This window comes from Iningainema tapete BLCC-T55 (assembly GCF_014698965.1).
In the GTDB taxonomy this organism is placed as follows: Bacteria; Cyanobacteriota; Cyanobacteriia; order Cyanobacteriales; family Nostocaceae; genus Iningainema; species Iningainema tapete.
The window spans coordinates 230,687-281,259 of record NZ_JACXAE010000126.1; the positions used below are offsets into that span (position 1 = coordinate 230,687).

General features: G+C 40.1%; 39 protein-coding genes (1 of these 39 cut by a window edge). 12 read left to right on the forward strand and 27 right to left on the reverse strand.

Annotated elements, in window-relative coordinates; all coding sequences use genetic code 11:
* Together galT and ICL16_RS42045 are read right to left on the reverse strand one after the other, a co-directional pair.
* On the reverse strand, window positions 1-105 hold the beginning of the coding sequence (galT, locus tag ICL16_RS42040; RefSeq protein ID WP_190838135.1) for a galactose-1-phosphate uridylyltransferase. Its footprint begins 996 nt before the window's first position; 105 of the gene's 1,101 nt are visible here — the first part of the coding sequence; the start codon lies at window positions 103-105; the stop codon falls past the left edge of the window.
* On the reverse strand, window positions 84-1,940 hold the full coding sequence (locus ICL16_RS42045; RefSeq protein ID WP_190838138.1) for a glycoside hydrolase family 2 protein: 1,857 nt from the start codon (window positions 1,938-1,940) through the stop codon (window positions 84-86). The genes galT and ICL16_RS42045 overlap by 22 nt, the downstream gene beginning before the upstream one ends.
* Before the next feature lie 447 nt (window positions 1,941-2,387).
* Between ICL16_RS42045 and ICL16_RS42050 the strand changes: the two genes are divergently transcribed.
* From ICL16_RS42050 to ICL16_RS42075, 6 genes are all read left to right on the forward strand, one after another.
* Window positions 2,388-2,612, forward strand: a complete 225-nt coding sequence (locus tag ICL16_RS42050) for a hypothetical protein (RefSeq protein ID WP_190838140.1) — start codon at window positions 2,388-2,390, stop codon at window positions 2,610-2,612.
* Between the two features lie 567 nt (window positions 2,613-3,179).
* The gene (gene hflX, locus ICL16_RS42055; RefSeq protein WP_190838142.1) at window positions 3,180-4,976 is read left to right on the forward strand and encodes a GTPase HflX; all 1,797 of its coding nucleotides are present in this window, start codon (window positions 3,180-3,182) and stop codon (window positions 4,974-4,976) included.
* 166 nt (window positions 4,977-5,142) lie between these two features.
* Window positions 5,143-6,459 carry an ATP-grasp domain-containing protein gene (locus ICL16_RS42060; protein ID WP_190838144.1) on the forward strand — a complete coding sequence of 439 codons (1,317 nt, stop codon included), beginning with the start codon at window positions 5,143-5,145 and terminating at the stop codon, window positions 6,457-6,459.
* A 27-nt stretch (window positions 6,460-6,486) separates the two neighbouring features.
* Window positions 6,487-7,386 (forward strand): isoaspartyl peptidase/L-asparaginase family protein, encoded by a 900-nt coding sequence (locus ICL16_RS42065; protein ID WP_190838146.1) that lies wholly within the window; start codon window positions 6,487-6,489, stop codon window positions 7,384-7,386.
* A 40-nt stretch (window positions 7,387-7,426) separates the two neighbouring features.
* Window positions 7,427-8,455 carry a hemerythrin domain-containing protein gene (locus tag ICL16_RS42070; RefSeq protein WP_190838148.1) on the forward strand — a complete coding sequence of 343 codons (1,029 nt, stop codon included), beginning with the start codon at window positions 7,427-7,429 and terminating at the stop codon, window positions 8,453-8,455.
* Window positions 8,456-8,487: 32 nt separating this feature from the next.
* A complete protein-coding gene (locus tag ICL16_RS42075; RefSeq protein WP_190838150.1) occupies window positions 8,488-8,883 on the forward strand; it encodes a hypothetical protein in 396 nt (131 codons plus the stop codon).
* Window positions 8,884-8,919: 36 nt separating this feature from the next.
* On the opposite strand, the gene ICL16_RS42080 is transcribed toward ICL16_RS42075, so the two are convergent.
* Window positions 8,920-10,695, reverse strand: a complete 1,776-nt coding sequence (locus ICL16_RS42080; RefSeq protein WP_190838152.1) for a hybrid sensor histidine kinase/response regulator — start codon at window positions 10,693-10,695, stop codon at window positions 8,920-8,922.
* A gap of 103 nt (window positions 10,696-10,798) precedes the next feature.
* Between ICL16_RS42080 and ICL16_RS42085 the strand changes: the two genes are divergently transcribed.
* On the forward strand, window positions 10,799-11,572 hold the full coding sequence (locus tag ICL16_RS42085) for a hypothetical protein (RefSeq protein ID WP_190838154.1): 774 nt from the start codon (window positions 10,799-10,801) through the stop codon (window positions 11,570-11,572).
* Between the two features lie 68 nt (window positions 11,573-11,640).
* Here the strand turns inward: ICL16_RS42085 and ICL16_RS42090 are convergent, their stop codons facing one another.
* A complete protein-coding gene (locus ICL16_RS42090) occupies window positions 11,641-12,015 on the reverse strand; it encodes a hypothetical protein (RefSeq protein WP_190838157.1) in 375 nt (124 codons plus the stop codon).
* Between the two features lie 25 nt (window positions 12,016-12,040).
* A complete protein-coding gene (locus ICL16_RS42095; protein WP_190838159.1) occupies window positions 12,041-13,735 on the reverse strand; it encodes an AarF/UbiB family protein in 1,695 nt (564 codons plus the stop codon).
* A 421-nt stretch (window positions 13,736-14,156) separates the two neighbouring features.
* On the opposite strand from ICL16_RS42095, the gene ICL16_RS42100 reads away from it, so the two are divergent.
* From ICL16_RS42100 to ICL16_RS42110, 3 genes are all read left to right on the forward strand, one after another.
* A complete protein-coding gene (locus ICL16_RS42100; protein WP_190838161.1) occupies window positions 14,157-15,269 on the forward strand; it encodes a hypothetical protein in 1,113 nt (370 codons plus the stop codon).
* Between the two features lie 495 nt (window positions 15,270-15,764).
* Complete coding sequence (locus tag ICL16_RS42105) at window positions 15,765-16,874, forward strand: hypothetical protein (protein ID WP_190838163.1); 1,110 nt, start codon at window positions 15,765-15,767, stop codon at window positions 16,872-16,874.
* Window positions 16,875-17,229: 355 nt separating this feature from the next.
* A complete protein-coding gene (locus ICL16_RS42110; RefSeq protein ID WP_190838165.1) occupies window positions 17,230-18,339 on the forward strand; it encodes a hypothetical protein in 1,110 nt (369 codons plus the stop codon).
* 88 nt (window positions 18,340-18,427) lie between these two features.
* On the opposite strand, the gene glf is transcribed toward ICL16_RS42110, so the two are convergent.
* The 21 genes from glf to ICL16_RS42215 all read right to left on the reverse strand — a co-directional run bounded on the left by glf (window position 18,428) and on the right by ICL16_RS42215 (window position 46,348).
* Window positions 18,428-19,549, reverse strand: a complete 1,122-nt coding sequence (gene glf, locus ICL16_RS42115) for a UDP-galactopyranose mutase (RefSeq protein WP_190838167.1) — start codon at window positions 19,547-19,549, stop codon at window positions 18,428-18,430.
* Window positions 19,546-21,420 (reverse strand): glycosyltransferase, encoded by a 1,875-nt coding sequence (locus ICL16_RS42120; protein ID WP_190838168.1) that lies wholly within the window; start codon window positions 21,418-21,420, stop codon window positions 19,546-19,548. Before ICL16_RS42120 ends, glf begins: the two co-directional genes overlap by 4 nt.
* A gap of 42 nt (window positions 21,421-21,462) precedes the next feature.
* Window positions 21,463-22,317, reverse strand: a complete 855-nt coding sequence (locus tag ICL16_RS42125) for a glycosyltransferase family 2 protein (protein WP_190838170.1) — start codon at window positions 22,315-22,317, stop codon at window positions 21,463-21,465.
* Between the two features lie 38 nt (window positions 22,318-22,355).
* Window positions 22,356-23,444, reverse strand: coding sequence for a glycosyltransferase family 4 protein (locus ICL16_RS42130; protein ID WP_190838172.1), 1,089 nt, complete (start codon window positions 23,442-23,444; stop codon window positions 22,356-22,358).
* A 137-nt stretch (window positions 23,445-23,581) separates the two neighbouring features.
* Window positions 23,582-24,874, reverse strand: coding sequence for a glycosyltransferase family 4 protein (locus ICL16_RS42135; protein WP_190838174.1), 1,293 nt, complete (start codon window positions 24,872-24,874; stop codon window positions 23,582-23,584).
* Window positions 24,875-24,925: 51 nt separating this feature from the next.
* Complete coding sequence (locus ICL16_RS42140) at window positions 24,926-25,897, reverse strand: hypothetical protein (protein WP_238361189.1); 972 nt, start codon at window positions 25,895-25,897, stop codon at window positions 24,926-24,928.
* Window positions 25,898-25,940: 43 nt separating this feature from the next.
* Window positions 25,941-27,215, reverse strand: a complete 1,275-nt coding sequence (locus tag ICL16_RS42145) for an ABC transporter ATP-binding protein (protein WP_190838177.1) — start codon at window positions 27,213-27,215, stop codon at window positions 25,941-25,943.
* Between the two features lie 27 nt (window positions 27,216-27,242).
* The gene (locus ICL16_RS42150; RefSeq protein ID WP_190838179.1) at window positions 27,243-28,067 is read right to left on the reverse strand and encodes an ABC transporter permease; all 825 of its coding nucleotides are present in this window, start codon (window positions 28,065-28,067) and stop codon (window positions 27,243-27,245) included.
* A complete protein-coding gene (locus ICL16_RS42155; protein WP_190838181.1) occupies window positions 28,068-29,312 on the reverse strand; it encodes a glycosyltransferase family 4 protein in 1,245 nt (414 codons plus the stop codon).
* 9 nt (window positions 29,313-29,321) lie between these two features.
* Complete coding sequence (locus ICL16_RS42160; protein ID WP_190838183.1) at window positions 29,322-30,500, reverse strand: glycosyltransferase family 4 protein; 1,179 nt, start codon at window positions 30,498-30,500, stop codon at window positions 29,322-29,324.
* An 18-nt stretch (window positions 30,501-30,518) separates the two neighbouring features.
* Window positions 30,519-31,475, reverse strand: a complete 957-nt coding sequence (locus ICL16_RS42165) for a glycosyltransferase family 2 protein (RefSeq protein WP_190838185.1) — start codon at window positions 31,473-31,475, stop codon at window positions 30,519-30,521.
* A gap of 32 nt (window positions 31,476-31,507) precedes the next feature.
* On the reverse strand, window positions 31,508-32,464 hold the full coding sequence (locus ICL16_RS42170) for a glycosyltransferase family 2 protein (RefSeq protein WP_190838187.1): 957 nt from the start codon (window positions 32,462-32,464) through the stop codon (window positions 31,508-31,510).
* A 45-nt stretch (window positions 32,465-32,509) separates the two neighbouring features.
* Window positions 32,510-33,640 (reverse strand): glycosyltransferase family 4 protein, encoded by a 1,131-nt coding sequence (locus ICL16_RS42175; protein WP_190838189.1) that lies wholly within the window; start codon window positions 33,638-33,640, stop codon window positions 32,510-32,512.
* Complete coding sequence (locus ICL16_RS42180) at window positions 33,637-34,332, reverse strand: methyltransferase domain-containing protein (protein WP_190838191.1); 696 nt, start codon at window positions 34,330-34,332, stop codon at window positions 33,637-33,639. Before ICL16_RS42180 ends, ICL16_RS42175 begins: the two co-directional genes overlap by 4 nt.
* A 29-nt stretch (window positions 34,333-34,361) precedes the next feature.
* Window positions 34,362-35,465 (reverse strand): acyltransferase family protein, encoded by a 1,104-nt coding sequence (locus ICL16_RS42185; protein ID WP_190838193.1) that lies wholly within the window; start codon window positions 35,463-35,465, stop codon window positions 34,362-34,364.
* A gap of 54 nt (window positions 35,466-35,519) precedes the next feature.
* Window positions 35,520-36,926 carry an O-antigen ligase family protein gene (locus tag ICL16_RS42190; RefSeq protein WP_190838195.1) on the reverse strand — a complete coding sequence of 469 codons (1,407 nt, stop codon included), beginning with the start codon at window positions 36,924-36,926 and terminating at the stop codon, window positions 35,520-35,522.
* 2 nt (window positions 36,927-36,928) lie between these two features.
* Window positions 36,929-39,094 (reverse strand): GumC family protein, encoded by a 2,166-nt coding sequence (locus ICL16_RS42195; RefSeq protein WP_190838197.1) that lies wholly within the window; start codon window positions 39,092-39,094, stop codon window positions 36,929-36,931.
* 13 nt (window positions 39,095-39,107) lie between these two features.
* Window positions 39,108-40,295 (reverse strand): glycosyltransferase family 4 protein, encoded by a 1,188-nt coding sequence (locus ICL16_RS42200; protein ID WP_190838198.1) that lies wholly within the window; start codon window positions 40,293-40,295, stop codon window positions 39,108-39,110.
* A gap of 40 nt (window positions 40,296-40,335) precedes the next feature.
* Complete coding sequence (locus tag ICL16_RS42205; protein ID WP_190838201.1) at window positions 40,336-41,553, reverse strand: glycosyltransferase; 1,218 nt, start codon at window positions 41,551-41,553, stop codon at window positions 40,336-40,338.
* Window positions 41,554-42,214: 661 nt separating this feature from the next.
* Window positions 42,215-43,426, reverse strand: a complete 1,212-nt coding sequence (locus ICL16_RS42210) for a glycosyltransferase family 4 protein (protein ID WP_190838204.1) — start codon at window positions 43,424-43,426, stop codon at window positions 42,215-42,217.
* Window positions 43,427-43,756: 330 nt separating this feature from the next.
* Window positions 43,757-46,348, reverse strand: a complete 2,592-nt coding sequence (locus ICL16_RS42215) for a M1 family metallopeptidase (RefSeq protein ID WP_190838206.1) — start codon at window positions 46,346-46,348, stop codon at window positions 43,757-43,759.
* A 436-nt stretch (window positions 46,349-46,784) separates the two neighbouring features.
* On the opposite strand from ICL16_RS42215, the gene ICL16_RS42220 reads away from it, so the two are divergent.
* Both ICL16_RS42220 and ICL16_RS42225 read left to right on the forward strand, forming a co-directional pair.
* On the forward strand, window positions 46,785-48,437 hold the full coding sequence (locus ICL16_RS42220) for a DUF3352 domain-containing protein (protein ID WP_190838208.1): 1,653 nt from the start codon (window positions 46,785-46,787) through the stop codon (window positions 48,435-48,437).
* A 105-nt stretch (window positions 48,438-48,542) separates the two neighbouring features.
* Entirely contained in the window at window positions 48,543-49,454 is a 912-nt protein-coding gene (locus ICL16_RS42225; RefSeq protein ID WP_190838211.1) for a class I SAM-dependent methyltransferase, read from the forward strand.
* Window positions 49,455-49,530: 76 nt separating this feature from the next.
* Here ICL16_RS42225 and ICL16_RS42230 read toward each other — a convergent pair whose 3' ends face one another.
* Window positions 49,531-50,403, reverse strand: coding sequence for a 6-carboxytetrahydropterin synthase (locus ICL16_RS42230; RefSeq protein ID WP_190838213.1), 873 nt, complete (start codon window positions 50,401-50,403; stop codon window positions 49,531-49,533).
* Window positions 50,404-50,573 lie beyond the last annotated feature (170 nt).

Genomic DNA, 50,573 nt, shown 5'->3' on the forward strand with positions numbered 1-50,573 from the left:
TGGCTCATTACTAGGGCTAGTGGCTGTAATATTCTCTTTGATTGGGTATCGACTGTATAAGGTTAGTTGACGCCCATCTGGCTTTAACAACTTGTGGGAGTACATAATCCTCCTGAAAGGGTTGCAGCGCGGATCGCTTCAATCGGAATTTTAGGCGTGCGATCGGCGTACAACAACCCGTTAGCTTCTTGGAAAGTATCAGTGAATTGTGTGTAACAAAATCCGCTGAACATCTCAATATTATTGATAGTTTTCAGCAGAGCGGCATATTTCATTTCTAGCTCGGAGATATTGAAGCAGCGCTCGTATCCCCAGGCTTTATCGGCATCGGGCTTGTCTTGAGGGGCATAGGCAATGCCACCAAACTCGGTCAGCATTACTGGCTGTCCTTGGTGAGGATAGTTGTCCAATGTTAGGATGCGCCCTCCGGGACGCTTGCGATCCAATAAATCTGATATCTTAACTTCAGGTCCATAGCGATGAACCAAGTGCAGCGGATTGGTATCATAGTCATGGATAGCGAGAATGTCTGTATCTGTACTTTCCCAGCCATCGTTACCAATCACTGGGCGAGTCGGATCTAGCGTCTTTGTCAAGTGATACATTGCTAAAACGTAGTTCCGGTGAGCCTGCGTCTCGACCAAATTCGGAACTCCCCAAGATTCATTGAACGGCACCCAAGCCACGATACACGGGTGGTTGACATCACGCTTGATCACTTGAGTCCACTCGTGCGTCATACGCTCCACTGCTTTAGACGTGAAACGATAGGCACTGGGCATCTCCTCCCATACTAACAGCCCTAACACGTCTGCCCAATATAAAAAGCGGGGGTCTTCGATTTTTTGGTGCTTGCGCACACCGTTAAAGCCCATTGCTTTGGCGAGTTCCACATCGCGCCGCAACGCCTCATCATCTGGTGCGGTCATTAGGCTATCATGCCAGTAGCCTTGATCGAGAACTAGCCGCAAATAGTAGGGACGACCATTGAGCATAAAGCGATCGCGCTGTATAGTCACAGTCCGCATTGCGGTATAAGATTTTACTTCATCTAGTAGTTGGTCTTTGTACCACAGTTGAAATTCAGCATTAATTAGTGTTGGTTTTTCCGGACTCCACAACAATTCATTACGGTAGTCGTCGATACCAGGATCGGAAAGGGAGATGCGGCGGCTAATCTCCCCGTTGAATACTTCATAGGTATCCTTTGCCAGCACAGTATCGCCAACACTCAGTTTGATCTTTATTTGTACGCCTTCTGGCGCATCACCTGCGATCGCAGCGTAACAACCAATTTCCCACCGCTCAAAGTCGGGAGTCCAACGGATGTGATCTATATAAGTAGTACCTACACGCTCAAGCCAAACTGTCTGCCAAATACCAGTGGTGCGTGGATACCAAATACTGTGTGGTTCTAGCTGCCAATCTTGCTTACCTCTGGGCTTGGCAAGATCGTGAGGATCATCCTGCGCCCAGACTGTCACTTTTGTGATTCCGCTGTCATTCAACACAGGGGTAATATCGATAGTGAAACCGATATGTCCACCTTCATGCTCAGCCATGTATTGATCGTTCACCCAGACACGAGCGCGATAGTCCACCGCTCCAAAGTGCAGTAGCAGCCTGCCTTCGCCTGCTGGCGTTTCAAATTCCCGCTCATACCAGCAGTTTGGATGAAATCCCGTATCCCCAATACCACTTTTGGTAGATTCCGGAGCAAAGGGAACTTCTATATCATGTGTCCATTGCCTAAGGTCGCTAGGTTGATCGCACTTGCCTTGGTCATCAAATGCGAACTTCCACAGACCGTTTAGACTTTGCCAATGCTTACGCTGCAACTGCGGACGCGGGTAGGCTGATTCTGTTATGCCTAAACTCGTCTTCATATCGGTATTAGAAGTTAGTTCAACTTCACTATTCTTTAACTCCAATAAGTTCATTGCAATATCTTCCCAACTCTTCTACAAAATGAATTTTTACAAACTCGCCTTGTTCCAAACATTTCTAGAATATTCCCCGTAGATTACCTGAATGTCACTTACCTCACAACAAACTATTCCTAGTAGTAAATGACTAAGGATATTTTGCAGTAAGCAAATGACTACAAAGCCCCCAAGGCTATGGGGGGTGTCATTTTAGGTATTCACTTCCGGCTCGTGACATTATGGCACACTTGGAGCAAATGTTTAGCGAGTAGGTTGGAAAAAATCAAATTATATTTTCGCTGCCTAATATCCAAAAACTGCTCCCATATAAACTATTTTACAGGCAAATTGATTAAATTATTATAATAACACTTGTTAGAAAAGCATGTAGCAGCGATTAATAAAGAGTAATTGCCTACAAAATAGCCGGAAACAACTATTATTGGCTTAAAATGCCAGAATTTGATAATTATTTTAGTTGGAGTGTTACCAGAGCCAATCTCAGGCATTAATTGGCAACAGTCGGATGCCGTACTCCTGGTTGAAGCACCCTACCACTACTTACCGCTACCTCTTTTGCTTGCTACTGAAGTCGTGAAGTTGGGTATTGATCCAATTAGCACCCATAGCTATACACTGAGGACAAATATCACCAAAGCCCTCGCCGCGATCGCTACAAACAATTAATCTCGCTTCTTGTGTCTGTAACAGTCGCTCGCATATTAAGCAGATTTGGTTATTTTTTAAGCTGTTACATTCAATTTGAAATTGCATACTTTCCTTGCCTAAACCAATTTTTGGCGACAATTTTGTTAAATAAAAATTTATATCTTCTTAAAAATATAAAATTATTTTGATTAACATTGCTTCTACCTAATGAATGGAATTATGTTAATTTAAGTTGTAATCAAAACCACAATTTAATCGTAATACAGCACTTTGCATATGAATGGAGTACACCCCTCCCTACCCTCCCCGATCTTCGGGGAGGGTTCGCGGTAGTGCGGGTGGGGTATTTTGTACTTCATTAAGTTGAAATCTGCTGTAAAATATCAAATCCGCTCTGTAAAGGGACAGAAATAGAATAAAGAACAACGAACTTATGCATGGGCGAACATAATTCTTATATTGGCAACTCATTCAAAGGCATACAAATAGATAAAAGCAGCGAATTGATCTACTTATAACTTTGGGAAGATAAAGTTAATAATAAAGAACGCTAATTATAAAAGTAATGTATTTAAACACAGTTTTATGGAAACTAATATTTATGGAAATATACAGGGATTAAAATCAAGCCAAATTAAAAAACTGCAACAACTTTACGAACAACGGCAACCCTCATATAGCCTAACTACGCCTGAGTTTGCCTCTACTTTGGCAGCAATCAGTGCAGAAATTCATCAACCAGTATGCTGCTATATAAATAGACGCGGACAGTTGATCCGAGTGGGGGTAGGAACGCCAATTCAAACTCAAATTCCACCTCAAGAACTGCCCCGCCATAGTACAGAACGCTTAAGCGGTATTCGTTGCATTGCAACTCAATTTAAATCAGAACCACCTGATGAAGCTGCGCTGATTACGATGGTACGCCAGCGTTTAGATGCTCTGGTGGTGCTAACCCTGGTGGGAGGCGAAGGTGGAAGACGGGGCAAACAAACCAATGGCGATATTAAAGAAGCTTTCTTAGCGCACATAGTCCCTAATCCGGAAAAACCTTGGGAGATTTCTCCTCCTTTGAGTTTAGATGATTTAACCGAGCAAGATGACGACTTAGTTGATGAATGGGAGAGAGAAATTTCTTCTTCTGCCAGTGGAATGCCATTTCAAGACACTGTATCTGACTCTGACAAAGTGCTGCTGGTGGGATTGAAGACAGATGACATTTCTCAACAGCGATTTGAAGATGGACTGCAAGAACTGGCACGTTTGGTAGAAACTGTAGGTGGGAGTGTATTGGAAACAGTGCAACAAAAGCGAAGTCGCCCCCATCCGCAAACAGTCGTCGGTGAGGGAAAAGTTGAGGAAATTTCCCTTTTGGCTTACAAACTGGGAGCTAATCTGATTGTCTTTGACCGAGATATCACCCCATCTCAAGCCCGTAATCTAGAAAACGAGATTGGCATCCGAGTTGTAGACAGAACTGAAGTCATTTTGGATATTTTCGCTCAACGCGCTCAATCGCAAGCAGGTAAATTGCAGGTAGAACTGGCGCAAATGGAATATATGCTGCCTCGGTTGCGCGGGCAAGGTCGAGAAATGTCCAGGCTAGGAGGCGGAATAGGTACGCGAGGACCTGGTGAAACTAAACTAGAGACGGAACGCCGAACGATTCAGCAGCGCATTAGCCAACTTCAGCAGGAAGTCAACCAATTACAAGCACATCGCGCCCGCATTAGACAACAACGACAACAGCAAGAAATTCCGGCGATCGCCTTAGTAGGTTACACAAATGCTGGTAAATCCACTTTGTTGAATGTGTTAACTAATGCTGAGGTTTACACGGCGGATCAACTATTTGCCACTCTCGACCCCACAACGCGAAAGCTGGTGATTACAGATCCAGAAACGAAAGAACGCAGGACTATTGTGCTAACAGATACTGTAGGATTTATTCACGAACTGCCGCCACCGCTGGTGGATGCATTCCGCGCCACCCTAGAGGAAGTGACTGAAGCTACGGCGTTGCTTCATGTTGTTGATTTGTCTCATCCAGCTTGGGAAAGCCACATTGCGAGTGTGGAGGAAGTGCTAGCAGAAATGCCTGGTGTAGAGACGCGAAATTTGAGCCAGCGCGTTGCGGGGGTTCCCCCCGTTGTAGCGTCTGGCGTCGCGTCTCTACATATTGCCTTTAACAAGGTTGATCAAGTAGATAGCGAAACTCTGGCTTTAGCTCAGCAAAAATACCCAGAAGCCGTGTTTATCTCAGCTACTCAACGCCTGGGCTTAGATACTTTACGACAGCGATTACTGCAACTGATTGACGAACCGATCGCAAGTAGAGACGCGAAAATTGAGCCAGCGCTGCATCCGGGTTTCCCTCCGTAGGCGACTGGCGTCGCGTCTCTACAGTTGAGGCAGAAAAACTGAGCAGTTAAGGCGAAATGGCGGAATTTTTCCCCCCTCGTTTCCGCTTGCAGATAGAGGAATCAAAATTCGGCAACTAATACCTTGAAAATCAGGTAGATGCACTCATTAGGTCTTAAATTTTTGCATGAACTCAACATACGACTTTCATTACTTTCAAGGAGGTTCTTTTTCCGATCTGTTTGCTCAAGACATGACGGATACACGTTATGCGCTCATCCTAAATTACCCTGCGACTGCCAGTTGGGCTGCTTATCCCAACACGAAAAAATACTTTCTTCAAGACGGCAGTAGTGAAGCCACCAAAACCTCCTTCGACAAGATTTGCCAGAAGGAAGCTTGGAAAAATTTGGCTGTTTTAGGCGATGCCCTTCCAGGAATTGTGATTATTCCACCGTCAAAGTTGCTGATTGACTACTGGCAGGAGCATTTTGGCTTCAGCTACTCCAATAGAGCGATGATGCAGTGTTCGGTTTATTTGGATGAACTCAGCCAGAGCGAGACTCCTTCCCTTCGGGACGCTGCGCGAACGGAGTCGCTTCGCGAACGCTTTGACAAACTCATCACTCTATTTCCCTTTGATCATCTCACTAGAGAAAAACACGCCGTCGATCCGGAGACTCACTACCGCTTGCTCAGCAAAGTGACGCTAGCCGAGTTGGGAGTGCAATGTCCGAAATACTCAAGCTACAATCTTCACACCACTAGTCTCGAAGACATTCAGTTACCTGAGCAATTCCCCTACTTGATCAAAACGTCTCACGGACTTTCAGGAGAAGGCACTTACATTATCAAAAGCGCCAGCGAGCTTTCCTACTGCCTTGAAGAACTGAGGAAGTATCTCGATATTAAGTTGCTCGATACGATTATTGTCTCGGAGTTTGTCAAGAATGCTGTACACAATTACTGCGTGCAGTTCTACGTCAACAAAGCGGGAGAGATAACGCTCATCGGCACTACCAGTCAACTCGTTACAGAGGAGGGCAACTATTTAGGGGGACTGATTCACTACCGTGACGACATGAGCAGGTTCAGTGAGATGATTGCCGCCATTGGTGAGTATGCTCATCAACAGGGGTATTTCGGCTTCATTGGCTTCGACGTGTTGGAAGATCGAGACGGACAGTTTTATATGATCGATGCCAATTTCCGAATCAATGGCTCAACTCCGCTCTGCTTGCAGCGCCATACTTTACTGTCCCTGGGAAAGGAGGTAGCTAAATATTCCAGTGATTACCGTATGGATGGGACATTGGACTCTATTCTAGTCACCCTAAAACCAGAACTGGAGCGCAAGGACTTTATGATTTTGTCGGCTTTGGATAAGGTCAAATACGGAAAAATCTACACCGAAATTTACGGAATCGTTACTGGGGAGACGGTCGAGGAAATGCAGCAAATCGAGCAGAACTTACATCGTAAGGGATTGCAGTGGCAATTTTAAACAACCTATAAAAACAGAAGGAAAATTATGGCATTAGCTATTATTGTTCACGGTGGAGCGAAAACCATTTCAGAGGAAAAGGTTGCAGCTAATAATGCTGGATGCTTGGCAGCAGTAGAGGCGGGTTGGGTAGTGCTGACTAGCGGGGGTACTGCTGCAGAAGCTGTTGAGGCAGCCATCCGCGTTCTTGAAGCTGACCAAACTTTTAACGCGAGTCTTGGTTCGACTCTCAACAGCGATGGGGAGGTGGAACTAGACGCGGCGGTTATGGAGGGCGCTTCCTTAGGTTGGGGAGCAGTGGCAGCAGTTCAGGGGGTGCGTCATCCGATCGCGGTGGCACGGAAGATTATGGATGAAAAACCCAGGCTGCTAGTGGCGCGAGGTGCAGAACGCTTTGCCGCTGACATCGGAGCCGAGATGTGTAAAAAAGAAGACTTAATAGCCTCGGAGCAGTGGCAGGAGTGGAAGGAGGAGCAGCAAGTTTTGGATCGCCCCAATACCGTAGGCTGCGTTGCTATGGATGCTAGCGGCACCCTAGCAGCTGGAACTTCAACAGGAGGCACCACGAATCAGCAATCCGGTCGCGTCGGCGACAGCGCGATCGTGGGCAGTGGCTTGTACGCTGACAATAAACTCGGCGCTTGCTCAACAACGGGTGATGGCGAGTCGATTATCCCAGTGGTTCTAGCTAAAACTGCGATTGATTTCCTGAGTGGAGACAGACACCCAGACGAAGCAGCGCAGATGGCGATTGACGTTCTCAAATCTAGGGTGACAGGAGAGGCTGGGTGTATTCTTTTAGACCGTCAGGGACGGGTTGGCTGGGCGTATAACTCCCAAGACATGGCTTGTGCTTATATGACTACAGAAATGAACACACCTGCTGTGTTTACCAAAAAAGAATCCAAGCAGTTGCTTTATGTTTGATAAATTTTGATCGGTTCACAATTGTTAGAGGAGAATAAAAATGGTAACGACTCTTGATGACACCAAGCGCCTTTCCATTGCCACAAAATTGGCAGATATGAAAGCACTACAAAATCTGCTGATTAACAACGAGCAGCAATTCATCCAGGATTGTACTGATGATGAGATTCGCGATCGCCTACAGGACATGCTTGAAGACGATCACAAAAACCTGGGTGTTATCGATACTGTAATTGTTCAATATGGAGTCAAGGGAGAGTCTAAGGAAACAACCCAGAAGATGATTGCTCAAGTTGAGCAACTAATGTCTAGTTCTGAGTTGACTTTGTTTGAGAAAGTATTTGAGCATGAATTGCTCAAGCATAAGCAGACGATGACTGGGCTGCTAATCCATAAGGCTGCTCAAGTAGTTGGTGCTGATGTTGAAGCTGCCATTACTCCTTTAAATAAAGTTAACTTTGAAAACCGCGCTCATCAAGAGCAACTCAAAGGGATTCTAGAAATTCTGGGTGTTCGTGAACTGACAGGATTTGAGCCGAAGCAGGGACTGTGGGGACGAGTTCAAGATGCTGTTGCCGCCTTAAGTGGCGTGGTGGGTAGTGTAGTAACACGTACCGATGATGAGATGAGCATCCGTGAGCTTCTTCTCATGGATCATACTAAGGCAGATATTTTGTTTACGGAAATTTTTAGTGCTAAAGATCCGCACAAAATCCAAGAGTATTTTGGGCAACTTTACAAAGACATAAAAGTTCATGGTACAGCCGAAGAACAAGTCCTTTACCCAGCAGTTCGTCCGTATTACGAACACACACAGGAAATATACGATCAGACTGACGAAGTGATGGAGATGTTAGACGAAATTAAGCCTTTGTCCCCGGATTCATCTGAGTTCAAAGCAAAAGTTGAGCAGCTAAGAACTGCAGTGCGAAATCACATTAATCAAGAAGAGCAGGATATATTTCCCAAACTCCGCGACAACTTTAGCCACGAGCAGCTCAAGCAAATGGCTACTGAATTTAAAACAGTTAAAAGCAAGCTACAAGAGCAGATAGCTGCTTCCACATAGAGCAGCAAACAAGATTCTCGCAAGGTGCAATTATGAACAATCTCACGACGTGGAAGTATATATTTCAACTCAAGGCTGTGATCAATTGGGTCGAATCAGTATTTTTGCTGTTATCCGATCAATGGATTCGCTCCTTGCTTAATCAAGCACCCCTCACCAATCCTGAATATTCACACTTGTTTCTTGTGTTGGTATTCATGATCGGGATTGGTTATTGGTGGGTTGGTAACGACGTAGAGCGCAATTATGGTATTATAAAATTCGGAATTTTGGCACAATCTTCAGTTTTTGTTGTGCTGGCATATCATACCTTGGTAAACAAACTTCACCCACTTTATTTAATACCTGGTATTATTGACCTTGTCTTTGCAATTCTCTTTAGTATTTTTCTATACTCATACTCTCGAACTCAACCTGCTCTTGAGTAATTTATTAAACAAAGATGACTCAAATTTAAAAAACATTCATCCTTTGCGTTTGGCAAGGTTGGCAACTACTGTGACTAAATCAGATGGCTCAACAGGTTTAGGTACGTGCATCTGAAATCCTGCGGCAATAGCGCGTGAAACCTCCTCATCTGTTGCAAATGCTGTCAAGGCAACGGCAGGAATTATCCACTTTCGTTCTGCTTCCATCCGCTTCACAAAATCAATCAGCGAATAACCGTCCTGCACTGGCATCCCAATGTCACTAATGAGGACATCTGGTTTAAATCTGGAAAGCACGTCTATTGCCTCACTTACTGAGAGAACAGCAGTTACCTGCGCCCCGCACTCTTCGAGAATGAAGGTAATCAACTCACATGTATCAATATTGTCATCTACAACAAGTATCTGCAAGCCATTCAAAACTTGATGGTTACTAAAGCTTACTTCCCTGTTTGAAATTGCCTGCTGCTGTGGCGAATCGATCATGGGAAGCTCAACTGTAAATGTTGCGCCCAATCCAACTCCAGCACTAGCCGCACTAACTTTACCATTATGCATTTCTACTAAATGCTGTACAATTGAAAGTCCCAGTCCGAGTCCGTCATGGGATCTTGTAGTTGTGGCATCAGCTTGACGGAAGGGTTCAAAGACATAAGGCAGAAATTCAGGACTAATACCTTTGCCAGTGTCGCTGATCGTAATCTGAGCAGTTAAGTCAATTTGCTCTAGTCGAACTTCCACATAACCACCAGTAGGTGTGAACTTAACCGCGTTCAAGAGCAAATTCCAGACAATTTGCTGCAAGCGCTCCGCATCAGCCATAACCTGACCTTTCATGGGGTCAATGATGCATTTTACCTCAATAGCTTTGGTTTGAGCTATGGGATGAATGTTCTCAATAACTGCGCTAATTACTGGTATCAAGTCAAGGGGACACATATTTAGATGAATTTGTCCCTGAACAATGCGCGAGATATCTAGGATGTCATCTATCAGTTTACCCTGTAACTTTGCATTTCGTTCAATTGTTTCCAGTGCTTTAGCGGCAGTTACTGCGTTCAAATTCTGATTACGCAGCATTCGCGTCCAACCCAGAATGGAGTTGAGAGGTGTGCGCAGTTCGTGGGAGACTATTGCCAGAAACTCATCCTTGACGCGGTTTGCTTCCTGGGCTTTGCGGTAGAGCCTTTGCTTCTCGACTTCTGCAAGCTTGCGCTCAGTAATGTCGCGTAGCAACCAACGCAGCCCAAAGAGCTTGCCTTCACCATCGCGCACGGCAGCCACAGTTACAGCAACGTCTATTGGTTTACGATTATGTGGTTGTAGGCGCACATCCCACTCCCGTATCCAATCTCCAGTGCGCGGTTGGGTAAGTTCGGTTTCAAAAGCCAAACGCTCTTTTTCCACTACAAAAGCGAGTAGCGATCGCTCTACCAAATGATATGTATTCAGCAAGGTGGCAGCGGCGCGGTTGGCTTGCTGAATTTTCCCTTGTGTATCGGTTACTAAATAGCCATCCGGTGCTTGTTCAAACAAATCTTGGTAGCGCTGGTGTTCTGCAAGTGCTATTTGACGAGCAATATCCAATTCCTGATTTTGAATAGTCAGTTCCTGATTAAGCTCTACCAGTTCCTCATTTTGAATAGCTAATTCCTCTTGTGCTATTTCTAGTTCTTCCAAGGCAATGCTAAGTTTGCTAAAGGCTTCTGTCAATAGCTGTTGCACTAAAGGCGATTCCTCGGTACGTTTTTGCCCTGAGGCGAAACGTTCGCGCAAAGCTTCTATAGTCTGGGCAAAGTTTTTCAAGTTCATGCAAGTATTTGGCTTATCTGTCCTTGGGTAGTGTAATTTACCTAACTTATTTAGCTATGATTTATATAATAAAATGCCAAACCTAGACCAGAAGCGACGTTTTATGAATCTAACACAAAAAGATTTTTGCTTCTGCACTTTAGCATTGGGAAAAAAGTATCGTCTTCTTGCTCAGCAATTAGCTCAAGATTTGGCTAACAATGTTACTGATACTTTTTTAGTCATTTATACTGATGATACTCAAGACTTTAGCAGTTACACAAATGTTTTAGCTTATCAACACAAACAACAAGGTATTCTTAATTGTTATAATGATAAACGTCTTGTATTAGCAAAAGCTTTAGAAAAGTTTAATGCGGCAGTTTTTGTTGACGCCGATACAAGAATATTAAATAATATTCCATTTGCAGTACAATGGAAACCAGGAATTACAGCAGGGCATTGCGAAAATTTAATTGAGCATGTAACTAAATATAATCCTGAGAGATTGAAGCCTTTAAAAAAAGTAGCACTTAAATTAAATTTACCTTTAGATAATACTAATTATGTTGGTGAATGTTTATTTGTGATCGCTAGAGATGAAGGAAGAGAATTAGAGTTTTTCAAGCAGTGGGGAAGAATCGGTAGGTATTTAGAATTGAGAGGTATTCATGGTGGTGAAGGTAACACTATAGGATTAGCAGCAGCTAAAGTTGGATGGAATGTTAATCGTGATGGTTGGCAAGCTATTAGAAAAATAACTAAGCACATAGGTGTTTCTCATCAATATAATCAGGAAACAGTTTGGGATAAATTGAAATTGAGGATTGGTTATCATTACCGTTTAAATTTAGCTAGGCTAATGGCTTTAAAAGATTTTACCTTTTTCTTAGGCTAAATTTTTCCGTTTAGTAGAGACGTTCCGCCGGAACGCCTCTACACGCGAAATTTCGCGTCTCTACACATTTAACTCAAAGAATCTAAATCTAGAGAGCGCATTCCTCGACGTTCTACAAAAGTCATCATACTTCCCAACTGCCACCACACTAATATGCAAGTGAAAATTGTAATTGGTATACCAACTGCATAGGAGAGAAATGCGGGAAAGCCAAATATCTCTAAACCTGAACAAAGAAACATAGCAACACCAATTGCTATTCCCAGAAACGGCAAAGTTAATTGCCTAATTGATAAGCGAGAACTAGAATTTTCTGCGCCATCACTTTGCCATTTCTGTACTATTAATTTCAGCATTCCGGAAAACGCTGCACCAGATGTTAACGCGACAAATATTCCTATAGCCAGCAGTGCGTAAGGTGGATTGATCGGATAGTAGTACATGGAGTCTCCTGATTTAGGCAAAATATTATTGCTTGCTACCAAAAACAGTAGCTTTTGGTAGAATAGCAGCTGCGTCTCTAGATAGATCGCTCAAAACTTCGATCGCCACATTGAACAGACGATTTGGTTTCAAGTCATCTTTAACTAAGTTCCACAGACGTTGAACTTCTTCGGTGTGCAGACGATCGTCTTCTGTTAAAGCTAGCACCAGTTGTCGGCGCAGAAACTTGCCTTCGTCACTGAGCAAATATTGCAATCCTAATTGGGCTGTGGGTAACACATCAAAGCTATGATCAGTACGGGCGATCGCAATCAAATTCTCCAAGCGCTGCCACTGGAATTTTCCATCTTTAAACAGCACGTTGAGCAACCGTCGGCGCAATTGGGGTGATTCGCCTGTTAGTAGACGCTTAGCTACATAGGGATACGCCACATCGACTATTTTAAAATTGGGGTTGAGACTAAGGGCAATTCCTTCCTGTGTTACCAAAGAACGAATAATTAAAGCAAATTTGGCAGGAACTCGGAAGGGATAATCGTAGACAAGTTCTGAGAACTTGTCAGTGATGGTTTTGAAATTAAAATCTCTCACGTTTTTGCCCAGAGCTTCTCCCCACACAGCTTCTAATGCTGGAACAATGGGAGTAATATCTGTATCTGGAGTCAGAAACCCTAGTTTGACAAAGTCTCCGGCTAATTCTGCATAGTCTTGATTTACTAGATGTACAACTGCATCCACCAATGTTTCTTTGGTGATTTCATCGAGCTGATCCATCATCCCAAAGTCAATGTAAGCCATTCTACCATCTGGTGTCGCAAACAAATTACCAGGATGAGGATCGGCATGGAAAAATCCGTATTCTAATAACTGTTTTAAACCTGACGTAACACCGATTCCAACTATTACTTCTGGATCTACACCTAAGGCGCGAATATTTTTAGTATCAGTTAGTTTGAAGCCGTTGATCCACTCTAAAGTAATTACATGGGTATTGGTATAACGCCAATAAATCAACGGCACTTTCACATTAGCATCGTCGCGAAAGTTACTGGCAAATTTCTCCGCGTTACGCGCTTCGTGAATGTAATCAATTTCTTCAAATAACTTAGTACCAAACTCGTCCACAATTAAGGAAAGGTCGTGACCGAGGTTTAGGGGTAACCAGGGTGCTATCCACCCGGCTGCCCAGCGCAATAGATAAAGATCTAGTGTGAGTAATGGGCGTAAGTTTGGGCGTTGCACTTTCACCGCTACTTCCTCGCCACTCATCAATCGACCACGGTACACTTGACCCAAGCTAGCCGCAGCGACGGGTATCGGTGACAACTCGCTAAAAATTTCTTTAATTGGGCGAGCTAGTTCCGTTTCGATCATTTGGTAGGCGATCGCATTATCGTATGCTGGCAATTGGTCTTGCAGCTTCACCAGTTCGTCTAGGTAATCTTTACGTACTAAATCTGGTCTTGTGGAGAGCGCTTGACCTACTTTAATGAAGGTAGGACCAAGGCGTGTGAGCAACTGTCGTAACTGAATTGCTCGTTTATACTTGTTTTGCTCTACTTGATTTTGCCATTCATCCCATTTAAGTCGAATCAGGAATCCAGCAAAAAACCAGATGACTGTAAACGCCCGCCCCCAAGCTTGCCAGGGACGGTAACGGTAGTAGCGGGCGATCGCCTCCGGATCGTAGCCTTGATTATTTTGTGTCTGCCAATTCACTCCCTTGTTTACCTCTTTATTTGCAAAAAATAAACAGCCGCTATACTGCTTTCTTCCATACTTCTGAAAGCTTTACAAACGCTTTGTTGATATTTTCTTTTTTGTCTTGGTCAGCTTCTCAATCTTTACTAAACGTTACTTTGTTATCCTTATATTTTATATTAGTACATAAAAGTATATATACCTATCTATCAACAAAAAGATTTTATTTCAGTAACAGACAAGTACTTTGTACTATTTTTATCAAGTACCACTCAAAATTAGTCACACCTTTAAGTTTACAAAAATACAAAAATTGTCACTTAATTGTAAAATTTTAAATGGGATGATTGGCAACAAGTAACTTGTTCAATGAGTCGGATAAAGAATCAGCAATACTTCTAGTCTTTAATCAAATAACCACTCTTACGGTGGCTTTCTTATGAGCATTTTTCCTTCTTTGACCAGCAGATTGCGTCTACCTAAACTACTGATCTTTGTGGTTAGTATAGTTCTCGTTCTGGCTTTAAGTTCGTTATCAACTCCAAGTCAAACTCCTAAACGAGATAAGTTTCTCTGGCCGTTTGCATCGACATCAATTTGGAACATGCCCATTGGTTCAAAAGCTCGTTACGTACCAGCGAACATCGCCAAGGCGAAACTAGCTGAAGCAGATCAAGAATATTTTTACAAACTGAAGCAAGGCGATCCGGAACGTCCAGTGATTGCGCCTGGTGCTTGGGGTGAAGGGCGCTGTACAGGCACTCAACCGATGGGAATTTCACTGCCCGTTCCAGACAACTTAATTGTTCCAGATGCAACGAAAGTGCCATTCAGCACACCTAACAATGCATCAGCATTTCTCCTCCCGGACGGTAAAAACTTGGTACAGCTTTCACCTCTAGCTCGTTGTCAACCTGGAGGAGGAATTTATGGTTTCCGTTATTCTTCTCCAGCTGAGCCGGATGGATTTATTGACATTTACGGACCGGGAATTGGCGGAGCGCATTTTGGCTCTCGTCTTTCTTCGATTGGTGGCTCGATTCGCAAAGGGGAACTGATTGGCAAGCAGCCGATTCGTCACGCATTAAAAGTTGTGCTTTGGGGCGAAAAATATCTTTACTACTCTAAGTCGCTTCCCGGTTTTCGGTGGCCTGCAACTGGTGCTGATAACAATGCCGCCAACCAGTATCATGGTAAAAACCGCGCTCTTGTCCAAGGTTCCCTACTGGCAATTCCGCCAAAAATAACCGAAAGGAGTCTCAAGTTGCAAACGCCTGCGGGGAAAAAGTTGTTTTTTGCCTTGCAAAATTACGGTGCTTATGTTGTTGATGATGCGGGCTGGGACGCTCATTACTTTGGAGTAGAGAAAGGAGTTCTAGAAGAGTTTCGCGCCAAGTACGGTTATAACTTCCAAAGTGTATCCAGTGGTCCATTCTATGAAGACTTTATGAAGCTATTTCAGGCGCTTTATGTTGTCGATAACAACGGACCGAACAGTATCGGTGGTGGTGGCAAACCTCGTCAGCCGTTAGCTCCACCCATTGGCAACTAACACAATAGTCAGAACTCATAAAGATGAGGAGAAATACTCAGTCTTGAGTGTTTAAGGAAAGAAACCGGGTTTATTAAGGTTCAGAGCCAAAAACCCGGTTTTTTGCTTATGTATAAAAAAGACTTTATTTATTTATTTAATAATACTATTGCCTGTTCATAAAGTAGGGCATTACGTATAGGAAAAATTCAACTTTTTTGAATATTTTTTCAAATATATAGGCTCTCCTATACTTGTGGTGGAAAACTGCCTATTTACTGATAAATTTATAAAAAATCGGGGCTGAAACCATTGTTATATAAGGGTTTGATAAATAATTAGCTTTGCTTATCACCATAAGTTTAAGAGAACTAATATCTAAATACTCTCTTCCTTATTTACTTAATTTTAATTAGGATGAAACGAGCGATCGGCAACCCCTTCGTCATGAACCAGATCAAGAAACAGCACTACCACTAGTCTCCAATCCAATCAGTAACACTTTGAGGCTTTTTCATGACCATTTTTTCATTTTTAACCAGCCGTATGCGGCTACCTAAACTACTGATATTTGTAGCTGGTATAGTTCTGACTCTTTTTTTCAACAGTATCTCAACTCCCAGTCAAACCTTGACACGAGACAAGTTTCTTTGGCCATTTGCATCTACATCGCCTTGGAATATGCCCATTGGTTCAGATGCACGATATATAGCAGCTAACATCGAAAAGGCGCAATATGCAGGAGCAGATCTAGAGTTCTTCTACAAGCTCAAACAAAGCGATCCGGAGCGTCCAGTTTATGCTCCTGGTGCATGGGGTGAGGGGCGTTGTAATGGGACACAATCTATGGGAATTTCACTGCCCTTTCCAGACAACATAATTGTTCCAGATGCAACGAAAGTGCCGTTCAGCACACCTAACAATGCTTCGGCATTTCTCATGCCAGACGGTAAAAGGTTAGTACAGCTTTCACCTCTGGCTCGTTGTCAACCTGGAGGTTCAATCTATGGTTTCCGTTATTCTTCTCCTACTGAGCCTGATGGAATGATTGATATTTACGGGGCGGGGATCGGCGGAGCGCATTTTGGTTCTCGTCTTTCTTCGATTGGTGGCTCGATTCGCAAAGGTGAACTGATTGGAAACAAGCCGATTCGTCACGCATTAAAAGTTCTAATTTGGGGGGAAAAATATCTTCACTATTCTAAGTCTATTCCCGGTTTCCGCTGGCCCGCAACAGGTGCGGATAACTATGCAGCCGATCACTATCATGGTAAAAACCCTGCTCTTGTACAAGGTTCCCTACTGGCAATTCCTCCAAGCGAAACAGAAGCAAGTCTAAATTTAAAAACACCAGCTGCGAAAAAGCTGTTTCATGCCTTGCAAGATTACGGTGCTTACATTGTTGATGATGCATACTGGGACTGTCATTACTTCTCAATGGAAAAAGAAGCTCTTGAAGAGTTTCAGAACACCTACGGTTATGGTTTTCAGGACACAAGTGGAGAGTTCTACGAAGACTTTATGAAACTATTCCAAACACTCTACATTGTTGATAACAACGGATCGAACAGTATTGGTGGTGGTGGAACACCTCGTCAGCCTCTTGCTCCACCTATTGGCAACTAACACAATAGTCAGAACTCATAACTATGAGGAGAAATTCTCAGTCTTGAGTGTTTAAGGAAAGAAACCGGGTTTATTAAGGTTCAGAGCCAAAAACCCGGTTTTTTTGTTTTCGTATAAAAATAGTTTAGTTATATAGTTAATTATACTGTTGCATATGCACAAAGTGCTGCAAATGTACTATAGGAAAAATTAAACTTTATTCAGCATGTTTTCAAAAATACAAATACTTACTACCGAATTTGCACAAATTTAACTAGGATGATACAGGCGATCGGCAACGCCTTCGTCTATTGAGATTAATCATCAGCACTATCGCTAGTCTCCAATCAGAGGACTACCTTGGAGTAGTTTTTACATGACTATTTTTTCTTTTTTAACCAGCCGTGTGCGACTACCTAGTTTACTTGTGTTTGTGGTTGGGATAGTTCTGGCTCTTGTTTTCCACAGTACCGCAACTCCCAGTCAAACTCTTACAAGAGACAAGTTTCTCTGGCCATTTGCATCAACATCAATTTGGAACATGCCCATTGGTTCAGAAGCTGATTACATACCAGCGAACATCCAAAAAGCGCGACATGCATGCGCTGATCCAGAGTACTTCTTCAAGCTAACTGGAGACAATCCACTTCGTGAAGTGTATGCGCCTGGTGCCTGGGGTGAAGGGCGCTGTACAGGCACACATTCTATGGGAATTTCACTGCCCATTCCGGACAACTTAATTGTTCCCGATGCAACAAATGAGCCATTCAGCACTCCTAACAATGCTTCGGCATTTCTCCTGCCAGACGGTAGAAACTTAGTACAGCTTTCACCTCTAGCGCGTTGTAAACATGGAGATTCAATCTATGGTTTCCGTTATTCTTCTCCAGCTGAGCCTGATGGAATGATTGACATTTACGGAGCGGGAATCGGTGGAGCGCATTTTGGCTCTCGTCTTTCTTCGATTGGTGGTTCGATTCGCAAAGGAGAACTCACAGGCAATCTGCCGATTCGTCATGCATTAAAAGTTGTGCTTTGGGGCGAAAAATATCTTTACTACTCTAAGTCAATTCCCGGTTTCCGTTGGCCTGCAACTGGTGCTGATAACAATGCAGCTAATCAATATTTTGGTGAAAACCCTGCTCTTGTCCAAGGTACTCTACTAGCAATTCCGCCGAATATAACCGAAACAAGGCTAGAGTTGCAAACACCTGCCGGGAAAAAGTTGTTTCATGCCTTACAAGATTACGGTGCTTATGTCGTTGATGATGCAGGTTGGGATTGTCATTACTTTGCACTGGAAAAAGAAGCGATTGAAGAGTTTCGAGACACCTACGGTTATGACTTTGAGCAAACAAGAGGAGAGTTCTACGAAGACTTTATGAAACTTTTCCAAGCTCTCTACATTGTGAACAATAACGAACCAAACAGTATCGGTGGTGGTGGAACTCTCCGTGCGCCTCTAGCTCCACCAATTGGTAACTAAGGGTATTTAGACATAGGCGTGAAAAATAATGTAGAGACGTTTCATGGAACGTCTCTACAAGGATTGGTTGTGCAATCCCGTCTCCCTTTTACTGCGCTACTTCCTTCTCAAACAAACTCAAAGCTCGTAATGCTGCTTGATCCATGTCATAGTATTTATATTCAGCCAGCCTGCCAGCAAAGACTACTGAACCCCGAAGCTTGTCAACCTCTTTAAGATATAGATCGTAACGCTCACGATTTTCTTCACGCGGGACAGGGTAATAAGGATCATTTTTCCCTGGTACGTAAGCTTGGGGGTACTCCATTACCAATGTGGTTTTAGGTAAAGTTTGCCCAGATAAATACTTTTGTTCAGTGATACGGGTAATATCGTAATCGTTAGGGTAGTTTACTGTACCTACTTCCTGGTAATGCTCCTGATCCAAAGTTTGGAACTCAAAGCGTATGCTCCGGTAAGGTAGTTCACCATACATATAGTCAAAGAAAGTATCAATTGGACCTGTATAAACCATGCGGTTGAATGTAATGTCGTTGATAACTTCCCGATAATCTGCATTTAGGAGTATCTTTATATTTGGGTGAGACAGCATCCGGCGAAACATTTCAGTATAGCCGTATTTTGGCATTGCCTGATAAGGATCTTGGAAGTAGCGATTATCTCGGCTAATGTAGACTGGAACCCGCCCTGTGACTCCACGATCTAAATCTTCTGGTTTAAGTTCCCACTGTTTAGCGGTGTAGCGAACGAATACGTTGTCATATATATAGTTAGCTAAAAACTCTAAATCTCCACTGGCGCTTTCTCGCAACTTGAGAATTGGAACTTTGACGCCAAAGCCAAAATGTTCTAAAAGCTGTTCTTCTAACTTTTCTGCGTAGCGGGGTGGAAATAGCGCGTAGAGTGAATTGATATTGAATGGGATCGGAACTTTTTTTCCTTCTACTACACCAAGCACATGATGGAAATAATGACGCCACTGTGTGAATTGGGATAGGTAATCCCAGACTCTCTTGGATTTGGTGTGGAAAATATGGGGACCGTACTTATGTACTAGTATGCCATGCTCGTTGTAGTAATCGTAAGCATTACCACCAATATGATCCCGCCGTTCTACAAGTAGTACTCGTTGTGCTAGTTGTGTGGCAATTCTTTCTGCTAGCACACAACCCGAATATCCAGCCCCGACAATGAGCCAATCTACTTTCATATAGCTTCTCCTGGCTTAACATAATTTGGACGTTGAGGCTCTGTCTTGTCTACAGGTTCAAGGTAATTTTGCCAAAATTGAATAGAAGTAAATTCAGGAGTAGCTTTTTTCCATTCGGCACTAACATTCGACCATCTCACGCTACTTCTAATGACAAATTTTACCCAATCTATAAAAATATTTATACCTACTTGTTGATCCAGTTCGTTTTGATAATATTGAGAATTTTTATTCATGATAAAAATTATTCTTTTCTTAGCAAAACCTTTACAAACTGAATCTTGTTCTGTTATTTTAGAACCATATCTAATTATCGCCGTCTCATCTTTAATGAGAAATTTGGGGAGTAAGTGACCATTAAGCGTTAATACGCTGAGAACTTTTTGTAACTTTCCTGTTTTTGTAATTTGATAATTTTCATTTATTGAGGTGGAATTATTCAGGATAGTTTGAGTTTTATGTTTTTTACTTAATTCACAAATTTTCCCATGTAGTGTCACTGGATCATTACTTCTAAGTAAACTAGGTCCCTCCATGTAATCTTCAAACCCTTTAATAAACATGAGAGCAGTGTTATAATCAAATAGTAATAAATGAAAAATTATACTTTTCGTAAAAGTTTTAACTGCACTAAAGTATTTGATATAGTCATGAATTGCATCAGTAATTAGTTTATTTCGATTAGCATAATAAAGATCCCAAATAGGTTTTTTGGCATAAAAAGGTTCATGCCACACACCTAAAGAGGGAAAAGCTACTATCCCATTTTTCAGATGTTCTTTAGTTCTTAAAGAAAACTCTAGGTCATCTATCTTAATAAAGAATGGTAGTGGTAATCCTACACTTTCCACAACGGATTTAGAACACGAGAAAAAATAAAATCCGCCAAAATCTACATTCTGTTCTACCAAAAGTAAATTAAGTGAGGTAGGGCTTTGTAGTTCAAGATTATTCTTTAGAGAAGTGAGCGCGAAGGGACGATGTCGGATGTTTCCTTGATGATCTAAATATTTGTTATATAGTACTCCAGCTTCATATAAAATATGTTTTTGGTATAAATCTAACATACTGCCCGCTACAGCAAAATCCTCCTGGGCATATTCATATAAAGAAAATAGCTTGTAAACAACTTCACTGTCTAACTCGATATCATCATCCATAAATAAGAAGTGTGTAAAGTTTTCTGGTAATGCTGAAATCAGCCCCTTAGTAAAACCACCACTTCCACCTAAATTTCGATTTGGAATTAGCCTTACCCTATCCTCTTGAAAATCACTTTCTTTGAGAGTTTTACCATTGTCAACTACAAAAATTTTGAGCTGTTTCTCTCTCAAAAGGCTGTCTTGCAAAATTGTATTAACTGTCTTCTTTACATAAGCTTCTTTTTTAAAGGTACAAGTGATGATACCTAAATAAACATCCTGATGCTTTTTTTGTTCTGTGGCAACTAAGCCTTGCGTAAACAACCCTTGTTGGCTCAGACAAGTTATTTCTAAATAAATTCGACCTGCGTCTTTACCATTTCTAAGTTCTGGTAATATAATTTTGACAGGTTGGGATAATAGACAATCTTTTATTGTTTGAGTACAAATCAGTTCTTTTGAATTTGTCTCATACTCTCGATACGTAGAAACTTCAAAATCTCCCTCTAGCTTCAATAAATAGTATAATGATTTGAGAGAGGTGTATTTTGTATAGAATTTTTCGTAGATTGAGTTGAAGTAAGTGTTTAATGATATAGTACTACCTTGAGGCAGAGTAATTTGGCGATCGCCTGCATTCTCATCGATAGATATATCAGCCGGACATCTAATATATAAATCTGAAGTTTCACTTGTTTGCGGAAACTGTACTCGGCTTACTACATTCATATACTTTTTTCCTCCAGAAGGTTTTGCGTTAATTTAATGTTCCTAATTATTGAACTTAGAGTAGAGTTTGGGAATTATATTTTTAGGTTTCATTAAATATTGTTGTAAATAGTATTTAAGTCTCCAGTTCCAAGTTTTTTCCCAGAAAACTTTAAATTCGTACTGAATTGTGACACGCCAGCGTTGTAACCAGGGTAAATTTTTTCTGTGGGATCTGATAACTCTATCTATAACTTGTTGTCCTTGAACTAAGGATTGCCATAGATTAACAGTTTTTGTCCCTTCAATCTTCATCCAGTTACCCCAAGTTTCATCTACGTACTTAACCGTTGCTACTTGCACGGCTTTAAGTAGAAAATCTAAATCCATAGCATAGTGTTCATCAACTTTGTACAGTCCAACTTGTTGGTGTAAAGAGGTATGATAAAAATATGCAGACGGATTAGTTGGAAAATTATTTTCATTCAATCCTACTAGAATATTACTCAACTTAAAGTTAACTGGCTTGTATACAGCAATTAGCTCACCTGACGCATTCCATACATTACAATTTCCCATCAGTATGCTTGGCACAGGTAAATCTTTAAAGAGTTCTAGTACTTTATTGAGCAAATTTGGTTCATAATAGTCATCGACATTCAAAATTCCTAAAATTTCTCCTTTCGCCATTGCAATTCCCTTATTCATTGCATCTGACTGCCCTTGATCCTGCTCAGAAATCCAACGAATGTGTGGATATTGATTCGCATACTGTTTGATAATTTCTACAGTACGATCTTTTGAAGCACCATCTACGATAATATGTTCAACATCAAAGCATTTTTGCTCGATGACAACCTTGATGCAGTTTTCAATGAATCTTTCGCCGTTGTATACTGGTGTGATGACACTGAGCATGTTTGGTTGACCTCGGATAAAAGTTTTCTATAAAGTTTTTACGCGCTAGTGCTTACTGAACGATACACTGAAAGTGTCTTATCTACAGTTTTATCCCAGCTAAAAGTTTTTGCACGTTCTAATCCTTTGGCAACTAGGCGATCGCGTTCTATAGGATTATCTAGTAAGAAAAGTAGGATATCTACCAAATCTTTAATTGCTTTTGGATCAAAAAGTAAGCCAGCATCACCTACAACTTCCGGAATACTAGAAGTGTTAGAAGCTACAGCGACTGTACTGCAAGACATAGCTTCTAAAGGAGGGATACCAAAGCCTTCATATAAGGATGGATAAATTAAGCCAACGCTGCAACGGTAAAGCTTTGCTAAATGGCGATCGTTTGTAAAGCCATAATTTTCAATCCGCGCATCTAGCTTTAAATCGCCAATCAGTTGCAGTTCTGTTTTACTAAAGGGTGAACCAACTACACAAAGCTTAACTTCTGAATTCATTGAAGTTAATTTGGCAAATGCTACTAGCAATTGAGCAAAATTTTTGTAGCTGAGTTCTCGGTTGCCGACAAATAAATAGTAGGGTGGAGAAGGAACAGTCTCAGCACCGTAAGACAAACTGGCATCAATTTCCGAAGCCAAGTAAGTGACAGTTACTTTATCTTCTGGGATTGAGTAGCGCTCTAGCAAGTCTTTTTTAGTATTTTCAGAAACACAAATAATTGCCTGCGCTGCCATAATTGCCTTTTTTTTGTCCTCAACATCCGAAGCATCCGGATAAAAAATTTCGTGGATCATGTCATGAACTGTGACAACGGCAGGAAAGCGATGATGCTCAAAAGGTATCCTTGTGAGCAACGAGTAGTAGGTAGGGTGAATTAAATCGAAATGTTGGTAAGTAGCGATCGCTTGAAAGAAACGTGTTTCCAACCAATTGGAAATACGCCAAGGACGAAATCTTTGATATAGAAAGGTTTTTAATTTAGGATGAGTTGGGTAGTTAAAGTTCCGATTTTGATAGGTAGTGAGAGTAGGAACAAAATCCTGAGGTAACCTACGAATTATGTTGGCAAAATATCGATTAATGCCTCCAGTAACTTGCATTTCATAAATTTTTCCATCGTAGAGAATACGCATTAATAAATCCCTAGTTAAAGCAAAGAAAGTTTACTCGGTAAGTTACCACTTTGGAGAACAATGTTATCAATAGCACATATTGTGATCGTAATTGCAGCAATAACTCCTCCTATTTTATTTACGTCAAAATAAAAAACTTATGCTGATAAGGCAGTTTTGTAAGCAGCGATTGTTTGTTGAGTACATTTTTCCCAACTAAATTTTTGTGCCTGCTCTAGAGACTTTTGTGACATAGATTGGCGCAAATCCGGCTGGTTATATAGCTTCAGCAAGCTGTGACATAACCCATCAACGTCTTTAGGCTCAAGCATAATTCCCGCATCGCCGACAACTTCGGGTAAAGAGGAAGTGTTTGAGGTGATGACGGGAATACCACACTGCATAGCTTCTAGAGGTGGCAAACCAAAACCCTCATATAAAGAGGTATAAACAAAGGCTCGCGCTCCACTATAAAGAGCAGCCAAATCTTCATCAGCAACATAACCTGTGACAATAATACGGTCTTTTAATGCTGGATTATGAGAAATTTCCGCAAAAATTTTGTCATAATTCCAGCCCTTTGTACCTACTAAAACTAGACATAAGTCCTGAATTTTTTCTTGCTGAACCAAATTGGCAAAACATCTGATTGTGTGGTCAACATTTTTGCGGGGTTCTAAAGTGCTAAGACTGAGAAAGTATGGTACATTGGGAATACCATATTTCATCCGAGTGCGTTCTAATGTTTGAGAATCTGTACAGGGATAGAACAGATCAGAAGCACCTAAGTTAATGACAAATACTCTAGATGGATCAACAAGTTTTGCATAATTACATAAGTCCTCCTTAGTCGATTGAGAAATACATATAACCCAAGACTCTGGCTCTAAACTCTCTATTGCTTTTTTTAGAGGAGTGTTTTCATTAAACTTGAAGAATTCTGGATATAAAATTGGGATTAAATCGTGAACTGTCAAAAAATGTTTTACATGACTTGTTCTTTTAATCTTTTGAGGAATTGCCTCAAAAGGTGAATGATATATATTTGTTTCTGCTAAAACTTTTGGTGAAATTTCGGTTGGCAAATAGTTTGTAATTTTGTGAGTATAATACACGAATTTTCGGAAAATTTTGAACCAGATTTGTTTAGCATTTGTAGAATTATCGACCTTAAAACTGAGTTTGCTGAGAAGTTTGTGAGTATTGTACTTAAATCTCCAGTCTTTAGCTTGATAAGCTAAAGGTACTCCTGCTAAATTTAAATTAGATTCTAAATAATCAACTGCATCATATAACTTATATATTTCACCATTTATACAAAAAAATAATTCACATTCTTGTGATTTTTTCAAACCTTCTGCTAGATTCTCAACTACTCTAAAAATTCCTGTTCTTCCTGCCTGGTTATAGTAGCCAACTCCGAGTACTGAAATGTCATATAAAACTTTCATAGAGCAAATCGTTAAATTTTTTATTTTTAAGTTAGCAATATAATTATGATTTTATTCATCAATAGTTACTAAAGGCAAATTTAAACTTTGTAGTAAAAGCACTTCTTGTTGCGGAGGTGTTTTTACCTGAACACCATCTTCATTACGTGTTTCACAAAACTGTCCTGATTTATAGCCTTCTTCAAGAGTCATCTCTTTGAGAGTAGAAGGTTTCTTATCTGTACGAATAAAGAAAGCATTTACACCATTGCTACAACATCCAACAAAAGTATAACCTTTACGTTTTGCCAGTAAACAAATAGCTTTTAATGATGCACCAAAATAGATCATTGAATGATGTGCTTTTGATCGGTCAAAATCTTCACTATATGGTATTGTCACAGCAGCTTCACTACCAAATCTGTAATTATACTCAACAATAACAATAACTGGATTAATTACATTAATGGCATCCCAAATCCAATAATCATTACCATCTATATCTATAGAAAGTAGCCCAATCTCTCCAGTTAAACCATTCTCTAAAAGCAAGTTGTTAATATTGTCTTTAGTCACAAAAGCTTTTACTGCTTTTAAATTATAATTCCAATAAACATAATCAGTCTTAAGCCTAGATATATTGGCATCACTACCATCAATTACTAAACCTGACCAGTTATTATTAACTAATAAAAATTTAGTATTTGCCTGCTGATAATCTTCTACTCCGAACTCAACAAATATTTTTCTTTCAATTTCTATATTATTAATCAAGAACTGAATTATTCCATCCTCTCCCCATTGAGAAAAAACTTGATACTCATAATCAAGTACATTATCACTACTTTGATGTTTTAATTGTCTCATTTCAATTCTACCTAAAGCTCTTTGCATCAGATCAAGGCGTTTTTCCATTTCATACTGACGTTTATCCAAATGAATAAATATGTTATTAATTTGGGAGAAAAATTTATTGATACTTTCTTCAATTACTGAAGATAATTTTGTACGTATATTTTCTTTGAATTTCTTGGGCAAAAACATTTTTAAATCACCTAATATTTCCACTACTTAGAACATATTATTTTTACGTAAGCTGAACATTCCACTCCAGTTTTGGTCTGACAATTCCGGGAAGTCTTTCATTCATTGGCCCATGTCCTTCTACATCCTCAATTATTAAAGCCAAACAGAATGAAGTTGTAACAAGAGGTTTATTATATGGCGGCATATCTGAGCCAAAACAAATTAAATATTGACCAGCATTTAAGACATATCCAGGAAAAAAACATTTACTCGTATACTCACCAGGCTCTCTCTCTAACTTTAACCAAGCCATTGGATCGTTAGAACCACAAATAGGAGTTCCCTCTGCATTTTTCATAAAGAAGCCGATTCTTAAACCTTTGATCGGCTGCAGCACTTCGTATTTTATAGCTATATAAAATCCTTTACGACAATCAATAGTAGAGGCGTAATCACCTTGCTCATTCAAAATATAGGCTTCAATAAAACGAAGTTCTGGAGACTGGGGAGCGTCTTCTCTTGTCCAGACTACACGAGCATCTGACGTACCATCATCAGCTAAGTAATCACTGATCGCATTTTCCACATCAGAATCCATGAACAATTGACCATTTCGCATCAATAATGCTCGACTGCACAATGCGCGAATTGCAGCCATGTTGTGGCTAACAAATAAAATCGTTCTTCCTTCCTTGCCCACATCCTCCATCTTACCTAGACATTTTTTCTGAAACTGAGCATCTCCCACTGCTAAAACTTCATCAACGATGAGAATCTCTGGCTCCAAATGGGCAGCAACTGCAAACGCCAGCCTTACATACATCCCCGAAGAATAACGCTTCACTGGCGTATCTAAAAACTTTTCTATCTCGGCAAAAGCAACAATTTCATCAAACTTAGCAACAATTTCCACCTTGCTCATGCCTAAAATTGCACCATTAAGGAAGATATTCTCCCTACCAGTTAGTTCTGGGTGAAAACCCGTTCCCACTTCTAATAAACTGGCTACTCGTCCTCTAATCCGGATAGCTCCCCTGGTTGGTTCTGTAATTCTGCTGAGAATTTTTAGTAGCGTTGATTTCCCTGCGCCATTTCGACCAATAATACCAACTCTCTCGCCTTGCTGAATGTCAAAATACACATCTTTAAGTGCCCAGAATTCCTCCCAACTGGGTTTTACTTGCTTGTTAGCACCTATATGAAGCGCATGAGCAAGAGATTTCGCTGCATTAGTCATTGCCCCACGAAATGTCTTGTAATTATCAGCACCTTCTGCTTGATGTACAATTACGTACTTCTTACTTAAATTTTCTACTCGAATTACAGTATCGGACATCTGCTTAACTCCTACTCAACCACACGTTTAAATTACATCAGCAAAAGTACGCTCCATTCTGCGGAAATACCAAATACCGCTCCACAGCAGTATAGCGACAATCATTAAAGACAGAGCAAAGCCAGGTAAATATATCTGTGACTCACCACCCAAAATTGCCCACCGGAAACCATCTATTACTCCTACCATTGGGTTAAGTGAATACAGCAGTCGCCACTGTTGCGGTATCCTAGTGCTACTAAAACCTACTGGTGAAATGTACAAACCAAATTGTACTAGAAACGTTACTATATAGCGGAAGTCCCGATACTCGACAGTCACAGCTGCTAACCACAATCCTGCTCCCATCGACGCGGCAAAAGCAATGAGAATAAACACTGGTAAAGTCAGGATGCGCCAGTCGGGTACAAAGTTGTAGTAAGCCATTAACCCTAACAGAATTATGCCCGAGATCATAAAGTCCACAAAGCTGACAATCACTGCACTAGTCGGTACAATCAAACGCGGAAAGTAAACTTTAGAAAGTAAGTTGGCGTTATTAACTAGACTGTTGCTGCATTCCATCAGCGCACTGGAGAAAAACTGCCAGGGCAGCAGCGCGGCATAAACCAAAATGGGGTAAGGTGTATTGCCATCACTTGGTAGTTTCGCCACACCTTGAAAAATAACGGTGAATACGATCATCGTTAAGAAGGGGCGAATTAATGCCCATGCCATACCGATCGCCGTTTGCTTGTAGCGCACCAAAATATCGCGCCATGCCAGAAAGTAGAACAATTCTCGGTATTTCCACAAGTCTCGCCAATATTGACCTTCTGTTCTACCCGCTTCAATAATAAGTTCTTTAGTCATCTACTTTCCCGTATTTTCTACTAATAATTTACCTGCGTTTTCTTGATTTATTTCCTTGTGCGGAAATCTTTTTTCTAGGACTTTTTCCAGTTCATCAATCATTCTATCTAAAGTAAATTTTGCCTCTATATGCTGGCGACATCTGTTACTTATATTGGGGTCTTGCTCTCTCCAATTGATTATATGATTAAGAGTATGAGCTAATTTTTGTTCATGACCTTTTTCAAAGAGTAAGTTTTGAAACTCCCCAGTTAATATTTCACATATTCCTCCGATTCTGCTTGCTACTACAGGAGTACCACAAGCCATTGATTCAATAATTACCCGTCCAAAAGGTTCAGACCACAAGCTGGGTAAAACTGTTACATCACTAACTTGATATAAGCTAGTAGTGTTACTAAGATGCCCAAGAAATTTTACATCATCCTCTACACCCAAGTTAGCTATTAGCTGTATTAAAGTCTGTTGGTATTCATCGCCTTGAGATACAGGTTTACCCGCAATTAATAATTTGCTATTTACCCAGTTTTTCCGCAACATAGCAAAAGCTTTAATCAGAGTTTCTAGCCCCTTGACTTTATCTATTCTTCCTACATAGGAAATTACTTTAGTGTTTTCTGCTATATTCCATTCTTTTCTAATGGCAGAAAAATTGTATGGTGGTTTGTATATTTCTAGGTTAATACCATTATATACAACATCAATTAGATCTTGTGCGTAACCACTGTTTACCCAATCCAATTTTGTTTGCTGAGAAACTGCAATAAAATGCTTTACTTGCTTCATTCCTAGCTGCCACTGCCAACTCATGTTATGAAGTGCTAGATATTTTTTGATTTTTTTGAATCCTATTCCTTGCCATGTAGCAAACTTTTTTCGTGGCGGAGGTAGATGGATGTAACAAGCTAAGGGAATACTTTTTAAAGTGGCGATCGCATAACCGAAAAAGGTATCAGTAAATTGATTACTGAGCACAATAGTGTTTTCCGTTATGGAAATCTGATTAACTTTAAAAATATCACTAATAAAACTGAAGATTTGTTGGGGTTGAAAAACTGTAAATCTATTAATCTTTAATGTGTGGCGACAAAACTCTTGATACTGCACTAGTAAATCATTTTCTTTAGTATAAAGCAGAGTAATAATATGTCCTCTTTTTGCTAGACCACGGCAACAATCTAACAAAACTACTTCTTGTCCACCACGACGCGAAGATGGTTCTTGCTCTAATACAATGATATGCATCTTATCTGCTCAATCCCCCAACATAAGTCTTTCTAGTACTTTTTCAACATGAGCCACCATTTTGTCTAAACTAAATTTTGACACAATATGCTCACGGCATCTATCTCCCAATAGAGGGTCTTTATCTCTCCAAGTGATAATTCGATTGAGAGTATCTGATAAATCTTGTTCATTTCCCGATTCACAAAGTCCATTTTGGAACTCTCCTGTCAAACTTTCGGGAATTCCCCCAATTCGGCTAGCTACTACAGGAGTACCACAAGCCATTGATTCTAGAACTGAGCGCGGAAAAGGTTCAGACCATAAACTAGGTAGAACGGTGACATCACTAACTTGATAAAGACTAGTAGTATTAGTTACATGACCAAGAAATGTTACATTATCTTTTATACCCAATTCTGTCCCTAGCTGTTCTAAGGTTTGTCTATATTTATCGCCTTGGAATAGAGATTTACCAGCAATCAATAACTTAGTGTTAGCGTGACTTTTTTGCAATATAGCAAAAGCTTTAATCAGTGTTTCTACTCCCTTTTCTTTATCTAATCTTCCCACATAAGAAATTACTTTGATATCTGGAGGAAGATTCCATTCCTTTCTAGTCAGTACAAAATCAGTTGTAGGTTTGTATACTTGCAAATTAATCCCGTTATGTACAACATCAATTACATCATCTTGATAACCTTCGTTAATCCAATCCTGCTTGGTTTGATGGGAAACTGCAATAAAATGCTTCACTCCTTGCAGTCCAATTTTTCTTTGCCATTTAATATATGTATCTCTTAGATATTGTTTAACCCCCTTCATTTCAATAAACTTTTCTGCTGGTGGTAGATGAAGATAACACAATAGAGGAATTCTTTTCGTTATAGCTAAAAGACGACCGAAATAAGTATCTTGATATTGATTACTAAAAACAATACTTTTTTGAGTAATAGAAATTTGTTTATTAATATGCCAAATATCTGCTAAAAAACGTAAGTTCTTTTGGGGTGGATAGATTGTTAATTGATCAGCCTTGACTGTGTGTTGGCAAAACTGTTGATACTTTTCTAGTAAGTTTCCTTCTTTAGTATAAACAAGACTAATAGTATGTCCACGTTGAGCTAAGCCATAGCAAATATCAAACAGAACAACTTCTTGCCCTCCCCGTAAAGAAGTTGGCTCTACTTCTAAAACAATAATATGCATAAATTTATAACTCCTTTGCTAATTGAAAAGAGGAAAAATCAACCGTCGTAAAGTGCGACTTAGTTCTCGTGCTTTCTCATATACTTGAGAACCAAACCAACGTGTTACGGTTATTGATAAACTTAAACGTATATACATTAACGTATAGCGTAATTGAGGATAATGCAATACAGCATGCCGACGGAAATGTATTGCGTCATGATAGTTATTCTCTTCTAGTAAAGCAGATACAGCGGCAAAGTAGTTCATCCATCCATAGCTTTGATTGCGTAAATAAAGTAACTCTGTTGGGGCAGAGGCAAAGGTTTTCTCAATCACCCGACGCAACTCTTGCGCAATCTTTTTGGTGTTTTTGGTTGTATTATAAGGATGCCTTCGATAAAGAGTTAAAGGTTCTTTAACTACGGCAAAAGGATAATGAGCAGCAATGCGACTCCACATCTCTCGATCTTCACCAATGCTTAGTTGAGGATCAAATACACCCACAGTGTCAAAACATTCACGACGAATCATTGGTGAGCTACCAGTAGAAATCATATCTCTAACAACAATTTGCTTCCATACATTTCCTTCTGCATGGGAAACGATGATTGTGCCGATTGGTTGATCTAATTGATTGATAAAAGCTGTCCAAGTATAGACTAAACCTACTGTCGGTTTGTCTTCTAAACAACGCACTTGTTTTTCTAACTTAGTTGACTCCCATAAATCATCTGCATCTAAAAACGCTATGTACTTTCCTTGGGCGTGAGCAATACCTGTGTTACGTGCTACAGATACACCTTGGTTTGCTTGTGTTAGCAGTTTCACTCGTGGTGCTAACTCACCAGCCCATTCCACAATATGATCTGAACTACCATCATCAATAATTAATACTTCAAAGTCTGTGAAAGTCTGCCGCAAAACACTCTCTAAAGTTTTGGGCAGATAATTCATGGCATTGTATGCGGGAATCACAACAGAGACTGTGGGCATATATCAAGTTCCTTGTTCAACTTTTAAAAATCTCATCGAGCAATACTTGATGAAATACGCCGACGTAGGGTATAGATTAATTCTAGTACTTTACTGTAACCATCAGGTTTAAGCAACTGCATAACGGCGATCGCTAACCCTAAGCGAATACATTCCCAAGAGTAACGTAATTGTGGATAATGAGCTAGCGCCTGCTCTTGAAAATGAATTGCTTGTTTGTAATCTTGGTTATTTAAAGATCTCCAAGCCAGATAAAGATTTTCGTTTCCATAACCGCGATTTCTCAAGTAAAGTAACTCTATAGGAGCAGATTGAAATGCTCTTTCGATCAAGATCCGAAAACTCTGTAAAACTCCTTGACAATGAGTAGACAAAGTGCCTGGATGCAGACGATACCTAGTTAAAGGTTCTTTAACCACTGCAAAGGGATAACGAGACGCAAGCCGAATCCACATATCATAATCTTCACAATAGTGTAAATCGCGATCAAATACCCCAACAGTTTCTAGACAACTCGAACGAACTATTACAGAAGAAACAACCACAGTATTTTTCTGCACAATTTGTTGCCAAGCATCACCCTCTATCTGACTTTTAAGTACTTTACCAGTCACCTTACCTTCACTATCAACTAAAAGAGTCCAAGAGTGTACCAAACCCACTTTTGGATGCTCTTCCAAGCAACGTACTTGTTTTTCAAGCTTAGTTGGCTCCCACAAATCATCAGCATCTAAAAATGCAATATACTCTCCCTGGGCATGAGCAATACCAGTGTTACGTGCCGCAGCCAAACGTTGGTTCTCTTGTGAAATCAGTTTTACTCGTGAATCTACAATTTGCTCAGCCCATTGCACAATATTGTCCGAACTTCCATCATTAATAATCAATACTTCAAAATCTGTGAAAGTCTGCTGCAAAACACTTTCTAAAGTTTTGGGCAGATAAGTCATAGCATTATAGGCAGGAATGATCACAGAAACTTTTAGCATCTTGGAACACAAATAAATAAGTTTAGTGATTTCAACAATTATTGATTACTTTTCCGAAATAGCTTTGTAAAACTCCTCCCCAAATTTATCAACATTAAATTCTGTCATAATGCGCATTTTATTCTTTGCTAAAACTTCTCTATTGTCTTGCTGTTTAACTTGAAGTAAAGTCTCGATGAGAGAGTTACTATCACCAAATTGAAAAAGCCAATCTTTTGGTAGTACCTCTGCCATTCCATCAACATTTGAGGCAACAATTGGCAAACTATAGTACATGGCTTCTAACATAACTAAAGGTAAACCTTCAAATCTAGAGGGAATAATCAGCATATCTATGGCAGAATAGATATATGATGGGTCATCGCTCCAAGAAACAAGTTTGACAAAATGACTCAAACTATAAGATTGAATTAGTGATTGAAGACGATTAACATCAGGACCATCACCAACCAGAACTAGTTTAATGTTCTCTAGTTTACTTTGATACTTGGCGATAGAATTAATGAGAAAGTCATGACCTTTATGTGCAAATTGAACTCGACCAATCAATGCTACCACGTAATCGTTTTCATTTATACCTAACTTGCGGCGAAATTCACTTTTATCCCTAAATTGCCAAAATTTAAGATTAGGTCCGTAATATACTAAAGAAATCTTTGACCTCACCCCATGTTGAATTAGCCTATTTTTGGCATTTTGGCTTGTTGTGATAAATGCATCAGATAATTTGTAGAAGTATAAGTTTACCCAATCTCTAAACTGAGCTAACTTACCCCCCATAACTGATATTTCTTGAGTTAAAGCGATAAAACTAATAGTTTTGTATTTACCACTTTTCGCCGCAAGCAAACCAATAGAACATTGTTCAATACAACCCTGAGAAATAATTATAATATCTGGTTGTACCTGGTCAATTAAACTTTTAACTTTCTGGACTTGAGCAAATGAAAATAATGCTTCTATAGTTCTTAATTTTGGTTCTTGCCATTTAATGGGGTAAAGTTCAACATTACTATGCTTTAGTAAATTTAAACGTTCATGTAGTCTTTTGTTTCCTTCATAGAACATAAAACCTACATTTAGGTCTGTTTGTTCTCCTAAGTACCGAACTGCATCTAACGCTGTCAAAGTATGACCGCCAAAACTATTCCCGTCATCGTAAAATAGTACCTTCATAAAATAATTACAAAGTCGAGTACGAAAGATAGCAATCTATTCTGAATAATTTTGTATTGAGTAATTTCAGCAGCCTGTAGAAGTTTGTGTACATCCCGCAGCGATAACAGGTACATATATTCGTCTGCTGCCCATCCTTTGCCCACAAAGTGCAAATAGCGATCAAAAATTTTCTTGGGTAAAAAATGTAATAGTGGTGTGCGCGTATGTACTTCAATGGGAAAATACCTGTTAGGCGTGGTGATAAAAGCTACTTTTGCTACTCTTTGAATTTCTTTTAAAAAGAGAATTTGCTGGGGGCGATCGCCAACGTGTTCCAAAACAGCATTTGACCAACATACATCAAAAGATTTGTCAGGAAAAGGAAAAGTCTTACCGTCATAAGTGACAACTTTTAATTGTGGATAGCGTGTTGAAGATTGCTTTCTTTTGGCTAAAATCGCCTCTTCAGGAACTTGAAATTCTGCTTTGTCCCGAGCATGTAAGTAGGCTTCTGGTGTTTCCAGACACAAAGCAGTTATCTGCTCAAGATAGGGATAATGTTTCTCTAAAAAATTATCTGTATCGCTATACTCTTCTTCACTAAAACCGATATCTAAAATCGTAGTATCAGCGGTAGGTTGAATTTCTTTGAGAAACAAATCCCATTTACGCTTGCGGTTCCATCCAGATACTTTGTAAGCAAATGACATACTACCCCTTAAAATTTAAATACCAAAAACTAGCGAGATAATTGTGGTTTGGTTGATTGTCTTAATATAGAAAGCAAAGGTTTTTCTAAGTATAAATACATAATACATCCAATAATTACAGCCATAACTGCATTAAAAATTGCAAAAAGGCTAAATATTAAAGAATTTTGCGTGAAAAAATCAATAATTTGCAGATTTAACACCACCTTAACTAAATTATTAATGACAAAACCATGTATCAGGTAAATAGAGTAGGATGCGTCACCAAGTAAGATCAGCATCTGTGGAACATTCACTGTCTTACTAATTTCTAAAGCTACAGCACCTATTACCAATATTGTTGCAGGAATACCATAAGTAATTACGTTTGACACTGGCAAAAGATTATAGTTAGTATTTATAGCCGCTAAAGTGTAGAGAAATAAACCTAGATAAAGTAGTTGACTTCCATAAGTAATTTTATTTTGAGTTACAACATAAGCAGCTAAGCATCCTAAAATAAACTCAATATGCAACGGACTGAAAAGAAACTGAAGCAGAACACTATTTTCTGGAACCTGAACAATATTTGTAAAATTGAGAATTACCCCCGATAGTAATATCCCAATTATCGGTAGATAAAATTTGGGCTGTAAATATATTAACAAGCCAAAAATCAGGTAGAAAAAAACTTCATAAGTTAATGTCCAACTAACACCAAGGAAGTACTCAGAAAGGATAATTCTATCTTGGGGAAATAAAAGATAAGCTTTGACAACTTCAATTAAGTTAATCATAGGTGTAGCTGAGTCAGACAAACCCAAAGAAGCGAACAGCTTGCCTGTCAACACAACCCAATAAATGGGATATATACGTACAAATCTTTTAATCAAAAAACTTTTTAATTTACTGGGATTACCAATATAATGGTGATGAACATACAATATAATAAATCCGCTTAATACAAAGAAAAAATCTACACCTGAACCACCAAAATTAAATATGTCAAATAAAAAAGCTTTCTGCAAATTTTCATGAAAAATTAAACTGCCATGAGCAAGTACTACTAGTAATGCAGCTATTCCTCTAAATAGTTGTATGAGATTGAGCTTTTTTTTATGATGAGCAGTTTCTTTTTTTTCAGTACTATTCATGATAATTTACTTATTTTCACTTGCTAAACATGATTAATAATAATTATTCATTTCTCAACTATTTTCATCCTCTAATTGCTCCCAATCCCAACTTGCCACGGCAAAAAGAAGCCACCAATAAAAGAACAAAGTAGTGTGACTCCAAACATTATCACTAGGCATTCCCAAAACAATTCCCACCAAAATAGCTATTAGAGTTAAGCAAAGTTGACTTTTAGGGCTGCTAGGAGGAGAATTACGCAGTAACTGAAAAAGGTAAAAAAATTGAGCTACAAAAAAACTTAAAACAATAAATAAACCAACAATTCCTTGCTCTGTAAGAAAACGCATGTAATCATTGTGAGCATAAAAACCAATAAACATTGTTGTTGTTAAATAGGGGCTAGTACCCAAACCATATCCCAAAAGCGGAGATTTTTGCCAAGCTTGAAACAAATAAGTCCATTGGGCAATTCGCCAGTTTGCACTATTTGCACCCTCGCCAACTGCTAGCATCAGGGTACGTGAAATGTCTGTATCTGGATTAAAAAGTGGTGTATCTAATATGGCACTAAGCTTTTCTTGCCCAAACGGCGTATTAGCAAAAAATCCTAATACTATTGACAAAAACATAACTCCTCCTATTAATTTGAGCAAATTCAATTTAGGAGCAGTTAAGGCAACTATAAATACACAAAATATAACTAGACTAGTGAAAGATTTAGTCATTACTAAGAAGAAAGCAAGTGTAGCCAGCAAAATAATCCATAACCCACGTTGACGTACTTGCTCCAACTTCCAAAGAGTTAAACCAATAAATAAAAATAAAAATGTGCCAAATGCACTGGGATGCCCAATAGTTGAGTTTAAGCAACCAGAACAAGCAAGAAAATAAGGTAGACGCGAAGGTAATAACAACTGCATGAACCCTACTATGAGGGGTACAATAAGGCTGAGAAATAGGGTAGATATGACTTTTTGTGGATGAATTCGCCCATCTAGTTGCATGACTAAAAGATAAACCATTAGCCAAGAAAATATACGTAGCCATTCACGAATGCTGAATGACAAGTATGAAGTTCCTAGCCCTAAGCCTAATGCGGGTAGCACAATCCATAATCCTTGTAGTGCTACCCAGAGAGTGAAAATCCAGAAAAATTTATTTGTTTGTACTCGTTGCTTTGTCAGTAATAAAACAGTGACATAGAGCAGGGTTAATGCATCTACGCCCAGAGCAAATGCAGCTGGTAATTGCTGAGCAGAGAAAGGATCTAAAGAACTGCGTAGGATCAGTAAACCCAGTACTGTAAACTCAAAATTGGTAAATAAACAGACAACTGCCGTCACCGCCACAACAGCTAAAACTAAGTAAAAAGGTTTCGCACCAGCAAGAAACCCGGCAACTATACCAACCCCCATCGCTGCTAACACAACAAAAAATGCTAGAACAGAAGAACGACTTGAGCGTTGATTAGTCAACATAATTACTTAGACCTCGAACGTTTTGGAGAATTGGCTGTTTCAGACAAACCAGTCAAACGCTTAGTTGGTTTGTATCCATTGACGGAATAGCGGTAATAGGTTTCAGTCATACTAGTCATTCCATTCACTACTACTCCTAATACTGGTATCCGATTTCTGCTTAATTCTGATACTGCCCTTGAGAGTACTTCTTTGATGGTAAAACTAGGACGTGTAACCATAATTATTCCATCACTTAGCCGACTTAAGGTAGAAGCATCAGCACAAGCACTTAGTGGTGGTGTATCTATGATGACTAAATCGTAGTTTTGCGCCGCTTCTTGCAGAATAGATTTCATCGCCGGTGATTCTAGCAACTGTGAAGGGCGACTGCGCAATTCACCACAAGTCAAAACATCAAGGTTTTCCACATCTGTTCGCTGTACCGTTTCTTGGAAGGATTTTTCTCCGTCAATTACATCTGTAATTCCTGGTTTGGGAGGTAAGTTGAACAAGGTGTGTTGCACAGGGCGGCGCAAATCTGCATCTATAATCAATGTTCGCCAAGACAACATAGCGGCAACTGCGGCTAAGTGAGAGGCTACTACTGATTTACCTTCTCCGGAAATTGTGCTAGTTACAACCATCAGTCGCAAGCGCTCATCTTGGCGAAACTCGATTGTTTTAAAGAGCATTCGGTAAGGTTCCACCAAGCCTACATCATCTAAAAATCGTTCTGATGGTGCAAGGACAAGAGTTTTGGCTGGTAAACGCGGTAATACTCCCAGCAATGGTAGCTTGCTTTGTTCTTCTGCTTCGGAAGCATCTTTTAAAGTATTATCCATTAATTCCAACAGCAGTATTACACCAAGAGCTAATATACTGCCAAAGGCAACGGCAACTGCCAGTATGATGTTTCGCTTCGGCGATGTCGGTAAAGTTGGAACTTGAGCAGCTTCAATGATTTGGACATTGCCAACTAATTGAGCTTCAGCAATTCGCGCTTCTTCTAGTTTGCCTTGGAGTGACTTTAATGATTCTGCCGCTTCTTGGCGTCTACGAGTAAGTGCAGTTAATGGCTGCTGCTCAATTGGTAGTTGGGCTAAACGTTTTTGTAGTAAAGCTCGATTTGTTTGTACAACTGAGAGTTTATTTTCGATCGCCTTTCGCTCTACGTCATTTGTAATCAGTTTGGAGGTAAGTTCTTGACTAAGTTGATCGCCTGCTATATTTCTAGAAGGTATAGCTTGATTGTTAGGGGAAACACGTTGGAGGTTTTGATTGTATAAGTTACGAAGTGCGTCTCGTTCTTCAGTCAACTTAATTACAGTCGGATGAGATTCTGTATAGCGGGCGCGGGCATCAATTAGTTTTGCATCCAACTCTGACAATGTAGCACGTAAACGTTTGATGTCTTCATCTTGACCACCTCTGACAGTAGAGAGGGCTGTGTTGAGTTCCTTAGCTTCTGTTAGCCCTCGCAGTGATGCATCCCGCGACTTTGCCTCTCGTAATTGCGCGTTAAGTGTGCGCTCTTGATCTTCCAAAGCAGCCAGACTTTCTACTGCGCTTTTGGTTTGCTCGTCGAAAGAAACAATCCCACTGCTTTGTCGCTGTTTGTTTTCAGCTAGTTCAGCAACTTCGAGCCGTTGCCTAGCCTCAGGTACTCTTGTGCGTAAGAATTTTACTACGCTGGCAGCTTCTTTGCGGATGACTTGAGTGTTATCGTCAACCATTGCTTGGGCAACAGCGTTAACTATCTTGGTGGCAAGTTCTGGGTTTTTGTTCTTACAACTTACTTCCAGAATGTTGGTGGCAGGCAGAATTTTCACGCTCAAGCATTGACTCAAATCGTCAATTTTGATTGGCATTTGGGTTGAATTAATGTCTTTGAGACTGTCGTCATTGAGTGCTCGTTTTAACACCCGTTGCGATTTTACTAGTTCTGCTTGATCTGCTAGTGGGCTGGCTCCCCCTGGTACAGTCGATCGCACTTGCGCCAAATCACGTCCTAACTCAGACACACTGACACTTTTGTCGTCTAGGATCAGTCTGGCTGAGGTTTCGTATAATTTGGGGGTGACAGTAATGTAGGTGATCGCTCCTGCAATCACAGCCGTAAATGTGGCTAATGCTGGAAAACTCCGCCGTCGCGCAACAGCCAGTAAGGTAACAATATTTTTTTCCATTATTTATACCTACCTATTTCTTGCTCATTGCTCCTGCCAGCCCTCTTTCCTGCCGTGAAACTTCTACTTGCTCAGACGAGTGTAAAAGTTTTGCATATAGTTTCAGCGTTTCCGCCGTAATCCGCTCCCAACTGTAATTAAGCTGTACATATTTTTGCGCACTTTTTGCCATGACTGCGAGTTCAGCTGGGTGAGTAATTGCCCAATTCATACTTTGAGTGCAAGAGCTTAAATTACCTGCCTCAAACAGTAATCCCCTACTACCATTAATCAGTTGTTGGTGGGGTGCAATATCACTGGCTAACACAGGAATACCCTCCCGCATTGCCTCTAACATTGCTAGTGGTAATCCTTCCAAATCAGATGGAAGAACAAACAATCCTGCTCCGCGCACAATTTCCCACAGACGAGCGCCACGAAGTTCTCCAGCAAATATGACGTTGCGGTTATCTGCCACTTTAGATAATAGCTGGTTCGTGAAAGATTTAGTATCGCTCACACCTCCTGCCAGAACCAGTTTCCATCCTTGGTTTTCTAAGTGAGCAAAAGCATCAACCAGCAAGTCAGGACGTTTTTCTGGTACTAGTCTGCCCAAAAACAAAATATAACGTCCTTTCTCTAAACCTAGCTGAGTACCATAGCTAAAATTCGAGTCTGATTCGCCATATTTAGCAGGAGCGTTAGAGATGTAAACTGTATCTCGATCATATGTTTGCAAAAAGTACTTTTGCAGTGCATCTGACACCACAATGATCCCGTGGGCAAAACGCACGGCTGCTTCTTCCCCCATTTTGATTAAGCGGGTGGAAAAACTGCCCCATTTTGCTCTTTGCCAGTCTAGCCCTTGGCAGGTTACTACTACTTTTGTGGAGGTAGCAATTCTGGGTAAACAGGTGAATAGGGATGGTCCCAAAGCATGAAAATGTACAATATCATACTTCTTTGCACTTGCTATTACTGCTGCGATCGCTGAGGTAATAAATGCGTCTACCCCTCTCATTTCTATTCCTGGTAAAGAAATAACTTTGACGCCTTCAAAATTATAGCGTTCGCCCCAAGAACCATTCGTGTACGTAGATCGAGCATATAAATCTACACTGTGTCCTTGGGCTACCATGCGAGGGTAAACTTCTGCACAGTAATGTTCAATGCCTCCTTGTTTGGGCGGTAATCCTTTTGCACCAATCACTGCTATTTTCATTTTTTCTAGTCCTGCTCCAAAAATAGGGTTAACATGACAATTAGGTGCTAGCCATGGAGACACGATGCTCCCAGCGTTGCCACATCTGGTTATAGACTTCTCCAACAACAGTGCGAGCAGCAAAAGGCTGCGCATTACGCACACAATCAACTATGGAGTAATTTTCCGGATGTAGTACTACTTTGCGTAAAGCATCGGCTATACAAGCTGGAGTTCGTTCTTCACACACAAACCCACTATCACGAGAAAGTAGTTTTGGAGTTTCGCCGGCTTTTGTCGTTACAATTGGTGTTCCACAGGCAAGTGCTTCTAGAACAACGAAAGGTAAACCTTCAAAAGCGCTACTGAGAACTAAAGCATTGCAGATACGGTGTAAATCTGCTAGTTCTGTTTGCTTGAGCGCTCCAAGCATTGTCACCCGTTCAGATAATCCCAGTTGACTAATTTCTAAACGTACTTGTTCTGCTAACTCACCATCGCCTGCTATGAGTAGGTGAATATCTGGTTCATCTAAAGCGGATATCGCTCTGATGAGTAAGAGCGGATCTTTCTGGGGATGTAAACGTCCAGCAAACAGAACGAAACGTGTCTCCTCATTCTTACCCAGTTTCTGCGCTAAGTTGCGTCGGGAGCGGGAGCGCTCTTCGGTTGATAGAGGGTAAAAAATTTCCTCGTCAAAAGTGTTTTTTAGAAAAGCGACACGGTTAGCTATGTGAGGGTAACGCTTTTGATATAGTTCCAGAGAATCAGTATTACAAGATAATATTTGGGTAAATTGACCAACTAACAAACGTTCCAGCGCAAAATATGCTTGAGGAAAGCGTCGCCACAGAATGGCATTTTTATCATCAGTCGATGCCATCTGCTGGTGAACATCATTCTGAATGAACAGCGTTTTATCTCCCTGCCACCGCAGCGCTGCTATAGTAGGCTCCAATCGATAAAAGTGCATGAAATCAGAAGCATAGCAACGTCCCAACATAGCCGCCGTATACTTTAGCGTTGTTGGTATTACATGTCTGACGTTATCATTTTGCAGTGCAACTAAAGGCAGGAAACTAATTTCCTTACCTGCAAATTCTGCTTCTTGCCACTTGTACAAAGGTTGATTTACCAAATTATCTGCTGTACCTACTAGCCGCACCTTAAACTCGTCCGGAGCGTATTTAATAAAAATATTGATGAGTGTCTGAATACCTCCAATAGTAGAGTTCCAGGGATTGAACTGATAAAAAATTGTCAGAATAGGTTTACGCATGACAACCAACCTGAACAAGGTGCGTGTATTTACTGGTTTGCTTTTCTAAAACCGAAAAACGATTTCAACTCATTTCATTCAAATCTTCCTACAAAGTAAAGATTTTTCTGGGTATCTGCATCCCTCCGATGGTAGTGTTTTCAAATCTTTCAAGGTAATAAATTTCAACAAAGTTTTACGCATTTCTACAATACTATGTAATTTTTTTACAAGTACTTTTGCAACATTGTTACTTTCAAAAAAGCACAAAAAATTTTTGTTGTTTTTACCTATAAATTCGGTTACACCATTAAAATCCTAGTATTTTTCCGCTCTAATTATCTCTTGCTTCATGAAATCTTTATTGAATCTTTATAAATTAATGTATAAAATTTTTCTATTAAATTTAGCAATATGGTAAAATTTGACATGATTGATTTTTTTATACCTTGTAAAGAAAAATTAAAGCCAAGCTACTTTACAATATCTTAACAAAAAGTGAAATGTCAAAGTAAAAGAGAAAAACAAAAATTGTAATTATTGAAGATATGTATTGTGCTACACAACACATATCTCCTGTGTGAAGTTAGTAAGCTGTTGCAAGGGCGTTGCACATTTGAAAGTGCATTATTCAGAATCATTGTAGAGACGTTTTGGCGGAACGTCTCTACGTTATTTTTATTCACCCAGATACAGAAAGAGTTCCCAACTCCCAGCGATTCAACATCTGATTATAAACATCCCTAACTATAGATCTAGCACTATAAGGCTGAGCAGTTCGCACGCAAGACTGAAAAGAGTAATCCTCTGGATGTAGCAGTACCTGACGTAAAGCATTGGCTATACAATCTGGAGTGCGTTCAGAACAAACAACTCCACTGTCAGCTGTGAGCAATTTTGGAGTTTCACCACATTTAGTTGTGACGACAGGAGTGCCACTGGCTAGAGCTTCAAGAACCACTAAAGGTAAACCTTCATATGCACTGCTCAGCACAAATACACTACAGATGCGATGCAACTGTGCTAGTTCTGCTTGAAGTACCGCTCCAAGCATAGTTACCTGACGCCTCAACCCCAATCGCGCAATTTCTTGATCTAATAAAGATCTTAACTCTCCATCTCCAGCAATCAGCAAGTGAACAAAAGGATCGTTCAAAGCGGCAAACGCTCTGACTAACAGAATCGGATCTTTTTGCGGATGCAGCCTACCTGCAAACAAGACGAAACGTGTTTCTGTCGGCAAACCCAGCCGGATAGCTAGTTCTTGCCTATTTGCTTCTCGTTCCTCTTTAGTCAATGGATAAAAAATCTCGTTGTCAAATGAATTTTTGATGTAAGCCATCCGATTTGCTAAAGCCGGATAACGTTGTCGGTAAAGTTCTAAAGAATCAGTATTGCAGGAGTAAATTTGGCTAAATTGGTTAACTAACAGGCTTTCTAGAGCAAAATACGCAGCTGGACATCTTCGCCATAAAATTGCATTTTTATCAATTTGAGATTGAATCTGTGTATGAATATCGTTGTGAATAAACAGAGTTTTATCTCCCTGCCAGTTTAAAGTTGCCAAAGTTGGCTCCAACCGATGAAAATGCATAAAATCAGAGGCAAAACAACGCCCGAGAAGGGCAGCCGTATATTTGACTGTTGTAGGTATTAAACCTCTAACATTATCGTTCTCTAATCTCAATAAAGGTAAAAAGCTAATTGTTCTACCAGCGTATTCTGCTTCTTGCCATTTACCTACACGCTGATTTGAGTTTCCTGTACCGACAAGTTTTACGTCAAAGTATTCAGGAGCATATTTAATAAAAATGTTGATTAGAGTTTGAATTCCTCCAATTGTGGAGTTCCAAGGGTTAAATTGATAAAAAATTGTTAAAACTGGTTTAAGCATAAAAACATCCTAAATTTATCTTTTGAAAATGTAAAATAAATTATGTTTTTCTTGAAGAAAACAAGTTGTCAAAGTAATCAAACCGTTGTTTATCTATTGCTTATGCTTTAAAATAAGCATAAGCAATATTTTAATTATTAAAAAAAATATAAAATTAAAATAATTTGATAAAACTTAACAATAAGAGAAATCCGGTTCCTCAGAAGAAATCTGGTTTCTCTGATAGTTGATGTGCCAGAAACCCGGTTTAAGAAACCGGGTTTCTAATTTTCGTTGAGCCGAGTAGTATTGATTCCCGACTTCTCTACGAAATCAGAAATCTTTTATGAACTAATTTGACTTAGCTTCCAAACTTTCTAGACGGCTTTTGAGTTCTTGGTTTTGTTGTTTAAGTAAATCGAGTTCAGAACGCAACTGACGCAGCGCGGTATCTGAACCTACACTCTTTTGCACCTTAGAAATCTCTTCCTCCGCATAGCGTCGCACACGCCCATCAGGTGTTTGTTCAGCTATTGCCTGCAAAATGGCAATTGCTTTGTAGGTTTCCATAAACCCTAGTGCTGTAACCACCGCTACTTGTGTTAAAAAGAATGTTTCTTTAGAAATTTCTGTTAACCGCTCCAAAATCCGTTCTACATTTGCCGGACTTTGAGCCACAGAAATCTTCCCTAAGGAGCGAATTGCCGCAAGACGTAAAGGTTGCGATACTCCAAGCTTAGTGTATTCCATAACTAAATTTAAAGCCGCTTCCGAAGTTTTGAACTCAGCTACACCTGATATCGCACCACTACGCACTACTTCATTCCAACCCGTCCGTTCTTCTAAAACAGATTTTAGCAGCTTTAAAACCTTTTCTTCCTTAGGTTTATCTTCACTATTCATCGCCGCAATTGCTCCAATCGCACGCGCTGCTGCTGCTTCCACATAATAGCTCTTGTCGCCCTCCTGTAGTAATTCTTTTAAAACCTTATAACTTTCCGGAGTTTTGATTTTACCTAACGCTTCTACCACTTCACGTCGCGCTAGAGCATTTTTATCTTTCAACCCAAGAACTAATCCATCAAAAGCTTGATTCAACTGTATTTGTGCCAACTGTTTCGCCACTTCACCGCGTACACCCCAGAAGGAGTCTTTTTGTAGTGCTGCTGACAGTGCTTTTACCGCCTCTAAACCACCTTTTTTCGCCAAAGCTTCTGCGGCAAAGATGCGCGAGATGGGATCGGGATCAAACTCTAGTTGTGCTTTTAACTCTGGTACAGGGTATTCCAAAGAAACAGTTTTTAAATAATTATTTCCCACATCAAAGCTCACAAAGTTGGGCTTCTCTTCTAAGGGGAAATAAAAGCTTTGTTCGCGCTCATTCACCCGCACCGTGAAGGTTTTTGCTTCTTGTTGGCTGTAGCCGAAACCAATGGGAATTTTCAGATCAAACAAACTGCTATCATCTGATGTCGCTTGGGTTTGTGTTACTGTTACCTTTGCTAGATGAGAATCATTATCCCAAGCATAAGCGACTTTAAAATCTGGATGCCCACCACGGAAGACGTACTGATCGAATAGGAACAATAAATTGCGTCCAGTAGCTTTTTCAATTGCTCGGAGCAAGTCTACTGTTTCTACAGTTCTGTGAGCATTATCTTGTACAAATGTTTGAATTGCTTTCCAAAACTGTTCTTCTCCTAATTCTGTCCGAATCATGTGATAAACACAAGATCCTTTTTCGTAGATGTGGCGATCATAAAGTTCAATCGCTTCACGATATATATGCGTTACCATTGGACGACGATAACGACCACTATCTTCAGATAGATAACTGCGAGCTTGCAGTAATAAATAGTATGCTGCTTCTTGCTCATTGTACTCATGCTCCGTCCACATGACTTCAGAATAGGATGCCATCCCTTCTTTGATCCAAGCATGGGACCAATGTTTAATTACTACCAAATCACCAAACCATTGGTGTGCTAGTTCGTGGACGACTAAACTCTCACTATTGCGATTATCTAAGGCTGCTCTTTCATCAAGCAAACATCTATCAGTTAATAGTGTAGCTGAGGTGTTTTCCATTCCGCCAAAAATAAAGTCATCAACGCAGATTTGAGCATATTTGGGGAATGGATAAGGATAGCCGTACTTTTCGCTTAAAAACTCTACCATTCTCGGTGTTTTGCCCAAACTGCGTACAGCATCTTCTTCTCGTCCCTTTTCTACGTAGTAGGGACACGGTATCACCTGAGCGGAATTGTTTTTGTCTTGCCACTGATCCTGAATTTCGGCAAAATCTCCTACTGCTAATGTCATTAAGTAAGTAGGATGTACTTGCTTTTGTGACCAGTGGTAGATTTTGTGATTACCATCTTCAATGGTACTAATTAGTTCTCCATTAGAAATCGCAATTAGGTTTTTGGGTACTCTCACACGAATTTCTGATGTAGATAGTTGCCCTGGATAGTCGAAGCAGGGAAACCAAAAGCGAGAGTCTTCATCTTCTCCCTGAGTCCATACCTGGATCGACTTTTTCGGGTAATGTTTGTCTGGTTGTATAAAGTAAATACCGCGTTGGGGCTTTTCCACTGAGTAGGCGATCGCGATCTTGATCTGCTTGTCTACCTGTGTTGGTGTTACTAGCTTGATGTATAGTTTTTCTCCGTTGTACTCAAAGGAGTGTGGAAGATCATCAACTTGAACTGATTGGATGTTGAGGTTAACTGCATCCAATGTTAAGCTATCTACCCCAGAACGAATTGGTGTTAAAGTTATTTTACAATTACCCTGGTAACTGTGATTTGGTATATCCAGCTTAATATCCAGAAAAATGTGTTCTACTTGTCCAGGACGATCGGGGTTGTAATGAGGTTTTGCCCCAGGCAACTGAAAAGATTTGTGAGTGTTACTTTCTGTATCAAAATAATACTGCGACATTGATGCTTACTGACCTTTTAATCCTGATAACTTTTGTTGGATTTAGTTATGAAAAACAGCTACATCGCTTGTATTTCCCCAATCAAAGAAAGATGCACTTGTCTGGATGCACCCTGTTTTTACTAGGTTAAGAGTTACTTTCTCCTGTAACAGTTCTCATTGGGTAAAAATACTCCTAAGCTTTGTTATAGCTATAGGATAGCTTGTTACTGTTATTCAGATTAATTTTTTTCTATGAAGAACACAGTATTTACTGATGCAGTCTTCATTGAATAGAAGTAGTGGTTGGAGAAATATATAACCTAAAGTATGTAGAAACACTAATATTACCAGTAAATTCCGACCATTTTGCTTCCATCTCACAAGAAATCCGAAAACTCTACAATGACGTTTGTAATAGCCCGTAGCACAATTTAAGAAGTATAGGAAAATCGCAATGCCAGAAAGCAAATCGAAATTTTTAATCCCTGCTGTTAGTACTGCTTTAGTTGTAGTAGGAGGTATAGCTGCTTATATATATTTAAAGGGAGGACCTGCGGGAAAGATCGCAGACGCCTCAAGTAGTGCTAAAGTAGTACCTGATGAAGCATTAATGGCAACGTACATCTCCACCGATGACAGCACTTGGGCGAAGTTACAGCAGTTTGGTACTCCCAGCGCTCAACAGTTAGTGGCAAAGGGGTTAGAAAGCTTTAATCAAGATCTGCTCACTAATAGTAATATTTCTTATGAAAAAGACCTAAAACCTTGGGTAGGTGGTGTCATGATTGCTATGCTACCAACAAACCCAACTCAAGGAGTTCAGGATACTTCTGCAAAACAACAACCAAATATCTTAATGGTAGTGGGGATCAAAGATAAAGTTAGCGCTTTGAATTTTGCCAACAAATTAAAGTCGCAAAAAGATGTCAGCGCAAAAGAAATCGACTACAAAGGCGAAAAAATTATTGAAACTGCGACTAAGGGTAAACCTACATATACTACAGTTTTAAACGAACATCTCATACTAGCTCCGCAAAAGCAGGCTGTGGAACAGGCAATAGATACCTACAAAGGAGAGCCTTCTTTTGCCACAAGTAGCGATATTATCACAAAGAGTGTTGGTTTACAAAATACAGTAGCACAAATTTACGTACCTAACTACTTCAACATGGTACAGCAACTGATCGCGACAAATCCACAAGCAACCCAGATACCGCCACAAACCCTAGCACAAATCAAACAGATGAAATCGATGGTGGCGGGTGTAGGGATTGATGATGCTGGCGTGAGAATGAAAGCAGTTGCCAATTTAGATCCTCAACTAGTAAAATTTCAATATCAAAGTACGAATGCTCGGGTAGTGTCTCAATTGCCCAGTGATACAATTGCCCTAGTCAGTGGAAAAGGGATCAGCAATTGGTGGTCAGCTTTAGTAGAACAATCGAAAAATACTCCAGAGTTGAATCAAACTCTCTTGAATGCGCGTGAGCAATTAAAAACAGCCAATATTGATTTAGATAAAGAAGTATTTGGATGGATGGATGGTGAATTTGGCTTAGCAGCCATTCCTTTAAATCAAGGAATGTTAGCAAATGTCGGTTTTGGTGGAGCTTTGATATTTCATACGAGCGATCGCACAACCGCTGAATCTATTCTCACTAAACTAGACGCCATTGCCAAAAACCAGCAACTGAGCGTTTCCCAAAGAAACATCGGCGGAAAAGACATCACAGAATGGCAAATTCCTCAGCAAGGAGCTTTATTATCTCACGGTTGGTTAGATAAAGAAAGTGTTTTTGTCGCTTTTGGTGGTCCTATCGCCGATACACTGACAACTCCAGCAAGTAAAACTTTAGACAATAGTGACAACTTCAAAGCTGCAACTGCTTCTTTGCAAAAGCCAAATAGTGGTTACTTCTACGTAGACATGGAAAAAGCTGTATCTTTATACAATCGTTATTCCACAGCCCAAAATCAGTCTATCTCTCCTGAAGCCAGTGCCATCCTTAGTTCCATTCGTGGTTTAGGAGTAACTGTCAACAGCCCAAACAAATCTACCAGTGAAGTAGAAATGTTGCTAGCCCTCAAACCAAAAACCGCCCAGTAGGGTTTGTAGAGACGTTACATGTAACGTCTCTACATGAGATTTTGTGACAAATCCGCATGGCAAGTTTGTGGTAATTTTTTAATGGCACTTAGCTTCATTTTTTATATGACCGCAGTTCAAAACACTCCTGGATTAGCCTCGCGCTTCATCAATGGCGTACTAGCAATCAAGCCCCTCGCCAACCTTGCTAAACATCAAGCAAGGCAGATGATGATTAAACGCGCCGAGAAAATTGGTGTACCTTGGACAAAACAAGTGCAGGAATTACAGGCGCGAGGTTGGGAAAAGGATTTATCTCAAGTACAAAACCCCCAACTTACCTACCCAGATTATTACCTGCGGTCATTCCACGCTTACGAAAGCGGAAATCTTAGCTGGCAAGCGGCTTTTGAAGTAGAATCTGCAGCTTACGCAGTTCATGCGGGGATCTTTTCAAGTACAGGAGCGCAGGGCGACGCTCAACTACGTCAAAGTTACCATAATTTGTTAAAAAAACACATCCCCAATCAACCCCAAGATATACTTGACTTGGGATGTAGTGTGGGCATGAGTACTTTTGCTCTACAATCCGTTTATCCCCACGCCAAAATTACAGGAGTAGATTTATCTCCTTACTTTTTAGCTGTTGCTCACTACCGTGGTGCTGAGCGTCAACATCAAATTCATTGGGTTCATGCTGCTGCCGAATCAACAGGGCTACCAAACGCTTCATTTGATTTAATCTCAATTTTTTTGATGTGTCATGAATTGCCCCAATCGGCAACCAAGGCAATTTTTACTGAAGCGCGTCGTTTATTACGTCCCCAAGGCTACCTGGCAATTATGGATATGAATCCTCAATCTGAGGTTTACAAAAAAATGCCGCCTTACATTAAGACTTTGCTGAAAAGTACTGAACCTTATTTTGATGAGTATTTTTCCTTGGATATTGAGCAAGCAATAGTGGGAGCGGGTTTTCACACTCCCATTATCACCAGCAACAGCCCTCGCCATCGTACAATAATTGCCCAACTGTAGAGACGTTCCGCCGGAACGTCTCTACAGATAATTGTTGTAGCCGGGGGGGCGTCTTTGTTGTCAACACCCCTATATGTTACAAGCGCACTAAAACTGGCTGATTTTGCTCCGTTGTAATGGAGTTTGACTCAGAATTACAACAGTAAATTTCGCAGGAGTTATTTGGACTTTCAATTAATTTGACTTTGTAAAGTGTAGCTCCTAAATTCTGAATAGGCGATCGCAATAAATCACTAATATAAAGTGCGATATTCTCAGCCGTCGGTACAACCGAGGTAAAGTAAGGAACATCTTTATTTAGAAACGTATGGTCGAATGGCTCAATTACGTAATCTTTAATTACCTGGTTAAGTGATTCCAAGTCTATAATCATACCAGTACGTGGTTCAATCTCACCGCGCACCGTCACTTCTAAATGATAGTTGTGTCCATGCCCATGAGGACGAGCGCATTTACCGTAAATCTCAAAGTTTTCTTCTTCACCCAACAGAGGATGAGCCAACCGATGAGCGGCGCTAAAATGAGTACTGGTAGTAAGGTAAGCTTCCATTGAATTTCCTATATAATCTGCCCAAAGCTGAGGGTGTTCAAATAACTGTATGCGGACTACTTTTAAATGAGGTGCAAGTCTTTCAAAAATGACTTTGGCAATATTCTCAGTGGTAGGTAGAGTTTGTTGAAAATCAACCCACACATCATTAAGGTAGGAAAAGTCAAGTTGACTAGTAATTTCTCGTTTAATAACTTGCTTAACTTCGGACAAGTTCAAAACCATACCGTATTTATCCACTTCCCCGGCAAGGGAGACAAATAAGACATAATTATGTCCATGTCCTGGAAATCGAGAACAAGCACCAAATTTTTTGATGTTTTCTGCTTCACTCAGTTCTGGTAGCCAATATCTATGACTAGCCGAAAACTGCGCACGGCGATTAACTATGCATTGCATGATTACACTAAAGAGTAAAAATTAAAATTTCTTAAACTTTTTCTATTTCCAGCATAAACCAATTTTTGTTCCAATTCCATCCGGCAATTAATTATCAGCAATTCTAAATTTGGAAAATTAGGATGAGTTGACAGCTTTAATCGGTTCAAACTCATCTAACATGAAAGAAA

Bases quoted from the DNA above. Each gene is read 5' to 3' on its own strand.
- ICL16_RS42045 (WP_190838138.1), bottom strand. From the start codon at position 1,940: ATGAACTTATTGGAGTTAAAGAATAGTGAAGTTGAACTAACTTCTAAT.
- hflX (WP_190838142.1), top strand. From the start codon at position 3,180: ATGGAAACTAATATTTATGGAAATATACAGGGATTAAAATCAAGCCAA.
- ICL16_RS42060 (WP_190838144.1), top strand. From the start codon at position 5,143: ATGAACTCAACATACGACTTTCATTACTTTCAAGGAGGTTCTTTTTCC.
- ICL16_RS42065 (WP_190838146.1), top strand. From the start codon at position 6,487: ATGGCATTAGCTATTATTGTTCACGGTGGAGCGAAAACCATTTCAGAG.
- ICL16_RS42070 (WP_190838148.1), top strand. From the start codon at position 7,427: ATGGTAACGACTCTTGATGACACCAAGCGCCTTTCCATTGCCACAAAA.
- ICL16_RS42075 (WP_190838150.1), top strand. From the start codon at position 8,488: ATGAACAATCTCACGACGTGGAAGTATATATTTCAACTCAAGGCTGTG.
- ICL16_RS42080 (WP_190838152.1), bottom strand. From the start codon at position 10,695: ATGAACTTGAAAAACTTTGCCCAGACTATAGAAGCTTTGCGCGAACGT.
- ICL16_RS42085 (WP_190838154.1), top strand. From the start codon at position 10,799: ATGAATCTAACACAAAAAGATTTTTGCTTCTGCACTTTAGCATTGGGA.
- ICL16_RS42090 (WP_190838157.1), bottom strand. From the start codon at position 12,015: ATGTACTACTATCCGATCAATCCACCTTACGCACTGCTGGCTATAGGA.
- ICL16_RS42100 (WP_190838161.1), top strand. From the start codon at position 14,157: ATGAGCATTTTTCCTTCTTTGACCAGCAGATTGCGTCTACCTAAACTA.
- ICL16_RS42105 (WP_190838163.1), top strand. From the start codon at position 15,765: ATGACCATTTTTTCATTTTTAACCAGCCGTATGCGGCTACCTAAACTA.
- ICL16_RS42110 (WP_190838165.1), top strand. From the start codon at position 17,230: ATGACTATTTTTTCTTTTTTAACCAGCCGTGTGCGACTACCTAGTTTA.
- glf (WP_190838167.1), bottom strand. From the start codon at position 19,549: ATGAAAGTAGATTGGCTCATTGTCGGGGCTGGATATTCGGGTTGTGTG.
- ICL16_RS42120 (WP_190838168.1), bottom strand. From the start codon at position 21,420: ATGAATGTAGTAAGCCGAGTACAGTTTCCGCAAACAAGTGAAACTTCA.
- ICL16_RS42125 (WP_190838170.1), bottom strand. From the start codon at position 22,317: ATGCTCAGTGTCATCACACCAGTATACAACGGCGAAAGATTCATTGAA.
- ICL16_RS42130 (WP_190838172.1), bottom strand. From the start codon at position 23,444: ATGCGTATTCTCTACGATGGAAAAATTTATGAAATGCAAGTTACTGGA.
- ICL16_RS42135 (WP_190838174.1), bottom strand. From the start codon at position 24,874: ATGAAAGTTTTATATGACATTTCAGTACTCGGAGTTGGCTACTATAAC.
- ICL16_RS42140 (WP_238361189.1), bottom strand. From the start codon at position 25,897: ATGTTTTTGCCCAAGAAATTCAAAGAAAATATACGTACAAAATTATCT.
- ICL16_RS42145 (WP_190838177.1), bottom strand. From the start codon at position 27,215: ATGTCCGATACTGTAATTCGAGTAGAAAATTTAAGTAAGAAGTACGTA.
- ICL16_RS42150 (WP_190838179.1), bottom strand. From the start codon at position 28,067: ATGACTAAAGAACTTATTATTGAAGCGGGTAGAACAGAAGGTCAATAT.
- ICL16_RS42155 (WP_190838181.1), bottom strand. From the start codon at position 29,312: ATGCATATCATTGTATTAGAGCAAGAACCATCTTCGCGTCGTGGTGGA.
- ICL16_RS42160 (WP_190838183.1), bottom strand. From the start codon at position 30,500: ATGCATATTATTGTTTTAGAAGTAGAGCCAACTTCTTTACGGGGAGGG.
- ICL16_RS42165 (WP_190838185.1), bottom strand. From the start codon at position 31,475: ATGCCCACAGTCTCTGTTGTGATTCCCGCATACAATGCCATGAATTAT.
- ICL16_RS42170 (WP_190838187.1), bottom strand. From the start codon at position 32,464: ATGCTAAAAGTTTCTGTGATCATTCCTGCCTATAATGCTATGACTTAT.
- ICL16_RS42175 (WP_190838189.1), bottom strand. From the start codon at position 33,640: ATGAAGGTACTATTTTACGATGACGGGAATAGTTTTGGCGGTCATACT.
- ICL16_RS42180 (WP_190838191.1), bottom strand. From the start codon at position 34,332: ATGTCATTTGCTTACAAAGTATCTGGATGGAACCGCAAGCGTAAATGG.
- ICL16_RS42185 (WP_190838193.1), bottom strand. From the start codon at position 35,465: ATGAATAGTACTGAAAAAAAAGAAACTGCTCATCATAAAAAAAAGCTC.
- ICL16_RS42190 (WP_190838195.1), bottom strand. From the start codon at position 36,926: ATGTTGACTAATCAACGCTCAAGTCGTTCTTCTGTTCTAGCATTTTTT.
- ICL16_RS42195 (WP_190838197.1), bottom strand. From the start codon at position 39,094: ATGGAAAAAAATATTGTTACCTTACTGGCTGTTGCGCGACGGCGGAGT.
- ICL16_RS42200 (WP_190838198.1), bottom strand. From the start codon at position 40,295: ATGAAAATAGCAGTGATTGGTGCAAAAGGATTACCGCCCAAACAAGGA.
- ICL16_RS42205 (WP_190838201.1), bottom strand. From the start codon at position 41,553: ATGCGTAAACCTATTCTGACAATTTTTTATCAGTTCAATCCCTGGAAC.
- ICL16_RS42210 (WP_190838204.1), bottom strand. From the start codon at position 43,426: ATGCTTAAACCAGTTTTAACAATTTTTTATCAATTTAACCCTTGGAAC.
- ICL16_RS42215 (WP_190838206.1), bottom strand. From the start codon at position 46,348: ATGTCGCAGTATTATTTTGATACAGAAAGTAACACTCACAAATCTTTT.
- ICL16_RS42220 (WP_190838208.1), top strand. From the start codon at position 46,785: ATGCCAGAAAGCAAATCGAAATTTTTAATCCCTGCTGTTAGTACTGCT.
- ICL16_RS42225 (WP_190838211.1), top strand. From the start codon at position 48,543: ATGACCGCAGTTCAAAACACTCCTGGATTAGCCTCGCGCTTCATCAAT.
- ICL16_RS42230 (WP_190838213.1), bottom strand. From the start codon at position 50,403: ATGCAATGCATAGTTAATCGCCGTGCGCAGTTTTCGGCTAGTCATAGA.